Raw genomic sequence first — 48,899 nt, 5'->3', positions numbered from 1 at the left:
CCGCCCCCCCCCCCCCCCGCCGCCGCCGCCCCCACCGGTCGACGTGACGCCGATGCCCGTCAACCCGCCGGTTCTCACACCGCCCGTCGTCGGGCCTGACGCGTCCATCTTCGCCGGTCCGTACCCCGCGGAAGGGGACCGGTGATGCTCACCCGGTTCGTGCGGATCCAGCTGATCGTCTTCCTGGTCGCGTCGGTTCTCGGTGTGTCGGTCATGGCGTTGATCTACATCCAGGCCCCGAGACTTCTCGGTGTCGGGCACACCATCGTGAAACTCGAACTGCCCGTGTCGGGTGGTCTGTACAGATTCAGCAATGTCACGATGCGGGGCGTGCAGATCGGCAGGGTCACCGGACTGGACCTGCAGCCGGACAAGGTTGTGGCGACACTGTCCCTGGACCGCGGAGCCGAGGTGCCCGCTGATGTGCAGGCAAACGTGCGCAGCATCTCGGCGGTCGGCGAACAGTACGTGGACCTCGTGCCTCGCAGCGCCGGAGGCCCTCTGCTGCGCGACAACTCGGTGATCCCGCAGGCCGACGTCACCGTGCCTCAGCAGATAGGTCCGGTGCTGGACCAGGTCAGCGCCCTGTTGGCCACCGTGCCCACGGATCGGCTCGGCAACCTCATCGACGAGACCTATGAAGGTCTGGCAGGTGCGGGATATGACCTGGGGTCATTGATGGACTCGAGTGCCGCGCTGAGCCGAGACTTCGCGGCCGAAAGGGAGACTGCGCGAGCGCTCGTCGACCACTCGGTGCCACTGCTGGACAGCCAGGTTCACAGCACCGACGCCATCCGAACCTGGGCACGTGCACTGGCCGGGGTGACCGAGCAGTTCGCTGCCAACGATCCGGATCTGCGCACCCTGCTCGGCGTCGGTCCGGGCTTCATGCGGGAGGTGTCGACGCTGCTGGCACAGGTCAAGCCGACGCTGCCGGTGCTGCTGGCCAACCTCGCATCCGTCGGTCAGGTCGGTGTCACCTACCGGCCGGGCATCGAACAACTGCTGGTGATGTTGCCACTCACCGCGTCCGGCATCCAGTCGTTCGCGGTGGCGACGAACAACCCGACCGGAATCCCGTTGTCGGACTTCGGGATCAGCATTGCCGACCCGCCCGTGTGCACCGTCGGTTTCCTGCCGCCGTCATCCTGGCGCTCGCCCGCAGACGAAACCGACATCGACACCCCCGACGGGCTCTACTGCAAACTTCCTCAGGATTCGCCGATCAGCGTCCGCGGAGCCCGCAACTCCCCGTGCATGGAACATCCGGGAAAGCGGGCGCCCACGGTGCAGATCTGCAACAGCGACCAGCCCTATCGACCGCTGGCCACCCGCCAGCATGCGCTCGGCCCGTATCCCATCGACCCCAATCTGATCGCGCAGGGCGTTCCGCCGGACAGCAGAGTGACGGAGAACGAGAGAATCTTCGGTCCGATCGAGGGCACACCACTGCCGCCGCCTGCGGGGCCTTCGCCGGGTGAGCCCACGGGGACGCCACCGGGTGAGCCCGCGCCGCCGGTCGCGGTCGTGCCGTACAACCCGAACACCGGACAGTACGTCGGGCCTGACGGCGCGATCTCTTCACAAACCGATCTGGTCGCACCAGCCACCGACTGGGAGCATCTGATGCCACACTGAGGTGTCAGGAGAGCTTGGTCAGCCGAAACGGCATCCGAATCTCAATGGGATACCCGCGGCCACACGCCCCGGGGTCTCCGGTCGTGGTGTCCTCACCGGCGAGGATGGGTGAGCCGGGGGAGGCCTCCGCGCGGTCGATGGGGTAGAACCGGAACAGCTGATGGCCGGTGCCCGTCGAACCGTCCGGGCACTGTTGCCAGGCCTCCAGGGTCCGCCGCAGCCACCACGACTGAGACTGGAACTTCAGGTCCGCCGTCCAGCCCTGATCACTGGTCACCGTCCCGGTGCAGGTTTGGGGATCAGAGCACGAGGACTCGATCGTCCACGTCGACACCACCGTCACCTCGTCGCGGTAGACACCGTCGGTCTTCGCCCAGTCGCCATTGGACACCGCCTGATAGGTGCCGTTGAGTGCCTGATCGGCGGTTTCCGATCCCGCGGTGGGAGCTGACGCGAGCGCAACCGAGGCGCACGTCATCATGCTCACCCAGCCGCATGCGCGCAGTGGCCGACCATTCACGACTCGACCATGGCCGCGATGGTGTCGGCCACGCACGCCGGCCGGTCCGAGCCCTCGACCTCTACGGTGACCCGGACCGTCGCCCGAGCGCCGCGGTCGGTGCGGTCGACCCGCAGGAGTTCGGCGCCCGCGCGGATGCGGGAGTCGACCGGAACCGGTGCGGGAAATCGAATCCTGTCGAGCCCGTAGTTGATCTGCATCGCCAAGCCGGAGACGCGATAGATCTGCTGCACCATGACGGGAACAAGGGACAGCGTCAGGTATCCGTGGGCGATGGTCCTGCCGTACGGCCCGTCCGCGGCCCGCTCGGGATCCACATGGATCCACTGATGATCGCCGGTCGCCTCGGCGAAGAGGTCGATCGCAGTCTGGGTCACCGTCAACCAGCGACTGAAGCCGAGGTGTTCCCCGACGTGCGCCTCGAAGGCGGCGATGCCGTCGTAGACCACCGGTCCGGCGGGCGCCTGCGTCATGCCGGCACGCGAATGTCGAGCAGTCCCATGGCATTGCCGCCCATGATCTTTGCCTTGTCGTCCTCTGAGATGCCCACAAGTCGGTCGACGAAGCTCAGCGGATCGCCGATGCCCTCGGGATGCGGGAAGTCCGACCCGAACAACACGTGGTCGGCGCCCATGATGTCCACGACACCCTTGACGTCATCCTCCAGGAACGGATGGATGTAGACGTTGCGCTTGAACACCTGCACCGGGTGCTCGTCGAACTCCTTCGGCATGATGCGCTGGGCGCGGTCCAACTGGTCGAGGAGCCCCCTGACCCAGCCGCTGCCGTTCTCGACACAGAGCAGCTTCAAGTCCGGAAACCTGGTGAGCGCACCGTGGCAGATCATCGCGGCCATGGTGTCCTCGATCGCGCGATGCCCCATCACGACTTCACGCAGCGCGCTCGGCTTGAAGGACAGGTACTCGTCACCGCCCTCCCATTCCATCAGGTGTTTCTGGTATCCGCTGTCGGAGGCGTGCATGGTGACCGGAATGCCGGCCTTGACCACCTCCTCCCAGAACGGGTCGAACTCGGGCAGGCCCATCGACCGGGATCCGCCGAATCGGCTCGGAACGGGGGCGGGCCGGACGAGGAAGGTCTTCATGTTCCGCTCGAGGCACCAATGCAGTTCCTCGATCGCCTTGTCGACCAGTGCCAGGGTGATCACCGGTGTGGCGAAGATGCGGCCCTCATAGTCGAATGTCCAGTGCTCATACATCCATTCGTTGAGAGCATGGATGATCGCATGTGTCAGCACGACGTCATCGGTGGTGCGCTCCTCGATGAGGCTGGCCAGCGTGGGGTACATGACGCAGCGGTCGATGCCGAGTTCGTCCATCAACGCCACCCGGGGCTCGGGAGCCTGGTAGGCGGGAATCACATCCATCGCCTCGCCGACGAACTCGCGGAATGTCAACCCCTCCGGGTTGTTTCCCAGGAAGTAATCCTCGGCGCTTCCCGGCCTGGCGACGCGGGCGAATGTCGGGTTCGGGATCATGTGGCTGATGTGGTCCTTTACCACAAGCTTGGGACGCCCGTTGACCTCGACGTACCCGACCTTACCCCGGTGCTCGCGGGGGAGGTGCTTCGTCAGCGCGTCCTCGGTCTCGTACATGTGATTGTCGATGTCGAAGACCGGGTAGGGAAGTGAGCGCGGAGACATGGGCTTTCCTCCTGGGAACTGCGGATATGCGCATTTACGCTGAGCGTAAACCGACGTTATCACTATCGCTTGGCAACATCCAGAAGATGGGTGGCGGCACTGCGTTCGGTCCACGTGTCGATGATGTCGGCGGACGTGGTGACGGTCGCAAGCAGCGCGAGCGTGTTGTCGATCACCGAGTCGGCATACTCCCGCGGGACCCCGGCGACGGCATCCCTGGGCAGAACGAACTGATACCCGCGGTTGACCGCGTCCATCACGAAGTTGGTGATCGCGACGTTCACCGAAACACCCACGCCGACAATGGTTTGAATGCCCAGGTTTCGCAGCACAGGATCCAGGTCGGTCCCGGTCATCGGACCCAGGCCGTGTGTTCGGGTGAGCACCAGATCGCTGGAGGCGGGGTTGAGTTCCGGCAGAACCGACGTCGCGGGCGTGCCAGGGCTCAGATCCACCCCGAATGACTTCCCCGCGGCGAACAGTCGCGCGTTGGTGTTCGACCCCCGGCCGTCGGGCCTGCGGGTCACGAGGCAGTGCACGACGGTGGCGCCGACTGACCGGGCCGCCGCCAGGAGGGCGGCGATGTTCGGGATCGCCTCCCGTCGCGCCTCGTCGGCGAGCATCGGGAGACCGGCTTCTGGGCCCACCACACCACCCTGACACTCCTGGGTGACGATTGCCGTCGTCTCGATGTCGAGCAGATCTGCAAGCGAGGGCTGCGGCATGAGAACAGACGTTATCGTCTGTGCGGAAGGGATTCCAGAGAACGAGAAGACGGGGTGCGGGCGCCTCGGCGGTCAGGTCCCGATGAACTCCTTGGCGAATGCCCTGGCGTGTTCGATGACCTCCGCACGGTCCTGACCTTCGGGTGCCACGGTCAGCCACGTGACACCCGCACTGACCAGACGGTCGATCACGGAGTGACGCTCGTCAGTGCTTCGGCTGTCGGCCAACATGTTCCCCGCGGAGAAGCAGATGTCGAGGTGCTCGGTTCGTCCGATCTGGGCCGCATAGGACCTCGCCCATCCGATTGCGGCCTCGAATTCGTCCAGCGTGGAGATCTCAGCCGTACGCGATGCGCTCGCGTATCCGAACGTGTTGAAGGGCGCCCAGCCCTGACCGCGATGCACCGCCCGCTTGATGGCCGCGCGACTGTTTCCGCCGACCCACACCGGCGGCGGGGCGGCCGGCACGGGCCGCAGGCGGACCCCCCGGGCCGCGAAGGTGCTGCCCGCGTAGGCCACATCGGCACCCGACAGAACCTTGTCCAGCACGTCCAGCGCCTCGTCGAGGCGCATCCCGCGCTCATCGAAATCAGCCCCCAGCGCGCGAAATTCCGGCTTCAGATATCCGGCCGCGGTGCCCAGGATGAGCCGCTCGCCGGAAAGAACGTGCAGGCTCTGGATCTGCTTGGCACCCAGCAGCGGATTCCGGTATCCGGCGATGTACACGTTCGTCAGCAGTCTGACGGTCGACGTCGCCGCCGCGGCGAATGACAGTGCCACGAAGGGGTCCAGGGCGTGGTGGCCGCCGTGGTCCAGCCACTTCGTGTCCGGTGCCGGATGATCGGTGACGTGGACCGCCCCGTATCCACAGGCCTCTGCGGCCCGCGCCACCTCCGCGATGGCCTCGGCCGAGACGAACTCGGATTCCGCGTCCACCCGGTGGGTGGGCAGTTCGAGCGAGTAGGCGACGGTCACAATGCTCCCTTCACGACGATCCCTTCACGACGATCTGAGCCAGGCGTTGCGCGTGCTCCTCGGGACTTCCGAAGGTCAGTTCGGTGGCCTTGGCACGCCGCATATACAGGTGCGCGTCGTGCTCCCAGGTGAATCCGATGCCGCCGTGCACGCGCATGTTGTCGAGCGCCACCGCCACATAGGCCTCCGACGCGGCCATTTTGGCTACGGAGGCGGTGACGGCGAGCCCGTCGTCGTCGGCCACCCCGTCCGCGACGGAAGCCGCCTGTTCCACAGCTGAACGCGCACCCTCGACCAGCACAAGCATGTCGGCGCAGCGATGCTTGACCGCTTGGAAACTCCCTATCGGGCGGCCGAACTGAATGCGATCGCGGGCGTATCCGACGGCCATGTCCAGGCAACGCTGTGCGCCTCCGAGCTGCTCGGCGGCCAGCGCGACCAGCGCCAGCTGGCTGGCGTGTTCCAGACTCGGCGCGGCTCCGCCATCGGCTCCGATGAGCCGGGCCGGCGTGCTGTCGAAGCTCACCCGCGCCACCCGGCGGGTCCGGTCGAGACCGGCGAGGGGCTGCCGTGACAGCCCGGTCACATCCGCTTCCACGGCGAACAACGACAGCCCCGCCTCGGTCCGCGCGGCGGCCAGGAGGACGTCGCAGCTGTGGCCGTCGATCACCAGAGCGGCCTCCCCGCTGAGGTGGGGCGTGCCGCCTGCGTACTCCGCCGTCAGGGTCACGGTTTCCGGCGCCCAGGGTCCGAGTGCTCCGTTCAGGATCACCGTCGCGGTGCGGGAGCCGTCGAGAAACGGCGGGACCAGGTCCGCCATCGCCTCGCGGTCGCCGCTGGAGAGGACGGCCTGAACCGCGAGGCCCACCGTGGCGAAGAGCGGCGAGCACAACAGTGCCGCCCCCGCCTCTTCGAAAACCACGGTGAGTTCGGTCATTCCGGCCCCGGCGCCGCCCCACTCCTCGGGCACCGCAATGCCGCTGAGGCCCAGTTCGCCGCAGATGTCCCGCCACAGGGCGTCGTCGAAGCCGCGTTCGGACACCATGGCCTCGCGGACGTGCGTGCTGGTGGATCTGCTCTGCAGGAAGCTTCTGACGACACCGCGAAGTTCGTCACGTTCACTGACGGCCACGTGGGGCCTCCGAGCACGGGATGGTCATTACCGAACGAGGATAGTATGTTTTCTGAAATCGGAGAATACCGATTCTCGCGAGAAGGAGCGCACCATGACGGCGAAACTCGATTACGGGATCTTCGACTGCGACACCCACTGCTACGAGACACGGGATGCCTTTACGCGGTATCTGCCCAAGGAGTTTCACGATCGCACCATCGCGCCGATCCGGACGGCCGACGGCCAGGAGGTGATCCTCGCCGGGCATCGCGTCGCGACCTTCAACAGCGAGGCCGGATTGGGTTTCGACCTTGCGTACCGTCCGGGCTCCCTCAAGGAGATGCTCAAGCAGATGGGCTCGGGCAACCCCGACGAGACCTACGAACCGCAGCCCATGCAGCCGGAGTACCTCGAACGCGAGCCCCGGCTGAAGGTGATGGCGCAGCAGAACGTCGAACGCGCCGTGATCTTTCCCGCCGGAATGGCGCTGGCCTGCGAGCACTATGTCGATGACACCGAGGCCCTGTATGCGAATCTGCGCTCGTTCAACCGCTGGTTCGACGAGACCTGGGGGTTCAACCACCAGGACCGGCTCTACGCGACGGCCCTTCTGTCACTGCGCGACCTCGACTCGGCGATCGCGGAGACCGAGGCCATCATCGACCAGGGCGCTCGGATGGTCCTGCTGCCGACCGGCCCGGCGTACGGACGCTCACCCGGCGACCCCCACTTCGACCCGGTGTACGCGCGGCTGCAGGAGGCGGGGTGCACCCTGGTCTTCCATATTCAGCCCTACTGGTACTTCAACGCCATCTCGCCGGCGTGGGGACACAATCCCGACCCTGCCGCATGGCACATGTCGGCCTGGCAGTGGATGAACATCTATGGTCAGCGCCCTATCGAGGACACGCTGTCGGCCCTGATCTTCGACAACCTGTTCGGCCGGTTCCCCGGACTCAAGGTGCTGGTCGCCGAACACGGCGCCGAATGGGTGCCGCAGTTTCTGGTGCACATGGACAAGAGCCGGGGGATGGGGCGCAACGGTCCCTGGATCGGGGGCAGGCTCACCGAACGGCCGTCGGAGATCTTCCGCAGGCACATCGGTGTCGTGCCCTATCCCGAGGACGACATCCCGGCGATCGTCGAACGCCTCGGCTACGACGACTGCCTGCTGATGGGTTCGGACTACCCGCATGCGGAGGGACTCGCCGAACCCGCGGACTTCGTCAAACTGCTGGATCCGCTTGACGATGGTGCGAAACGGCGCATCATGCGCGACAACGCCGTCGAGTTGTTGCGCCGGGGCTGACGGTCGGTGGACGCCCCCCTCCTCGACGTCGACCTGGTCCTCGTCCGTGAGTCGGCCCGCGACTTCCTCACGCGGCGTGGTCAACAGGACTCACTGGCCGACCTCGCGGCCCTGGACTGGCTCGGACTTCTGGTCGGCGAGGAGTTCGGCGGCACGGGATGGATGCCCGTCGAGGCGGCCGTGATCGCCGAAGAGCTGGGGCGCGCGGGCGACCTGTCGGCGTGGCTGGGCGGCACCGTCGCCGCCGCGGCCCTGTCGACGGCTCCGGTCGAGTACCGGACACAGTGGCTGCCTCGCGTGCTCGACGGCACCGCACGCGCAGCGGTCGCCGTCGCCGGGGACACAGTTCGCATCGCCGGGGCGGACCAGGTCGACATCCTCGTCACCGTCGGCGCCGACGGCGTCGGCGTCGTCGATCTCTCGACGGCCATCCGCTGCCACGACGAGGACGTGCTCGACGTGCAACGTCCCGTGTGGCGGGTGTCGCTGGGCGACTCGGCGCCCGTACGGATCGGCCCTCCCGCGCGGGCCCAAGAACTGCTGGCCGCCGCAGGGGTGCTGCTGGCAGCGGACTCGGTGGGGGCCGCGGCCGCGACGCTGTCCCGGCTGACCAGCCACCTCCGAGATCGTCGGGCGTTCGGTGCGCCCATCGCCAGCTTCCAGGCAGTCCAGCACCGCCTCGTGGACCTCCTGATGTTCGAGGTCAAAGCGCGCGCCATTGTGATGAAGGCGGCCCGTGCGCTGGCCGGCGGCGATCCGCAGGCGGTGACGCTGTCGGCGGTGGCGCACGCGTTCGTCACGGCGCACGCCACGGCGGCGGTCGATGAGTGCATGCAGCTGTCCGGGGGGATCGGCTTCACCTGGGAGTACCCGCTGCATCACGAGCTGCGCCGGGTGTTCACCAACGGCCATCTGCTGAAGTCAGTACGGGACAGCCGCGGTCAGCTCGCGGGGATGTGGGGATGGTGAGCCCGATGACCGAGCGCCCCAGCGCAGCACAGCTCACGGAATTCCGCAGCGATGTACGCGATTTCATCGCTGCACACGCTCCGCCCATCGAGGCGCGGGAGGGGCGACGCGCACCGGAGACTCCCGAACAGGAGACGATGCTGCGGCAATGGTTCGCAGGCCTCTTCGGCGCCGGGTTCGTCGGGGCCGACTGGCCGCCCGAGTACGGGGGCCGCGCCGACCATCACCCCCTGCACGACCGCATAGTGAGCGAAGAGATCCTGCGAGCACGGGCCCCGCGCCCCATCGATCAGGTCAACCTGGCCGCCCATGTGCTGTTGCATTTCGGGTCCGACGCACAGAAGCGCACCCTGCTGCCGCCGATCCGGCGCAGTGAGCACATCTGGTGCCAACTGCTCAGTGAGCCCGACGCCGGAAGCGATATCGCGGCCGTGCGCACCCGCGCGGTCAGAACCCCCCGGGGGACGTGGGTCGTCGACGGGCAGAAGACCTGGATCACCGACGCGCATTGGGCGGACATGGGCCTGGCGCTGATCCGCACCGACCCGGGGTCGGCACGCCACCACGGACTCTCGGTGTTCACGGTGCCTCTGACGGCCCCGGGTGTCGAGATACGGCCGATCCGCACCATCGGTGACGCCGTCGAGGTCAACGAGGTGTTCCTGACCGGCGTCGAGTTGACCGACGACGACCTGGTCGGGAGCGCGGGCCAGGGTTGGGCCGTCATCATGGCCGGTCTGGACTTCGAACGCTTCGGTATCGGCGGCAACGTCGTGCTGTTGGAGCTGCTCATCGATGATCTCGTGACCGTTGCCCGCCAAGGCCGAGTGGACGGCGCGTGCGCGCTGCGGAAAGACGACATCCGCCTCACGGTGGCCGAGTTGGCGGTCGAGGTCGAGGTGGCCAAGGCGTTCATCGACGACCACGTCGAACGGATGGTCTCTGGGACTGAACAACCGGGCGACGGTTCGATCGCCAAACTCAGCTTCGCCGAGACGTATCACCGTGTTTCCGCCTACGGCGCCGAACTGGCGGCTACGGTGGTTCTCGATCCGGCCGATACGGAGGCCAGGAGGGCCAAGCAGCGTCTGCGCGAATGTTGGCTCTGGTCACGTGCTTACACGGTGTCCGGGGGAAGCTCTGAGATGATGCGCAACATTCTGGCCAAACGACGCCTGCTGCTGCCGAGTCAGTGAGGGGCGAGTGGAGGCACGCGGTGACCGAGGGTGACACCTATTGGGACCTCGTGGCCCGCGCGGCGGACGCCCACCCGGACCGCACCGTGCTCCTCGACGACTTCGGTCGCACCCTGACGAACGTCCAACTGCGCGACAAGGCCCAGCGCACCGCGGCGGGGCTGGCCCGATATGGAATTCGGGCGGGCACCGTGGTGTCCTGGCAGTTGCCGACAACCCTGGAGACCATGGTGGTCATGGTGGCGCTGGCCCGGCTCGGTGCGGTCCAGAACCCCATCCTTCCGATCTGGCGGCACAGCGAAGTCGGTTATGTCACTGCACAACTGGGCACCGAAGTGTTGCTGGTCCCCGGCCGGTGGCGTGGTTTCGACCACTTGGCGCTGGCCGAAGGTCTGGCGGCCGAACGGCCGATGGCGGTGCTGGTCATCGATCACGAGACACCCGTCGCCGACGGCCTCCGGCTGCCCAGCGGCGACCCCGAGTCCCTGCCGGCCCCCGAGCGTGACCCTGGCTCGGCACGGTGGATCTACTACTCCTCGGGCACGACCGCGGCCCCCAAGGGCATCCGGCACAGCGACCGTTCGGTGATCGCCGGATCCGCGGGCGTGGTGGGAATGGTCGGGGCGTCGAGTGACGACGTCAACCCGATCGCCTTCCCGGTCTCGCACATCGGCGGCGCGGCGATGTTGGCTGCGAGCCTGCTGACCGGAATGCGGCTGGTGCTCTTCGACTCCTTCGACCCCGAGCACACGCCGAAGGCGATGGCCGCCCATCGCCCGACGCTTCTGGGCACAGCGACGCCGTTCTTCGTCGCATTCATGGCAGCGCAGCGTAACCACGGCCGACAACGCCTGTTTCCGGACCTTCGGGGCTGTGTCGGCGGGGGCGCACCCATTACGGCTGAACTGGGCCAGCAGGTGCGTCAGACGCTGGCCGTCGCAGGTGTCGCCAACGCTTGGGGTCTGACGGAGTTCCCCGTGGCGACATCGCCGGCCCCCGATGGCCCACCGGACGTGCTCGACCACACCGTCGGCCGACCTGTCGCCGGCGTCTCGGTGCGCGTGGTCGACGACCACGGGCATCCGGTGCGGCAGGGGCAGGAGGGGGAGCTGAGGCTCAAAGGCCCACAATGTTTCCTCGGCTACGTCGACGATGCGGCGAACGCTTTGGCCTTCGACGCCGAGGGGTGGTTCCGCACCGGGGACCGCGGACGCATCGACGACGATGGCAATGTGGTGGTGACGGGACGGATCAAGGACACCATCATCCGCAATGCCGAGAACATCTCGGCGCTCGAACTCGAAGGTGTGCTCGCTTCGCATCCGGGGGTGGCAGACGTCGCCGTCATCGGCGTTCCCGACCCGCGGACCGGAGAACGGGTGTGCGCGGTTGTGGTCCCACATCCAGGGGAGACGGTGTCGCTGGAGGCCCTGGCCGCGCACTGTCGGGCCTGCGGCCTGAGTGCGCAGAAGTCGCCCGAGCGGCTGGAGTTCGTCGAGGAACTGCCGCGCAATCTGACCGGCAAGGTCCTCAAGACCGAACTTCGTGCTCGCTTCGGCCGGCCATGTGCAGAGTCAGATCCCGCTTGACCACCTTGCCGACGGCGTTGCGGGGCAGTGCGTCGACGAACACGACACGAACCGGAACCCGGTAGGGCGTCAGGCGTTCGCGGCACCACGCGATCAGCTGGTCTTCGGTCAGCGCATCGTCGGTTCGAGCCACGAACGCCCACGGCACCTCACCGACACGGTCGTCGGGCATACCGACGACCGCTGCCTCGCGGACCCCGTCGGCCGCCACCAGAACGTCCTCTACGCTGCCGGGAAACACCTTGAGGCCACCCCGGTTGATCATGTCGGACACCCGACCGTCCAGCCACAGGAATCCGTCCTCATCGAGGCTGCCGAGGTCACCGGTGTGAAACCAGCCGTCATCGGTCAACCTGTCGAGGAAACTGGGATCGATCCTGCGCGCCGCGGTGGTCGGCGTCCTGACCATCACCTCGTCGGCGACGACGGCAACGTCGATGCCGGGCAGTGGGCGCCCCACGGATCCCAGCTTCGACTCGCCGTACGTCCTGGCGTCGGAGGCCGACCAGCCGACGACCTCGCCGCCGAGTTCGGTCTGCCCGTAGGAGTTCAGCACCAGGACGCCGAACTTGTCCCGGAACCGGGCCGCCTGACTGGGTGACAGGGGAGCGGTGATGGATCGCACGATCCGAAGTGGCGTCAGGTCGGTCACACTGTCGTCGTGCAGCACCATCGTGAGCGCCGCCGGCGGCAGCACCGTGGACCGCAGCTGATGCCGCTTGACCGCAGCGGCGAACTCGGCCGGCGAGAAGCGGTCGATGAGGACCACGCCGGAACCTGCCCGGAAGGCGAACAGCACCTGATAGATGCCCGCCCACAGCGACAGCGACAACGGGACCAGGTTGGGCATCGGTACTCGGCGGGGTTGCGCGGCTTCGGGTTTGGCTCCGCGCAGGCGTGCCAGCAGTCGGTCGATGAGGTCGATCACCGTGCTGTGCAGCAGGGGAACCGGCTTCGGCGGTCCGGTGGTGCCCGAGGTGAACTGCAGGAGTGCGACGTCTTCGTCGTCGTAGCCGGCCGCTTCGGTGGATGGATCCGCGGCCGTGTGCACCGACCACTCCAGCGCGCTGGCCGTTACGACCGGCAGCCCGCACCCGGTGAACCTCGTGGCGAATTCGGGGGTCGTGACCACCGCGACGGGTCGAAGCACCGCAAGCTGCGAGTCCAGTTCGGCGTCGGCTGCGCGCGGGTTGAGCGGTGTGTAGACCCCGTGGGCCCGCCATGTGCCGAACAGCGCGGCCACGGTGGTGGCGGTGTTGGGCAGCATCGCGGCAACCACCCCGCCCCGGGGCAGTCCGACGTCGGCCAGTGTCTGGGCCAGACGGTCAGCGCTGGCGCGAAGTGCGTCTCGCGAGACGTCACCGGCCGGCGAGTACACGGCCGTCTCCGGCAGATCGTCGAGCAGCATCGCCAGGTTCACGAATCACGCTCCAGCGGAAGCCATTCGGGCGTACGTTTGTCGGCGAACGCCGCGGGCCCCTCGTCCTGGTCCGGGTGGCCCCACATTGATGTGAGGTGTGTGGCACCGATTCGGCAGGCGTCCGTCAGACCGTGCTCCAGCGCCCCCCACAGGGCCCGCTTCGTGGCGCGCATCGCGGCCGGCGAGTTCCTCGCGATCCGCTCGGCCAGTTCCTGGGCCGTTTCGCGCAGTCTCTCCGGCGGATCGACGATCTGGCTGATCATGCCAAGTTCGTAGGCACGTTGCGCGCTGAGTCGCTCGTGACTTCCCACCAGCGCCATGCGCAGCACGGCTTCGGCGGGCATCTTGCGCATCAGCGCGATGGTTTCGAGTGCGCTCACGTGACCGATGGACACGTGCGGGTCCACGAAGGTGGCATCCGATGCGGCGATGACGATGTCGGCGTCGGCGACCCAGTGCAGACCCCCGCCGGCGCAGACCCCGTTGACGGCCGTGATGATGGGTTTTCCGACGTTGCAGTGCCATCCGGTCAGCTTGAGGTCCAACGTGTCCAGGGCCTGCTGAAACTGGAGGACGCCCTCGCCGTCGAGGTCGTCGACGTCGGCGCCCACCTGAAACGCCCGGCCGTTGCCGGTGTGCACGATGACGCGCACCTCCGGATCCTCGTCGAGTTCGGCCCACGCCCTGGGGAACTCGTCGCGCATCACGCTGTCGTAGGCGTTCAGACGGTCGGGGCGGTCGTTGATGATCCACCCCACCGGTCCGCGCCGCTCGACCACGAGTCTGCGATAGGGGGTCTGCTGGCCGGTGGTCATGATGCCTCCACGGTGTGCGGCGTGAGTGGTTGCCAGCGGGGCGGACGTCCCTGTGACAGCGCTCGGATGCCCTCGGTCCGGTCTGGGTGATCGCAGTGCGCCGCCACCACGCGTGCGGCCTGCGCCCTGGCCGCGGTCAGTCCGACCTCAAGCGAGCCCCAGAGCGCCTGCTTCGTGGCACGCAGGGCGGCAGGAGAATTCGAGGCGGCGGCCGCGGCGAGCCGCCCGGCTGTCAAGCGCAGGGCGTCGTCGGCGACCACCTCCGAGACGATCCCGAGTTGGCGGGCACGTTGCGCAGAGATCCGTTCTCCTCTGCCGCACAGCGCCATGCGTGTGATCGCCTCCATGGGTGACTTGCGCAACAGGGTGATGGCCTCATAGGCGACCGCCTGACCCACCGAGACGTGCGGGTCGACGAAGGAGGCGGATTCCGCGGCGATGACGATGTCGGCGTCGGCCACCAGGTGCAGGCCACCCCCGGCACACACGCCGTTGACAGCGGCGATCACGGGTTTCCACACCTCGCAGTGCCACGAGGAGATCTTCAGTTCGGCATCGCGGGTGCGCCGCGAGTGCCTGCGCATGGCGTCTTTGTCACGGGCCACCTGAACCACATCCATCCCGGTGCAGAAGGCCCTGCCGTTCGCGGTGTTGACGATCACGCGGACGTCGGGGTCGGCGTCCAGTTCCGCCCAGGCCGTCTCCAGTTCGTCGAGCATCTGCGAGTCGAACGCGTTGCCGGCCTCGGGGCGGTTCAGGGTCAGCCAGCCGACGCCTTCGGACTTCGACACAACCAGGCGTTGATACGTCGTCATGAGCGCGGAATGTCCTTCCAGGGCTTGCCCTTCCACGGGTCGGGCTCCCTGGGGAGCCCCAGCACCCGCTCACCCAGGATGTTCTTGTTGATGTCGGTGGTCCCGCCCTCGGTGCTGTTGGCCAGGCTTCGCAACCACCCCTGCACCTCGCGGGGCAGGTCGTCCGCGTCGTCAGTCATCGGCCATGCGGTGGCCGCGGTGCCGCACAGATCGACCATCAACTCCTGAATCCGTTGGTTCAGCGTCGCCTGATGCACCTTCCCGATCGAGGCGCCCGGCCCCGGCGACTGCCCGGCCGACAGTGCCGCGCGGACACGCGCGTTGGTCCACCCTCGAATCCGTTCCTGCGCCCACAACCGCATCACCCTGGAGCGCACGACGGGGTCGTCCCATCGGCCGGTCTCCTGCGCCAAGGTGATCAGCCTGTCCGCACCGGCCCCACCGAGCCTGCCCATGCCGCCGGACCCGGATCCTGAGACCATCTGCCGTTCGGACGACAGCGTCGACGCACTGACGCGCCAGCCGTCGTTGAGGTCGCCGACGCGGTGTGCGTCCGGAATGCGCGCACCGTCGAGGAACACCTCGTTGAATTCGGCTTCGCCGGTGATCTGTCGCAGTGGCCGCACGTCCACCCCCGGCTGGTGCATATCGAGCAGGAAGTAGGTGATGCCGCGGTGCTTGGGCACATTCGGGTCAGTGCGGGCCAGCAGTATCGCGAAGTCCGCCTCGTCGGCCCACGTGGTCCAGACTTTCTGGCCGGTGACCACCCAGTCGCCATCCCCGTCTTCAGCACCGTCGCGCACGGCCCTGGTGGCCAGCGACGCGAGGTCCGAACCCGCACCGGGTTCGCTGAACAACTGGCACCACTTCTCCTCATTCCGCACGATCGGTGGCAGGAACCGCCGGCGCTGCTCCTCAGTGCCATGACTGAAGAGCGCGGCGGCGGCGTTGTTGAGGCCCAGGGGATTCAGCCGCGTGAGTCGCAGCGGCGCCAGGACGCGTTCAATCGCGCGCGCGACATCGTTTCCGACGCCCATCCCGCCGTGCTCGGGCAACCACGTCGGCACGACCAGACCCGACGCGGCGAACTCCGGATACCAGGCCCGGTAGTCGTCGGGGCTGCGGACGGCGCGAAGGGCCTGCGGCCCCTCTGCGGCGGCAGTGCGCCACGTGTGCGGCACCACGTCACGAACCCAGCGCTCGACTTCGGCCACCGCGTCGTCCGGTGTCGAGGAGCCGTCGATCCTGAGCACCGTCATCGACCCTCGAAGTGCGGCTCACGCTTGTCCCGGAAGGCGGCCAGGCCCTCCTTGAAGTCGTCACTGCGGCTGGACAATTCCAGTGCGAGGGCTTCGTTCTGCAGATGCCGGTCGAGGTCGAGACCATGGCCACTGTGAAGCAGCCACTTTGTCAGACCCAGGGCGACGGTCGGTGCACTGCTGAGGTGTGTGACCAGCGCGTCCGCGGCTTCGTCGAGGCGGTCGTCGTCGTGCGCTTCGTGGACGATGCCCCACTCAGCGGCCGTCGCACCCGAGAGTTCCTGTCCCAGCAGCAGCAGTCGGCGGGTGCGCACGAAACCGACGAGACGGGGGAGCAGCCACGCGGCACCGCTGTCGGGCGTGAACCCTCTCGCCATGAACGGCTCCCACAGCCGTGCATCCGAGGCCACCAGGCAGAAGTCGGATGCCAGCGCCATGTGGAAGCCGAGCCCGGTGGCCCAACCGCGCACCACCGTCACGATCGGCACCTGGGTCTCGAGCATGAGCGTCACCAGCCGGTTGGCTTTGTGCGGCAGGCGGCGCTGCGTGCTGCCGACGCGTGGCCGACGGTCGCTGCGGGCGTTCCTGGCGATCAGGTCCGACCCTGCGCAGAAGTCCGGGCCGGCCGCAGCGATTCGGATCACGCGCACGGACTCGTCGGTGCCGGCCTGGGCGAGATGGCCGATCATGGCGTCGACCATGCCGTCGTCGACGGCGTTGCGCCGCTCGGCCCGATCGAGCGTCAGGTGCAGGACCGGCCCCATCTGTCGGGCCGTCAGTCCGGGAACACTCTGATACTCCATCGTCGTTCAGCGCCCCTCGAACTGGGCCGAGAGCACTGTCAGCAGATCGGCCAGGTTGGCCGCTCCCGCGGGGGGATCCGGCAGCCGCACCGGGCCTGACTTCCGGCTTGGCAGGAGGATTGTGGCGTGCCCGGGAGCCGTGACCTCGCCCCGGTGGTTCGTCGCCGCGAGGTCGACATCGACTGCGCACCGTTGGCCCTCTGCGACGTACTTGCGCACCACCGTCCCGGTGATGGTGTGCAGGTCTCCCACGTAGTTGAACAGTCTGAACTCGCAGTCGAGCTTCCACAGCCAGGCGTCGTCGCCCATCCAGTCGGTGCACAGGTGGATCAGCCAGGTCTCCCGCATCCGGCCGTAGTCGAATGTGGTCGGGTTGCCGACTTCCCGCGCCGCCTCGGGTTCCCAGTGCACGCGTTGTGCGACGTCGGGGACGCCGTGTTCATTGGGTGTGTAGAACCGCGGGATGCGCTGCCGGTTCACCCACGCCAGCCTCAGAGGGCGCACCCCGTAGACTCCCGTCCCCATACCCACGTGCCAACACACCATGTCCGTGACGGTCAACGGTCCCTTGGTCAGCGGTCCGAGCGTGTCGCCCTCCTCGACGTCCTCCCACCACCGCGGCTCGGCCCCGCGCGGTCTCTCGGTTGCGTATTGGCCTGCGATCTCGTCGATCTCGTCGGGCGTCCAGGTCTTCAGTTCGATGTCCTTGTACTTGTTTCGCTCCCGGGACGCGCTGCGCTCGGTGCGAGTCATGTTGCGGTACTGGCCGCCCAGGATGGTGCCCTCGTCGTCGCGGTACACCTGTGCGGTCCACTCGTGGACGGCCCTGCCCGCGAACCCGCTGGGTTTGTCGAGGACCGCGACCAGGGCATTGCGGCGGAAGACCCGGCGGTTGGCGCGCAGGGGGGCCCACCATTCGCGAGCGGATCCGGCGTAGAAGGCATGGACACCGCGCAGTGGGTCCCCGCGGGTCAGCGCGCGGTCCTCGGCGGAGAGTTCGGTGACCTCGTCCTCACCGATCAGCGTGTCACCGCCGATGAGTGCCGGGGGAGCGATGGACTCACCCCACACCGTCTTGGCCGCGTACTCCGGATCCGTCCACAGCGGGTTGGCGTCCCCGTAGGACTCGGCCACATGACGAAAGGTGTCCTCATTGGGGCGTCGATGGTGAGGTGGCTGGGGGTGCGGCACCGCGATTCCGATGGTGGACCGCAACCTGGCCAGTCCCTCGTCGGTGATCTGACCCGGCTGCCCCATCCGGTTCCTCCTATGGCCACCCACTTTGGTGAAAATCACGATACCCGAAAAACGGAAACGCCGTTATCGCAAGATGGAGATATGACTGACGACGGTCCGGGGATTGCCCTCCGCCTTGGCGAGGACGGCGTCCAGCGCATCACCATTGATCGACCGGGCGAGGCAAATGCTTTGTCGCCGTTGGACCGTGATGCCCTCACCGATGTCTTTCTGCATGCATCGGGTGATCCATCCGTGCGAGCGGTCCTGCTGCGGGCCGCGGGTGAGCGACATTTCTGCACGGGTGCCGGTCTCGGCCCGCACGCGACCGGACCGAACTCCGAGTCGGGCGGTCAGAACCGGCCGGGGGGCGTCGCCCGCATGCTGCAGCAGGGCTGGCAGCGGTTGATCGGCGCGGTGCTCGACTGCGACAAACCGGTTGTCGCGGCGGTCGGTGGCACCGCCGCCGGAGCCGGTGCGAGCCTGATGCTGGCCTGCGATTTCGTGGTGATGTCCACCGAGGCACGGTTCGTCGCGACCTTCGTGAAACGTGGAATACTGCCTGATTCCGGTGCCATCCACCTGCTCGCCCGGATCGTCGGCCTGCGCCGGGCCACCGAGCTGTTGATGCTCGGCGATCCTGTCGACGCGCTCACCTGTGAGCGTCTGGGCCTGGCCAACCGCGTGGTCGCCCCCCATGAGGTGGACACCATTGCCGAGCAGTTCGCGACACGTCTGGCCGCAGGGCCCACGGTGGCCCTCGGCCTGACGAAGAGACTGTTGACCGTGGCGACCGAGTCGGGACGTGACCGGGCGTTCGAGCAGGAGGCATGGGCGCAGGAGGCGGTGTCGAACACCGCCGACCTGCGCGAGGGCCTGCGGGCCTTCAGCGAACGGCGCGAACCACGCTTCCGCGGATGGTGAGCACAACGGCGAGATCACGCCGGACTGGGCCCGCCCCGAATCGTGAACGAACCCGCGTCGTCGATCTCGTCGATTGACTCGGCGACACGTTCAGCGCTCAGCGCCGGGTCCTCGATGCCCTTGGTGACGCCGATGAACACCCGGGACACCTTCCCGGCCCCCACCGAGTAGATGTGCGCGGTGCGATCACAGCTTCGGTGGGACAGATAGACCACCACCGGGGTCACCAGTTCGGGATCCATCGCCGCGCCCGCATCGCCCATGATCTGCTCTGTCATCCTGGTCCGCGCGATCGGCGCGATGGCGTTGACCGAGATGCCGTTGCGCGCCCCCTCGATGGCCAACACGTGCATCATGCCCACCAGGCCCATCTTCGCCGCGCCATAGTTGGCCTGGCCAAAGTTCCCGAAAAGTCCCGTGCCAGAGGTCGTCTGGACGATTCGGCCATAATCCTGCCCGCGCATCACCGGCCACACCGCACGCGTGACGTTGAAGGCGCCGGTGAGGTGCACGGCGAACACCGCGTCCACCTGCTCGGCAGTCATGTTCTTGAACGCGGCATCCCGCAGTATCCCGGCGTTGTTGACCAGGATGTCGACCCCGCCGAAGGCGTCCATGGCCGTGGCGACGATTGCCTGGGCCCCTTCCTCGGTGGCCACCGAGTCCCCGTTGGCCACCGCGACCCCACCCTCGGCGGTGATCTCATCGACCACAGACTGTGCGGCCTGCGATGTCTGACCCGTTCCGTCCACTCGGGAGCCGAGGTCATTGACCACGACGCGGGCTCCTCGTCGGGCGAGTTCCAGGGCGTGGCAGCGCCCGAGCCCGTTGCCCGCGCCGGTCACAATGGCAACCTGATCATCGAACCTCAGTGAGTCCATTCCAGAGAGGTTACATTTGCATGTGTGAGAATGGGCGTTTGCACCGGAGGTGACCTTGACCGAGCGTGAGGATCTGCTGCGGCACGCCCGGGACAGGGCCGGGGTGCTTCGCCCGGGTTATCGCGCCGCGGGGCTCTGGTCGGCGACTCCGCTCGACGTCGTCCGATTCGCAGCCGTCCGCCAGCCGACCCGCGTCGCGCTCATGCAGCGCGGCACCGAACTGAGCTTCGCCGAACTCGACGAACGCATCGACACGGCGTGCCACGCACTCGTGGCGGCCGGGGTGGGACGTGACACACCGGTGCTGCTCATCGTGGGCAACGACATCGACTCGGTCATCGCCGTCCACGCGGTCCTGCGGGTGGATGCGGTGGCGCTCCTGGTGCCGGACAATGCCGGCGCCGCCCAGATCCGCGACATCATCACCAGGACCGGCGCGGTGTTCGGCATCGCTGCCGCAAAGCGTTCGGACACCGTTCTCGGAGACGACCACGTCGTCACCTGGGTGGACCCGCGCCACCGGCGGCAGAGCTCGGCCGCGGCACCGCACCGGCCCACCCGCGCCGCCGACGAACCGTCGGTCGTGCTGTACACCTCAGGCACGACGTCACGCCCCAAAGGGGTGATCCATTCGCTGAGCACGTTGGCCACCGCGGCAGCGAACTACATCGCCGCCGCCGGGTTGACCGCGGCCGATCGCGTCCTGCTGATCAGCCCGCTGGCCTCGGCGACCGGCGTCCTGCAGGCGCTGTTCGTCGCCCCCATGCTGTCGGCGGCCACCGTGCTGGAGGACCGCTGGGATCCGTCGGCCACCTATGACCTGCTGGCCGCGTCCGGCGCCACGTGGTACGGCGGACCGGATCGCCTGCTGGACAGGCTGTTGGACCAGGCCGCTCAACGCGATCAGGAAATCCCGCTGCGCGCGGTCTATCTCGGCGGGACGATGCTGGATCGTCGCATCGTCGAACGCGCGGAGGATGAGTTCGGCATCACCGTCATGCGGGCCTACGGATCCTCCGAGGCGCCGGTGAGCACCTCGGGTCTGCGCGACGAGTCTCGGGCCGTGCGCCACGGTGACGACGGCGTGGCGCTCAACCATGTCGACGTCAGGCTCGGTTCCGTCGGCGACCCGGGCGAATGCTGCATCAAGGGGCCCCACGTGTTTCTCGGGTACACCGACGCCGACGACGACCGCGCAGCATTCGAGGGGGAGTGGTTCGTGACCGGCGACGTCGCCGAACTCGAGGACGGACGCGTACGGATCGTCGGGCGGATCAAGGACATCGTGATCCGAAACGGACTCAAGATCGCGGCGGCGGAGGTCGAGGAGGCCGTGAGCGCGATCCCGGGAGTGCGGGAGTGCGCGGCCTACTCGGTGCCGGACGCCATGACCGGCGAGCGGCTCGCGGTCGCACTCGTGCTGGACGGCGGGACCGACCTCTCGCTGGCCGACGTCACGACGGCGCTGCTGACCGCGGGACTGCCCAAGTACAAGCTGCCCGAAGAACTGGTGTTCTGGGACGACCCGCTGCCGGTCAACGCAGGCGGCAAGGTGCTGCGCAATCAGTTGGCCGATGCCGGACAGGGGCGGAAGCGACTGTTCGCCGACCGCGTGGCCGCGACTCGCTGAGCGTCACACCGGCCGAAACACCGGGACCACCCAGCCGTCGTCGTCTTCTCGGAATGCCACGGTGAGATCCAGTCCGTCGCGCAGATCCTCGACCGCGCAGTCCTCGATCGTGGTCATCAGCCTGGGCCCCTCCTCGAGATCCACCATCGCCACGATGTAGGCCGTGCGCGGGTCGTCGTCGGTCGGTTTCTGGTGGACCACACTCCACGTGTACAGGCGGGCGCGCCCGGACGCTGCCGTCAGCGCCACGTCCTGGCTCCAGCAGTGCGGACAGAAGGGCCGCGGGTACAGCGAGTTCAACCCGCATGAGTCACAGGCATTGACGGTCAGGATGCGTTCCCGGACGCGGGTCCACCAGGCTTCGCTGTCGGCGTCGGTCACGGGGCGCGGCGTCATCAGGACCTCCCCAGGATCATGGTGGCGCTGTGACTGAAGAAGCCACCCATCGCGTGCACACACGCGAGTCGCGCGTCGGTCACCTGCCGTTGACCGCAGTCGCCACGCAGTTGTCGCACAGCCTCGACCATGAGGAACATGCCTCGCATTCCCGGATGGCACGAGGCCAGGCCGCCGCCGTCGGTGTTGGTGGGCAACGCGCCGCCGGGACGCAGTGCGCCCGAGGAGATGAAAGGGCCGCCTTCGCCCTTGGCGCAGAAGCCGAGGTCCTCGAGTGTGATCAGCACTGTCGAGGTGAACGAGTCGTACACCTGGCACACGTCGATGTCCCCCGGACTGACCGCGGCCGCTGCGAACGCCCGCGGTCCCGACACCGCCGCCGCCGATGTGGTGAAATCCGGCCACTCGCTCATGCTCACATGCGACGCGGCGGTGGCGGATCCGAGAATCCAGACCGGCTCGCGTTCGCAGTCCTTGATGACACGTTCGCCTGCCAGCACGACCGCACCGCCACCGTCGGTCCGCAGGCAGACGTGTCTCGCGGTGAACGGATCGGCCAGCATGGGCGCGGCTGCGACGTCCGCGATCGTGATGCGCTCGCGGTCGAATGCGTTGTCGTTCATGGCCGACCACTCATGCGCGGCGACCGCGACCTCGGCGAGCTGCTCGACGGTGGTTCCGAATTCGATCATGTGCCGACGTGCGGCCATCGCGTACTTCGCGATCAGCGTGGGCGCGTAGGGGGCCTCGTACTGCAGCACACCGCCGGCTCCCACCGGCGCCGCGGAGGCACGCAGGCGGCGCTTGACGTCGCTGCGTGCCGTCGACCCGTAGGTCAGGAGCGCCACGTCGATCTCGCCGGCGGCGATCGCGTCGGCGGCGTGCCCGGCCATGACCTCCCAGGACGAGCCTCCGACGTTCGTCGCGTCGACCCACCGGGGGCGCAGCCCGAGGTACTCGCTGACCTCGATGGGAGGCAGAAGTGCACCGTGCGCACCGAACCCGTCGACATCGGCCTTGGTGAGCCCGGCGTCGGCGACCGCGCGCTGCGCCGCCTGGGCCATCAGCCCCAGGGCCGTCTTGTCGGGCACCCGTCCGCAGTCGGAGAGTCCGACCCCCACAATCGCCACGCGATTCGACGCCATAGGACATGGTTATCACAGGAGATACACCCGTTTTCGAATATGTGAAATAGCTGTTCTCGTTCGGATACCGTGGTGCGGTGCGGCAATCGTTGCGAGATGCGCTGCGGGGCGACGGCCTCGTGCTGTGCCTGGCTCTGCAGGCCGCGCGCACCACCGACATCCCGATGATCGCGGCGGCATGCGGATACGACGCCGTCTACGTCGACCTCGAACACACCTCGACATCGTTGGAGGTGGCAGCGATGTTGTGCGCCAGTGCGCTCGGCGCGGGGATCTGGGGCCTGGTTCGGACGCCCTCACAGGATCCCAGTCTGATTGCCCGGGTGCTGGATTCGGGTGCCACCGGAGTGATTGTGCCCCACGTGAATTCCGGTTCAGAAGCACGGGCTGTCGTCGACGCCGCACGATTCCCTCCCGTCGGTCACCGATCGATCTCGGGCCCCAATGCGTTGAGCGGGTTCGGTCACCGATCGGCGGCCGAACTCACGCAGGTGTTCGAGCGGGAGACGACGGTGGCCGTGATGATCGAGACGCCCGAGGCAGTCGAGGCCTGTGACGACATCGCGTCGGTGGACGGGGTCGACATGGTGTTACTGGGTCCCAGCGATCTGACCGCTGAGATGGGCATCCACGGCGACTATGAGAATGCCCGTTTCCATAATGCGGTACAGTCTGTTCTGGCGGCTTGTCGTGAACACGGCGTGGCGTTCGGAGTGGCCGGGATCAAGTCCCTGGATCTGCTGGAGGGATTCGTGCACCAGGGGCTCCGGTTCATCTCGGCGGGAACCGATGTCGGGATGCTGAGCGAAGCGGCGACTCTGCGGGCACAGTCGCTGCGCGGACTCGAGAGGAAGCCTGACCGCACGCACCCATGAAGGAAAGCCTCGGCAGAACACCAGGAGGACGGATGCCCACCGCTATCTACACCCGACAAGTCACGGACCCGATGGCGTGGACCGGCGCGGACTTCACCAGCAAGGAGGACTTCTGCTTCGACCTGTCGGCTCGCAATGTCGCGGCGCTGGAGTCGATCCTGGCGAAGACGGCCGACAGGCCCCGTGACCAGATCTCCGCCGACGATGCCCGACACCCCGATCTCGACGACGACCTCGCGCGCCTCTACCAGGACCTGATGTTCGGCCGGGGGCTGGCGTGCGTGCGCGGCTTCCCGGTCGAGGAGCACTCGATCGAGGAGCTGGAACGCATGTACTGGGCGTTCTGCACCCACCTCGGATATCTCGTGTCCAACAACTCCTTCGGTCACCGGATGGTGCGCGTGCAGGAGGAGATCCTGCCCAACGGCGTTCAACCGGCTCGCGGAACGAAGTCGCGCGCCGAGCTCGCCATGCACAACGACGCGGCCGACATCCTGTCGCTGCTGTGCGTGTATCCGGCGGCACAGGGTGGCGAGAGCCAGTTCTCCAGCGGGCCTGCGGCGCACAACCGCATCCTGGCCGAGCGCCCCGACCTGCTCGACGTGCTCTACCAGGGCTTTCCTCACCACCGGCGCAGCGAGCAACCCGACGACCAGCCTGATGTGACGCCCTATGACGTCCCGGTGTTCTCCCAGATCGACGGGCGCATCTGCATCAACTTCACCTACAGCAGCATCCTCCCGGCCATGAAGACCCTCGGCCGCGAGTTCACGCCGCGACAGGAGGAGGCGGTCGAACTCCTGCGCCGGGTCCTGGTCGAGCAGCAGGTGGAGTTCCGCCTGGAGTCCGGCGAGGCCGCAGTCGCGAACAACTTCGCGATGTGCCATTCACGGTCGGACTTCGTCAGCAGCAACGACCCCAAGAAGGCCCGGTGCTTCCTTCGCGCCTGGATGGAGGTCCCACGTGCCGATCGCAGGCTGCCGATCGGTCGCGAGTACTTCCATATGGAGAACAGGGACCTGCGTCTCGGCTACGACGTGGTGGAGGGCCGTGACGGCGCGATCGCGGCCAATGACTACAAGAACGTCGACTCCGCCCTGGCCGACATGTTCAAGGCGGCACAGGCGAAGCCCAAGCTGAACAGATGAGCGGTATCGACCGGCCTCGGCTCGTCTACGAACGCTGGACCGATCCCGTCGCAGGCACGATGCTGCGCAGTGCTGGGGTCGAGCTGGTCAAGCTCGATCTCGCGGTGCCCGCCGAACAGAACTGGGCGGCACTGGAATCCGCGCACGGCTACCAGGTTGCCACCCGAACCGACGTGTCCGCTGTCCCGGACGGGACGCAGTGGCTGGCCGACGGGGCGCTGGTGCGACGTTGTGATCAGCTCCTTGCGGTCTGCTCGGCCGGCGCGGGGTACGACGTGATCGATGTCGACGCGTGCACGCGGGCCGGTGTCGCGGTGTGCAACAACTCGGGACCGGGCGCCGAGGCTGTCGCCGAGCACGCGCTCGGGTTCATGCTCGACCTGGCGAAGAGGATCACCGCGGCTGACCGAGTTCTGCGCGCCGGCGATCTCGGTGATCGGCTGGCGCTGCGGGGCAGTCAGCTCCAGGGCAAGACCCTGGGGGTGGTTGGCCTCGGCGCGATCGGGGGGCGCCTGGTCGAACTGTGCGCGCCCTTCGATATGGAGGTTCTGGTCTTCGACCCGTACCTGGACGAGGCGACGGCTCAGCGCCGTGGTGTGCAGCGGGTGCCGCTGTCCGATCTGCTCGAGCGATCCGACTTCGTCCAGGTCACGTGTCCGCTGACCCAGGAGACCAGCGGCCTCATAGGCGCCGCGGAGTTCGCGCTGATGAAGCCGACGGCGTTCTTCATCACCACAGCGCGGGGCCCCATCCACGACGAAGCCGCCCTGCTCGATGCGCTGACCGCAGGGGGCATCGCAGGTGCGGGACTGGATGTCTTCCACACCGAGCCGCCGCGCGCCGACAATCCACTGCTGCACCTGCCCAACGTCGTGGCGACACCGCACACGGCGGGGATCACCGTCGAGGCGGCACACGACATCGCCGTGGCGACTGCCCAGCAGTGGCAGACGATCTTCGCCGGCGGCATGCCGCCGCGCCTGCTCAACCCGGACGTCTGGCCGCTCTACTGCGACAGATTCTTCGACATTGTCGGCATCCACCCGACGGCACGGTTCGCCGCGGCCGAGTGAACATCATGACCACAGGGCGCCTTCGCGGAAAGGGATTTCATGTCTGAGGACAACAGCCATGTGGCGGGGCCGAACGGCTCACGTCCGGGAGTGGTGGACGAGCAGGTCCGACAGCACCGGACCATCGACTTCGAGGTTCGCGGCCACACCGCATGCGTGACACTCAACCGCCCCGAGGTGCTCAACGCCATCAACGATGAGATGATCGCTGAGCTGGCCGAAGTGTACGCCGAAATTGAACGCTCGCAGGACATCTGGGTGATGATCATCACGGGTGCGGGACGCGCTCTGTGTGTCGGCGCGGATGTCTCGAAGGCCGCGGACCACGACATGGAGAACGCCGCGGGCATCGACAACCAGGGCGAGCCGATTTTGAGCGCGATGCGGCAGTGGGATGCCCCCCAGGAGGCCACCCCGCCGTGGCTTCAGATGACCAAGCCGATCATCTGCGCCGTGAACGGCATCGCCTGCGGGGCGGGGATGGACCTCGTCACGACCGCGGACATCACCATCGCCTCGGAGGCCGCGACGCTGATGGACCCGCACGTGAGCATCGGGGTCGCCTCGGGTCGCGAGGCGGTGCGGTTGGCGCGGATTCTGCCGTTGCCTGTCGTGATGCGCCTCGTGCTGATGGGCAGACACGAGCGGTTGGACGCCCAACGCTGTTATGACCTGGGGATCTTCACCGAGGTCGTCCCGCCCGACGCGCTGATGGACCGCGCGTGGGCCATCGCCGACGTGGTGAACTCCAATGCGCCGCTGGCGGTGCGGGGTTCACGTATGGCGGTGCGCAAGGGCCTGACCCTGCCCATCTACGAGGCCGAACTGCTGGCCGAGAACTACCGAATGAAGGTGGCCCTGACCAAGGATGCCGTCGAAGGGCCACGAGCGTTCATGGAGAAACGCAGCCCCGACTGGAAAGCCCGGTGACCGGCGGTCACCTACCGGGGCAGCCCGAGGCCCCGCGTCGCGATGATGGTGCGCTGCACTTCGCTTGTTCCGGCATAGATCGTCGTGCCGAGTGAGAACCTCATGGTCTGCTCGAACCGTCCGTGCTCGGGCGAGGTCGGCTCGAGATGGCTGCGCAGCGCATCCGGTCCGACCATCTCCACGATGTCCTGGCTGGCACGCTCGAGGGCTTCGGTGCTGAAGACCTTGGACATCGGCCCCTCGGCGACGGGTACCTGACCGTGCTCGGACATCCACACACACCGTCGCTGCAGCAGCATGGAGACTTCGGTCTCCATCGCGACTCTGGCGATGCGTCTGCGGACGTCGCGGTCCATGATGGGCGTGCGTCCCTCTCCGGACGGCGTTGTCGCAGCCCAGTGTTCGGCATGGTGCAGCAGGCGAGCCAGGTGCGGACCCCATCCTGAGGCGTGTTCGTCCTGAAGTGAAAGCCCGAGAACACCCCAGCCGCCGTCGACGTCGCCTATGCGCCATTCGTCGCCGATTCGGACGTCGCTGTAGAAGGTGATGTTCGTCCGCTCACCGGACAGCGTCCACACCGCCTGGGCCTCGAACCCCTCGGAGTCGCACGGGACGAGGAACATCGTCAATCCCTGGTGCTTGGGTCTGTCCGGACTGGTGCGCGCAAGCAGGAACACATAGTCGGCGATGTGTCCGTTGGTGGTGAACATCTTCGAGCCGTTGATGACCCAGTCGTCACCGTCGCGGACCGCCCTGGTCGCGGCCGCGGCCACGTCGGACCCGCATTCGGGTTCGGTGAACCCCAACGCAATGGTGATGTCGCCCTTCATCGCACCGGCCAGGATCCGGTCCTTGAGAATGGGCGTGCCGATCTGCCGGATGATCGACGCCACCATTCGGGTGGTCTCCGAGAGGTACATCGGGGCGTCGAACCGCATGAGCTCCTCGTTGAGGACCTGTTCGTCCCATGCGCCACGATTCTGGCCGCCGAACTCGGCCGGCCAACTGGGCGCGAAGTGGCCTCGGTCGACGAGGCCCTTCGCGAAGCTGTCGTCGTGCGCCACTCCGCTGCGGTGGAGCTTCTCCTCGAACTCCTGCGTCATCACCTCCTGGAGGTGCGCGCGCACCTCACAGCGATAGGCTTCAACCTCGGGGTCGAGCTGAAAATGCATGGAGTCCAGCCATTCTGTCGTCTGCGGCACGGCAGCGTCGGCGCGATGGATAATGCTACTCTCCGATTCGAGAGTGTACATATCCGCATGTGACGGGGTGGGCCAACGTGGACCTGAGTCTCACTGACGAACAGCGAAGCCTCGTCGAGGCTTTCGCCGCGCTGTATGCCAGGGAGGCGACACCCGAGCGGGTGCGTGCCGCAGAACCGTCTGGCTTCGACCCGCGGCTGTGGCGGGTGCTGGGGGAGACGGGTGCCGTGGAGATGGCCGTCTCAGAGAGCGCGGGCGGGTGGGGCGCGTCAGTGCTGGAACTGGCGCTGACGGCCGAACAGTTCGGTCGCGCCGTGGCCTCGGCGCCGGTGATCGAGGCCCAGGTGGCCGCGTCGGCACTCGCGGCCGCCGGAGCCGGCGGGCAGACGTGGTTGCGGGACGCGTTGTCGGGCGACAGGCTGGTCACCTTCGCGCCGCGTTCCAGCCGGGGTCCTCACCTGGAGCTGGTGCCGGCCGGCGCCATCGCCGACGCGGTGGTGGCCCTCGTCGACGACCGGCTCCTTCTGGCGCCGATCGGAGAACGCCGCCCTGTGCAGAACCTCGCGGCGATGCCGTTGGCCGATGTCACCGTGGATGACGACGCGCTGGTCCTCTGTGAAGGGCCACGGGCGCACGAGCACTTCGCAGGTGCGCTCGACCTGTGGCTGACCCTCACCGCGGCGGCGCTGACCGGCATTGCGGCGCGGGCTGTCGAGATGGGCGCGGAATACGCCAAACAGCGGCACGCGTTCGGCGCCCCGATCGGGTCCTTTCAAGCGGTCGCGCATCCTCTCGCCGACTGCGCCACGGCGACCGACGGTGCACGACTGCTGGCCTACAGGGCTGCATGTGCGTTCATCGACGAACCGGACCGGCGAACCGAGTTGGCGGCCATGGCCTTCGCCTTCGCCTCTGAGGCGGCTCGCGACGCGACGCACCGCAGCCTTCATGTCCACGGCGGGTACGGCTTCGGCATGGAGGCCGACATCCAACTGCACTATCGTCGGGCACGGGGGTGGGCCCTGGTCTACGGCGAGCCCTCGGTGGCGCTCGACAGGGTTGCCGACGCGCGCTACGGCGCGCTGGCAGGCTGATCCCGGTCACCCATCCGCGCGAACGGTGTCCTTGGTGGCCAACACAATTGGCGGCGCCGTCCGCCAATCCGGCACGCCCTGCTCGGGGCCCGCGGTGGCTCCCTTGTCCTCCCGGACTCCCATCCAGTGCGAGTGGTTGAGCTGGTGCAGCGTGAAGCATGCCTGCAGCGAGTTGTAGAAACCCATGTTGTCCTGGGTCTGGTTCACCGACTCCTTGATGAGCAGCGCGGCCATGGTCGGCACCTCGGCGATACGACGGGCCATCTCGAGCGTCCGTTCGGCCAGTTCGTCGCGGGTGAACACCTTGCTGACCATGCCGAGCCGGTGCGCCTCGTGAACATCGATCGCGTCTCCGGTCAGCAGAAGCTCTTTGGCTTTGCGCGGTCCGAACTCCCACGGATGGCCGAAGTACTCCATGCCGCACATGCCGAGCCTGGTGCCGACGACGTCGGCGAACCGGACGTCGTCACTGCCGACGATCAGGTCGCACGCCCACATCAACATCAGACCCGCCGAGAACACGTCACCGTGCACCTGGGCAATGGTGATCTTGCGCAGATTGCGCCACCGCAACGTGTTCTGGAAGAAGTAGTGCCACTCCTGCAGCATCGTCTTCTCGGCGCCCTTCCTTCTGCCGCCGTTGATCGACGCCGTCGGATGCTGGTCGGGGCCGCGCCGGTACTCGGCGATGGCCTGTTTGGATCCGATGTCGTGGCCGGAGGAGAACATCTTGCCCTCGCCGGCGAGGATCACCACCCGCACAGTGTCGTCGGCCTCCGCCCGTCCAAAGGCCTCGTCGAGTTCGACCAGCATTCCGCGGTTCTGTGCGTTGCGCTGCTCGGGTCGGTTGAGCGAGATCCGGACGATCGTGCCTTCGTCGAATGTCTGCCACTTCAGGAACCGGTACTCGGTCAACTTGGTCTCCTCAGACTGGTAATCGCGTTAACGGATAATGAGAAGGTATATTCTCGTTGTGTCCCACGGAAGGATCAGACTCCGATGAACTCTGCCCTGGAAATCTGGGACGCCGACAATCACCTGTACGAACCACCGGACGCATACACCCGGCACCTGCCGCGGAAGTATCGGAGTGCCATCCAGTGGATCGAGGTGGACGGGCACACCAAGCTGATGATCAAGGGCAGGCTCACCGACACCATTCCGAACCCGACCTACGAGGTGGTGGCCTCGCCGGGAGCCTGGGCGGACTATTTCCGCGGCATCAACCCCGAGGGAAAGAGCCTTCGGGAACTGGCGAATCCGATCGCCTGCCCGGAGTCCTTCCGACGCGCACAGGAGAGGCTGAACCTGCTGGACACGCAGCGCATCCACGCCTGCGTGATGTTCCCGACGACGGGCGGGATGCTCGAAGAGCGCATGCTCGACGACATCGAACTGACGCACGCCGTCGTTCACGCGTACAACGAGTGGCTGCTGGAGGAGTGGACGTTCGACTATCACGGCCGGATCTTCGCCACCCCCGTCATCACGCTGCCCGATGTGGACAAGGCGGTGGCCGAACTCGACTGGTGCGTGGAGCACGGGGCCCGCGCTGTCCTGGTGAACCCGAGACCGGTGGCCACGGTGTCGGGACACACCACGTCGATGGGGCAGCGGTACTTCGACCCGTTCTGGAGCCGGGTCGCGCATCATGGCATTCCGGTGCTGATGCACGCCTGCGACTCCGGATATGACCGGTACAGCAGGGACTGGGAGGGTGCGGGCGCCGAGTACCAGCCCTTCAAACCCGATGCGTTCCGGACGATCGTCTACGAGGACGCCCGCTCGATCCTGGACACCTGTGCGGCCCTGGTGGCCCACGGCGTCTTCACCCGGCACCCCGGCGTGCGGGTCGGGGTGGTCGAGAACGGCGGGAACTGGGTGCCCCGGCTGGTCGAACTGTTCGACCGCGTGTACCGGAAGATGCCGGGCGAGTTCGCGGTCCACCCGGTGGAGCAGTTCCGCGAACACGTCTGGGTGAACCCGTTTCACGAGGAGGACATGACGGGCCTGATCGACCTCATCGGTGTGGAGCGCGTGCTGTTCGGGTCGGACTACCCACATCCGGAGGGATTGGCCGATCCGGCCGAGCTGACCCCGGAGATCGCGGCGCTCGACGAACCCGCGATCAGCCGGATCATGGGCGCCAACCTGCGCGACCTGTTGACGGCGGTGCCCGGTGGCCGCTGACACCAGGCCCAGGGTGATCCTGTGGGGCCCCGGACAGGTCGGCGTGGGCGCGCTGCGCGCCCTCATCGCCCATCCCGGTCTCGACCTTGTCGGAGTCGTCGTGCACTCCGAGGCCAAGGACGGCCGCGATGCGGGGGAGTTGTGCGGCATGCCCGAGACGGGCGTGATCGCGACGCGCGATATCGACGCGGCGCTGGCGGTGCCGGCCGATGCCGTCGCGTTCTTCGCCTCCGGTGACTACCGCTACCACGAGGCCGCCCAGGATGTCGCGCGCTGCCTGCGCGCGGGCAAGAACGTCGTGTGCACATCGCTGGTCCCGCTGTGCTATCCACCGGCGGCCGACCAGGCCACGGTCGAGCTTCTCGAACAGGCCTGTCGCGACGGCGGAACCAGCCTGTTCAACAGCGGTGTGGATCCCGGGTGGGCCAACGACGTCTTACCCCTGGTGATGTCGGGATTCAGCAGCTTGGTCGACACCGTGACGACTCAGGAGATCCTGGACTACGGCGGGATCAATCAACCCGAGATCATGTTCGACTTCATGGGATTCGGGCATCCACCGGATTTCCCGGCCCCGCTGCTGGACGAGAAACGGCTGGCCGCATTGTGGTCCCCGGTGGTGCACCTGGTGGCCGAGGGGCTGGGCCTGCCCTTGGACCGCGTCGACACCGAGATCGAGCCGTGGATCGCCACCGAGCGCTACCGGGTCGCCTCGGGTTGGATCGAGTCGGGAACCATGGGTGCCATGCGATTTCGCCTCGCCGGGGTGGTCGACGGTGAGGATCGCGTGATCCTCGAGCACTTCACGAGGATGGGGGAGAGCGCGGCGCCGGACTGGCCAAGGCACCCGTCGCCGCACGGCGGCTACCGTGTGATCGTCGACGGCCTGCCGACCTACACCGTGGACATCGAGATGCACGGCCGCGGAAACAACCTCCGTGGTCTGACCTACGCAACGGTGATGCGGGAGATCAACGCCATACCGGCAGTCATCGCCGCCGAACCCGGCCTGCTGTCCACGCTCGACCTGCCGATCATCACCGGACCCATGCGGGCCGGGCGGTGGCAGGGCGTACTCCCGCAGCAGGCGGCGGTGTGAGCTGCACCGAGGCGCCAACCGTCTCCGACGACCTGTGGACCGTCATGGGTTCGGCCACCGCGGTGCGTCGCTACCGTGACGAGAGCGTCCCGGCCGATGTGCTGGAACGTTGTCTGCTCGCCGCATCGTGGGCGCCGTCGGGCGGCAACCAGCAACCGTGGCGGTTCGTGGTGCTCAGATCGCCACAGCTGCGGGCCCTGGTCACGACCGCCGCACGACAGACATGGACGGTCATGAAGGAGTTCTACCGCCTGCCCGAGGTGCCGGACGACGCGTCCGACCCGAAGGCGCGCACGCTCCGGACCATGGCCGAGCACATGACCGTCGGTGGCGACGCCCCGGAACTGGTGCTGTTCTGCGTGCAACCGCAGCGCGGCACCACCGAGTTGCAGCAGGGGGGCTCGATCTTCCCGGCCGTGCAGAACTTCCTGTTGGCCGCGAGGGCGCAGGGCCTGGGCGCGGCGATCACGCTGTGGCACGATGCCTGCGATGCCGAATTGCGCTCGCAGATCGGCATTCCCGAGGACTGGCGGATCGCGACGCTCGTCACCGTCGGATGGCCCAGGGGACACCACCACCGCGTGCGGCGTAAGCCACTCGAGGAGGCGGTGTCCGTGGACTCCTGGGACCAGGCCTGGAGTCGCTGAACCGGCCCGCGCCGAGAAGGGACCGTCACAGCATCCCGAAGAACCTCTTGGCGTTCGTCGACAGGACCTTGCGCTTGGTCTCCTCGTCCAGCCCCTCAGTCGCCTTGTTGGCCACCTCGAGGCTTCTGGGCCAGTTGGTGTCGTTGTGCGGGTAGTCGGTCTCGAACATTAGCTGGTCCGGTCCGACCAGATCCAGGATGCGGAATGCCACTGGGTCGCCGAAGGTGGAGAAGTAGACCCGGCCGGGCACCTGGGTGCTCGGCGGCTCGGTGAGCAGGGGATGGATACCGCCCCAGGCCCTGCGGTCCTCCCAGACCTCGTCGACGCGTTGCAGGTAGTACGGAATCCAGCCGGCCTGAGCCTCCGCGAACGCGATCTTGAGGTCGGGGAACTGCAGGAGCTTGGCGGAGAACAGCCAGTCGACCATCGCGATGGTGCAGTTGACCGCCATCAGCGCACTGGTGACGACGTGCGGGGAGTCGGGTGAGGACTTCGTCAGCGACGAACTCGACCCGATGTGCAGCATGATGCCGACCTGATTCCGTTCGCAGGCCGCGAAGAACGGATCCCAGTAGCCACTGTGGATGGAGGGGAGGTCCAGGCGCGCGGGCAACTCGGAGAAGCAGACGGCGTGCATGCCACGCGCGGCGACCCGTTCCACCTCCTTGGCGGCCAGATCCACGTCCCAGAGCGGGATGATGCCGAGCGGGATGAGCCGACCGTCCGATCCGGCGGCCCACTCATCGATCTGAAAGTCGTTGTACGCCTGCACACACAGCAGCGCGAGATCCTTGTCCTTACCGTGCAGAAAGCGTTGGCCACAGAATCGGACGAGCGTGTTGGGGAAGCAGGCCGAGGCTTCGATGCCGGCGATGTCCATGTCGGCCAGTCGGTCTGCGGCGCGGAAGCATCCCGGTCGCATCTCGTCATACGTGATCGGATCGGTGGTGAGCTCGTCGAGTTCATAGCCTGCGGCGGCACTGATCAGCGGGATCGGGATGACGGCATCCTCGTAGTGCCAGATGTCGGCCTCCCGTCCGGTCTCATCCTCGACGAACGCGACGTCGGAGGTGACCGTGGGGTCCATTCGACCGCGGGTGCGGACAACCCGCGGTCCGATGTCGCGGTAGCGCTCGGGCAGGCGGGTTGTCCAGAGGTCGGCCGGCTCCACCAGGTGGTCGTCCGGTGAGACGATTCGGATGTCTGCGCTCAACGCTGCTCCTTCGAAGAAGGTCTCCGTCCACCCACGTGTGGCGGTTCCCGAAAACGAGAATGATTGTTCTCAGGCTACCGTACGGGCCAGCCGCCCGGCGGACGGAAGTCCAGAATCAGCCACGTTCGCTCGGCTCAGAGGGGTGTCGTCGCCGGGAGGTGCCGCTGCGGCGCAGGTGGCCATCAACATACCCGTGTAGGTGGTCGGAAGATTCCGTACAGAAAACAGGTATTCTCGGTTCACCATGGACAAGAAATCCGGGAGAGGCCGCGAAGTGGATGAACTGGAGATCGTCGACGCCGAAGTGGAGTCGCCCGGCGCCTGGCAGCAGCGCTCCATCGACCGACGCCTGAGTTCGGCCCGCGCCCGTGCCCTCGCGCGCAGCTCCCGGTTCCTGGCCACCGCATTGGAACTGGTGGAGGAGTCCGGTCGGGCGGATTTCACCATCCAGACCCTCATCGATCGATCCAACCTGAGCCTGCGCGCGTTCTATCAGCACTTCGCCGGCAAGGATGAACTCCTGCTCGCGCTCTATGAGAATGTCACCAGCCAGTTCACCGAGAGCATCCGCCATGAGGTCGCGGCGGCCGATGGGCCGATGGAACAGCTCGAAGCATTCTGCCGCGGCGTGCTGTCCCGCGCGGAGTCCTCGGAGACCGTGGGCGGACGCGTCATGACGATCTACAACCTGAGCCTCGAGATCGAGCGACCCGAGGACTTCGCCAAGGTGTGGGAGCCCCATCTGCGACTCCTGACGAAGATCCTCACCGCCTGTGCCCGCGCCGGTCTGGTCCGCAGGGATCTGACTCCCGCGCAGCTGACCACGCTGCTGAACACGACCCTCACCGCGCTCGCTCAGATCGGTGTCTTCCACCTCGGCGGCAAGGAGGCCAAGCTGACCGAGGATCAGCTGTGGGCCTGGTGCAGGCAGGCCGTCAGCCCGCCAGAGGGAAGTGGCTCCGCTAAACCCGCGAAGAAGGCAGCCCCACGTTCGACGGCGTCCCGCCGCACCAAGAAGCTGACGGGCTGAACCCGTTCGAAGCCCCGGTAACGCAGGTTCTCATCCCTGAGGGCTGATATTCTCGACGTCCAGTCGTCGGGTGGGTGTCGACCCACCTCCATCGGACAGGACGAGAGTGGACATCCGCTGCCATGTCGGGTCGGCCAGGCCAGCAGTCGTGCTGTACCCATCCGGCGCGGAAGTGACGTTCGCGCAACTGGATTCGGACGCCAATCGCCTCGCCCACCACCTGCGTAACGCCGGTCTGGTCCCAGGCGACGCGCTTGCGATCCTGATGGAGAACAACCAGCACATCCATGCCGTGATGTGGGCCGCACGTCGGTGCGGGTTGTATTACACCCCGATCAACACACACCTCACCACAGCCGAGATCGCCTACATCGTGGCGGACTGTGGTGCCAAAGCCATTGTGGCGTCGTCAGCGTTGCGCGAGATCTGCGCCGGCCTCGACGCCCAGTTGCCCGACGGCCTACCGGCCGTGGCGCTGATCGCCGATGACGAGCTCGAGGGCTGGCAGTCCTACCCCGGCTGCCTCGACGGTGCTCCGGCGGCGCCTTTCCCCACCGAGAGGGTCGGACAGCTGCTGCAGTACTCCGCGGGAAGCACGGGGCGGCCGAAGGGAATTCGCCGACCGCCGAACCCGGAGGGTGCCAGTGTTCCCCTCACCACCCCGGTCTTCGAGGCCCTCGGGGTGGGCAGCGACTCGGTGTATCTGAGCCCGGCACCCATCTATCACACGGCGCCGGCGATGTGGACGATGGCCGCCCAGTCCGTCGGCGCGACCACCGTGGTGATGGAACGGTTCGACGCCGAGGGCGCGCTGGACTGCATTCAGCGGTATGCCGTCACCCACGCACAGTTTGTTCCCACGATGTTCGTCCGGATGCTGCGCCTGCCCGAGGCCGCCAGAACCCGCTACGACCTGTCGAGTCTGCAGCGTGTGGTGCATGCGGCCGCGCCCTGCGCACCGGAGATCAAGAAGCAGATGATCGACTGGTGGGGCAGGATCATCGACGAGTACTACGGGTCCTCCGAGGGAGTCGGAGTGTCCTTCATCCGTGCCGAGGAATGGCTTGAGCATCCCGGATCCGTCGGGCGCCCCCTGCTGGGCACGCCCCATGTGCTCGACGAACACGGGACAGAACTGGCGCCCGGCGAGATCGGGGAGATCTACTTCGCGGGCGGCTACCGATTCGACTACCTCAACGACGCTGAGATGACCGCGGCCGCAACGTCAGAACAGGGTTGGGTCACCGTCGGGGACATCGGGTACGTCGACACAGACGGCTACCTCTTCCTCACCGATCGGCGCAACAACGTCATCATCTCCGGCGGGGTCAACATCTACCCGCAGGAGATCGAACATGTGCTGATCACACATCCCCTGGTCGTCGACGCGGCCGTGTTCGGGATGCCGGACTCCGACCTCGGACAGACGGTCACAGCCGTTGTCGAACTCGTCGACCCGGCGGCGGCGTCGACCGATGTGGCGGACGAACTCATGTCCTGGGTGCGGGATCGCCTGGCACACTACAAATGTCCCCGCTCGATCACCCTCGACCGCCTTCCGCGGACGGACGCCGGAAAGCTGTACAAGAACAGACTCATCGAACGCCACGTCGAGAACGGACGGCCCACATGATCCGTGACATCCGCGAGCTCACGTCCCAGCCTGCGGAGTATGCCGCCGAACTGCAGCGCAGGTGGGGCGGTCTGCTGAGCTACCGCTACATCGGCCGCAATCACGCCTCGATGAATCTCGGGCCCGCCGATGACACGGTGGCGATCAGGCGGGATATGCGCGACGGCGCGGGTGGACTGCTGTTGGCGGTGCTGGGAATCGCCTCGCCGGAGGGGGGCCTGATCACCGATCTCGAGGCGGTCCCCAATCCGGTGATCCATTCCTGCCAGATTCTGGACCCCGGGCTCGACGTGTCCCGGTTCGAAGTCATCACCGAGGACCTCAAACGTGGTCAGCGCATGGCCTACAGCCGGTCGCGCATCGTCGACGCCGATCGACCCGATCGCGTGCTGGCGTTCACGGAGGGGCAGGGCGTGAGCATCGGCGTTCCGCCCGACGGTCTGCAGAGGATGGCGGTCGAGCCCCTGGAGGTGCTGGACTCACCGGACCTGCCGCCGCTGTGGCAGGTCTTCGGTGGGCACCGGACCGCGACAGACGCGTGGATGCTGCCTGAGCTCAGTGCGGAGCTGGCCTCACCGGACGCCGCACTGCATGTGGGACCGCAGTTCGTCATGCTCGAGACCGCGGCGATATCTCGCGCCGCCGAGTTGGCCGGCACCCACGCCCTGAGCGGACGGTCGTCGCACGTCATGTTCCTGGCCCGGGGCAAGGTCGGACCGTTCCGCTTCGATTCGGAGGCCGTGGCCGGTGTCGGCGGCACCGTCGCGGCCCGCACACTCGTCCATGACGAGGGTGCGGGGGACAAGCTGATCACGGTGGCGACGCACACATTCGGTGTCGCCACCAGCTGACCGGTACTGCTGGCCGATGCGGCGGGCTCTGTGTGCGAGGATGCGCGGATGACCGAACGGCCCGCGCACTTCCACCAGGTCGACGGAGCATTCCTCCCGAACCGGTACGCCCACAGCCACTGGGGTGATGACCACCTGAACGGCCCGGCTGTGGTGGGCCTGACCGCTCGGACGCTGGAGAACCAGTTCGGCGCCGACGATCTGCACCCCGCACGGTTGACGGTCGACCTGCTGCGAGCCGCGCGCGGTGTCCCGACCCGGGTCAACACGCGCCTGGTGCGGGACGGCCGTCGTATCCGCAGCGCCGAGGCCGACGTCGTGCAGGGCGAAGTGACCGTCGCCCGCGCGACGCTGGTGTTCTACCGGCGATCCACTCCGCCGCCGGGGCAGCTGTGGACATCCGGCACCGTCTTCACCCCGCCGGTCGACTTCAACGCCGCCGACGACTCCACCGCGCCCTACACCGGCAGTGATGATGCCGGGTGGACACGCAAGGTCGGCGATCACCAGAACGCCTCACGGACAAGGTTTTTCGATCGCGGTATCGACGTGGTGGCGGGCGTGGAGAACAGCCCGTTCGTGCGCGCGACGATGATCGCCGAGCAGACCAGCCTCACCACACACCTCGGCTCGGCGGGCATCGGCTACATCAACGGTGACGTCACGGTCGCGCTGGCGCGCCTTCCTCGCGACAGCTGGATCGGCATCCAGGCCGACAGCCATTGGGCCGCCGACGGAATCTCGGTCGGATCCGCCACACTGTTCGACAGCGCCGGCGCATTCGGTACGGGACTCGTGACGGCCCTGGCCAATCCGGCCGCTCAGATCGACTTCGCTGCCGACAATTTCCAGGGCATGCGCATCTAGGAAACGCTCGGGTCAGCCCCACTCGTGGTTCATGGCGCGGGAGTCGACCTCCGCGTCTGGTGATTCGGCGCGCTTGGGCCGCGATCCGGACACCGCGATCAGCACAGTCGCCAACGCCGCCGTGCCGGCACCGGCGAAGAAGATCACCGTGAAACCGCTGTCCGCCGGCAACCCGGTGTCCGGCGACGCATGTCCCAGGAGCACCGCGACGACCGCCGCGGCGACCGCGCTGCCGACCGTGCGGCAGATCGCGTTGACGCCGGTCGCCACACCGGTCTCACCGGCTTCTGCCTCCGCGACCACCAGTGCGGGCAGCGCGCCGTAGGCCAGGCTGATGTAGGCGTTGATCCACACCCCGGCGAGGATCACCTGCCACGGCGCGACGTGCGCGAGTGCCATCACCACGAAACCGACCACGCCCGTGATCGCGCCGGTAACCAGCACCGGTCGCGCGCCGAACCGATCAATCATCCACCCACTGCCGGTGGCCGTCACGAAACCGGCGAACGCACCCGGCAACAGGAAGACGACGCTGGCGGTCAGAACTGTGGCCGAGAAGCCGTACCCGGTGATCTCGCGAGGCATCTGGACGAACTGAGTCAGGCCCAGGAAACCGAAGTACAGACCCATACCGACGAAGATCGTGGCCAGGTTCGTCAGGAGCATCGCGCGCCGGGTCAACATCCCCACCGACACCAGGGGATGGGGGCATCGCCGCTCCCAGGCCCACCAGCCAGCCAGCACCACGACTCCGGCGATCGCGCAGGCCAGCGTGGGCACCGAGAGCCAGCCCCACGAGTTGCCCTGGGTGATCGCGAGCAGTACGGCCGTCAGGCCCGCCGCCAGTCCCAGCGCACCCCACCAGTCGATCGTGCCGACCCGGACCCGGGCCCGCGACGGGACCATCACCACGACGATCACGATGACGAGCACCGAGAAGGCCGTGGTCAACCAGAACACGCGGTGATAGCCCGCGGCCCCGCTCATCAGCAGACCCGTGACGACCAGTCCCACCCCACCACCGAAACCCAGCGTGCCCGACAGCACGGCCAGTGCGCGCACCACCTGACCTTCGGGCAGTTCGTCGCGCAGGATCGCCACGCAGATGGGATAGAGCGAGAACGACACGCCCTGCAGGACGCGCGCCAGGATCAGCAGGGGCAACGATGTCGTCGCCGCGGCCAGCACCGACCCCACCAGCACGATGCCGAGTACGGCGAGCAGCACATGCTTCTTGTTGTGCAGGTCGGCGAACCGCCCGATCAGCGGGGTCGAGGCGGCCGCGGCCAGAAGATTCGCCGTGACGGCCCAACTGACCGCCAGTGAGGACACGCCCAGCTGCTGGGCGATCACGCCGAGCGCAGGCACCACGGCGGTCTGCAGCAGGGCCACCGTCAGGGCCACGACACTGAGGGAGACGATCAGGGGAGCGGTGCTGCTGCGCTCACCGGTCCTCGTCACGCCCTCGATTATGCGTGGCACCCGCATGGCCCATTTCGGGCGCCGTCGGCGCGTGGTCGAATGGGCATGTGCACACCGAACAGTCCAGCGCGTTGACGGCCGAGGCGTTCTCCGGGCATCGCCCCACAAGCTCGGGGGATCTGTCGATCGAGTCGCACGGCATCGCTCCTGTGCCGGAGGACCAGCGTTACGGCAGCCCGATGCGGATGTTCACGGTCTGGTTCGCGCCTCAGGTCACGATGACCGGGGTGTTCACCGGAACCCTGGCCATCGTGCTCGGCCTCGGCTTCTGGCTGGGATTGCTGGCCATGGCGATCGGCACGGTCCTCGGCTCCCTGGTGGTGGCGTACCTGTGCACCTGGGGTCCGCGCACCGGCACCGCCCAGCTGCCCAATTCGCGGATGGCGTTCGGCCCGGCGGTCGTGCTGCCCGCGGCGTTGCAGTGGCTGTCCTCGATCGCCTGGGACGGCCTGGTCGGTCTGTTCGGCGGGCAGGCACTGTCGCTGCTGCTCGGCATTCCGTTCTGGGTCGCGGTGCTGATCGTGCTCGCGCTGCAGGGCGTGGTCGGGTTCTTCGGGTATGAGGTGCTGCATCGCGTCCAGGCGGTCCTGACGGTGGTGCTGTTCGCGACATTCGTCATGCTGGCGGTCGAACTGGTGGCGGGGCATCCGGTCGTCACCCCGCCGACGGTGTCGGGCCCCGATCTGGTGGGCGCCTTCGTCCTGGAAGTGACCATCGCCTTCAGTCTCGCCATCTCATGGGCCAGCTACGCGTCGGACTTCAGCCGCTACCTGCCGGCGACGTCGTCCCCGCTGCGGGTGTTCGGCTTCAGCTTCGCCGGCATCGTGTCGGCCTACCTGTTCGTACAGGGCATCGGCATCGCCGGGGCCGACCTCCTCGCCGACCACACCGCCGACGGGGTCCGTACGGTGATGGGCACCGGAGTTCTGGGCATGATCGCGCTGGCCGCGATCGCGCTGGCCTCGGTGGGCTCGAGCGCGATGAACGACTACAGCGGATCGCTGGCGCTGCAGACACTCGGTGTCCGGGTCCGCAGACCGGTGTCGGCGGTGGTCGTCACGGTGCTGGCGTTCTCGCTCATCATGTGGCTGCACGCCAGCGACACCGCCACCCGATTCACCGATGTGCTTCTGCTGGTGGGCTATTGGATCCCGGCATTCGTCGCGATCGTGGTCATCGACTGGCGGCTCCGAATCGCTGGGCGACGCAGCCTGAACCCGGCGTTGGAGCAGACCACGGGACCGGACGCCGCCGCGGCGGTCGTGGTGTTCGTGCTGTCCTACCTCGCGGCGATCCCGTTCATGAACACCTCGCTGATCCAGGGGCCGATCGCCAAGGCGTGGCACGGTGCCGACATCGCCTACTTCGTCAACTTCGCCGTGGCGGCGCTGCTGTACGGCGGGTGGCGGTTCGCCCGCGGGCGCCGCACCGCACCGGAGTCAGGCCCGCGGCCCGCGGGGTGACGGCGGGCCGGGCTGCTGTCCCGCGGCGTCGCGGCGCCGCGCGGCCATCCCCGAGAGCGCCTCGAACACCACGCGGTGCGCGGCGTTGACGGTCAGTTCGGCGTGGTCGTAGGCCGGCGCGACCTCGACGACGTCGACCCCCACGACGTCGTGCTCCAGACACAGCTGCCGGACCATCCGCAAGAGGTCGACGCTCGCGATGCCGCCGGGCTCCGGAGTTCCCGTGCCCGGGGCGTGCGCGGGATCGAGCACGTCGATATCCACTGATACATAGAGCTTTTCGGCCTTGGCGAGGGCTTCGCTGACCGCGGTGCGCATGACCTCCTTGAACCCGCGCTCCCAGATCTCCTGCATGGTGTGCCACGTCATGCCCTGCTCGAGCATCCATTCGAAGGTGTCCTGCGGCGGCCAGTAACCCCGCAGACCCACCTGGACGAAGTGCGTTCCGGGCACGGCCCCGGATTCGATCAGCCGACGCATGGGCGTGCCGTGGCTGGCGAGGTTGCCCTCGATCTCATCCGCGGTGTCGGCGTGCGCATCGAAGTGCACGATGCCGACATTGCCGTATCCGTGCACGTCGGCGACCGCCGTTGCCGCAGGCCAGGTGATGGAGTGGTCGCCGCCCAGGATCACCGGCACGATTCCGCGGGAGGCGATGGTGTGCACCCGCTCCCGAATGTTGGCATGGGACACCTCGGTCTGACCGTGCGGACAGTACGCGTCACCGAAGTCCACCACCTCGAGCCAGTCGAAGATCTCCAGGCCGAGGTCGAGGTTGTAGGTGCCGGGTTCATAGGCCGTCGAGCGGATCGCACGCGGACCGAACCGTGCGCCGGGACGGTTGGTTGTCGCGATGTCGAAGGGGGCACCGACGATGGCGACGTCGGGTCGCCACTCGTCCAGCTGTTCGGGTTCGGTCAGAAACGGTCGCTGACCGAACGACACCATGCCCGAGTAGGCGATCTCAAGCTGCTCAAGCATTCCCGGCGGGAGTTCGCGGCGGGGATGATCGTGGTCGTGGCCCATGGACAGACCCTACGTCGGGCCTCGTCGTTACGTCCCAGGTAATTGCGGACAGCGTTGGCGCGGCGCACCGTTGGGGTATGGACAGCGCCGACACCACCCCCGTCATACCGGTTTGGCTGCGTTTCGTGCTGCAATCCGACCGGGCCGGATCGTCCTGGTACATCGGTGCCGGGTTCTTCTTCGCACCCCTGCTGGTGGTGCTGTCGCCGTGGCCGGTCCTGACCACCGCGGCATGGGTGTGCATCGGCCTGGCGGGCCTCTGGTTGGGCCTGCTGGGCATCGCGATGGCCACCGGGTTGGCGATCGTGCTGAAATCGGGTGGCGAGATCCCCGAGGATTACTGGCGCAGCATCCTCGACTATCCGACGGAAGGTGGGGCCGGTGAAGGTCGCGATCCTGGACGACTACCAGCGCGTGGCCCTGCAGTCGGCGGACTGGTCACCTGTGGCCGAGCGCGCTGAGATCGACGTCTTCTCCGATCACATCAGCGACGCCGATGAGCTTGTGCGTCGGCTGGAACCCTACGACGTGGTCATGGTCATGCGCGAGCGCACCCCGCTGCCAGCGGACGTCCTGCAGCGCCTGCCTCGGCTGAAGATGATCGCGTCCACGGGGCCGGTCAACGCCTCCATCGACACCGAGGCAGCGCAGCGACTCGGCATTCACATCGGCACGACCGGCGGATCGGTGTCCTCGACCGTGGAGCTGACCTGGGCCCTGATTCTGGCGGCGGCACGGAATCTGGTGCGGGAGAGCATGTCTGTGCGCGACGGGGGCTGGCAGACCTCGGTCGGGCAGGAACTCGAGGGCAAGGTGCTGGCGGTGCTGGGGGTCGGGCGCATCGGAAGCCGGGTCGCGCGCATCGGCGCGGCGTTCGGCATGCGCGTCATCGCATGGAGCCCGAATCTGACCAGGGCCACCGCCGAGGCCGTCGGCGTGGATGCGGTGGATCGGGACACGCTGTTCCGCACGGCCGACGTGCTGACCATCCATCTGCGGCTCAGCGAGCGGTCGCGCGGGCTCGTGGGTGCGGCCGAACTCGCCGCGATGAAACCGACGGCCCTGCTGGTCAACACCTCTCGCGGCCCGATCGTCGATGAGGACGCGCTGGTGTCGGCGCTGCGTGACGGGGGGATCGCCGGGGCCGGACTCGACGTGTTCGACGTCGAACCGCTGCCGCCGCAGCACCCACTGCGGACGCTGCCTGGTGTGGTGGCCACCCCGCACATCGGTTATGTGGCCGATCGGCCCTATGGGATCTTCTTCCGGGACGCCGTCGCGGCGATCACCGAATGGCTGCGGTCAGTCCAGTGACGGCAGCTTGTCCCGCAACCACTGTGGCCACGCCTGTTTCGAGTACGTGGCGGTGTCCACGCACACGTGCGTCATCCGGCACTCAGCCAACAGGTGGCCGTCCCTGGTGATCGCGAAATCGCTTCGCAGAGAGGTGGTTCCAGGAGGGTGCACGGTGGTGCGCACCTCCAGCCGGTCGTCGAACCGCGCCGGTGCCCGGAAGTCCAGTTCGGCACCGACCACCACGACGTCGACGCCCGCGGCCACCATCGACTCGTAGCCGCCGACAAGTTCGCTCAGCGCCTCGGTGTGGGCCATGTCGACCCAGGTGAGGTAGTGCGCGTTGAAGACCCGGTTCTGCATGTCGCATTCGACGTAGCGGACACGCAGCGGCATGGTGAATGTCGCGGTCGTCATCAGCGGACCGTACCGGAGTCCGAAAGGGTCGCCGTGGTGGCCTCGTCGGCGGGCAGGAACGCCTCGATGCTCAACTCGGCGACCGTGAGGTCGCGAGCCGTCCCGAACGTCGTCACTGTGTTCAGGAAGGTCAGTTCGCGGCCGTCGTCGGTCACGAGCCGAAGCGGCACCGCGACGCCGCCCCACTGGTCGTCGGCCCCGTCGCTGCCGGGATAGGCCTCGAGTTCGGCGAGCAGCGCCGTCAGCGGTTCACTCGGGACGGCGGCGGCCTCTCGGCGCAGGCGCTCAAGCAGGTGGTGACGCCACTGCGCGAGGTTGCGGATCCGCGGTGCCAGTCCATCGGGATGAAGTGCGATGCGCAGCGCATTCGGCGCCGCGAGCAGTTCGGGTGCGACGCCGTCGAGCAGCACCGCGGTCCCGGCGTTGGCCTGCACGATGTTCCATCCGCGGTCGACGACCAGGCAGGGGTATGGATCGTAGGCCGCGAGGACGCGTGCGATGCCGGCTCGCACCGGTGCGAGGTCGGGATCGTCGAGTCGCCGCTCGGTGAACTCCGGCGCCAGACCGGCGGCCAGAAGCAGGTGGTTCTGCTCACGCGGCGGCACCCCGAGCGTGGCGGCGAGGCGCAGCACCATCGCCCGGCTGGGCATCGATCGGCCGGTCTCGATGAAACTCACATGTCGGGGCGACACGTCAGCGCCGAGGGCGAGGTCGAGCTGACTCAGCCGGCGCCGTCGCCTCCACTGGCGAATCAGCGTCCCGAACGTCGCCGGCGCGCTCTGCAGGGTGCTCACCAGATCAGTGTCCCCTGAGTTTCGGCGCGGCTGACGGTCCTCGGCGGTGGGCATGAGACGGTAGGGAGACTATGAGCACGCACGACTACGTGACCTATGAACAGTGGGGACGTAACTTCTTCGCCGTCGCCGTCACCGAGGAGCGGGTCGCCGCCGCATTCGCCGCGATCGCCGGTGACGAGTTCGAGATGGGGCCGATGTCGCAGGGGCCGGGCGGACTCGCGCGCGTCAGCGCGAAGGTCAAGATCCGCGAACCGCACGCCACCAGGCACATCGGCGACACCATCACCTTCTCGATCCGTATCCCCCTGGAGATCGACCTGCTCGTGGACCTGCGTCTGGACAAGCAGCGGTTCACGGTCGACGGCGAGGTCGCGCTGCGCGCCACCGCTCGGGCCGCCGAGCCGCTGCTGCTCATCATCGACGTGGCCAAACCGCGCCCCTCGGACATCAGCGTGCACGTGTCCTCGAAGTCCATCCGGGGCGAGATCGTGCGGATCATCGGCGGTGTCGACGGCGAGATCCGCCGGTTCATCGCGGCGCACGTGGCGGATCAGATCGACGCGCCGGAATCGCAGCAGGCACAGGTCATCGACGTGGCCGAGCGGCTCGACGAAGCCTGGACCGGCGTTTAGCTGAGATCGTTTCCTCAGCTAACTGATCAGATAACGGTCTGATCGCCGACCGGCACCGTCTTGACACCGGTTGGCATCGTTTCGATAAACCCGCATTTTGACGAAAGGGCAAAACACCCCCGGCGGATACGTTTCGGCGGTAGTTCAACGCCGATGCCTGAGAGGCGGGGTATCCCATGTCAGAGACCGTACGACGTTCGGTCGTCACCGCGGTGGCGACCGGTGGCCTGTGTGGTGCCGTGTTGCTGTTCAGCTGGACGGCGTCGGCCAGGCCCATAGCGCCGGCGAGTCCGGGGGTGCCGTGCGTCAACATCCTGCAGCAAATGGCGTCCAACCCGGGCAGCGTCACGGAGTCGTTGCAGAGCGCGAGCACGTCTGTCACCGGAGGCACCCCGCCGGCGTCGGTGACGGTGCCCCCGGCGTCCACGAACGTGGTCACCAACATCCCGCCCGCCAGCGCATCCACGCCGCCGGCCGCGGTCGTCGACAACGCCTCGGCGGCGATTCCACCCGCATCCTCCTCAGGTGCGGTGCCGGCGGCCACCGATGTCGCCGCCGCGATTCCACCCACGTCGGGCTCGGGTGCAGTGCCGGCCGCGACCGATGTCGCCGGGGCGGTCCCGCCCGCGTCCGCTCGCGGCGGGGCACCCGTCGCCGGTGACGTGCCCGCGGCCATCCCGCCGGATCCGGCGGCCGCCGGAGTCGGTGCGGGTGAGGGGGGTGGCGCCGGTGTGGACGCCGCGCGCATCGACGAGAACTCCGGGCGCGCCGGTGCTGAGGGCGGCTCGGCAGGGGCTGGGCAGGGTGCCGGGCACGGCGGCGGCGAGGGTGGCCAGCCCGGTCCCGAATCCGGCGATGACGGCGCGCGGATCGATCAGAACGCCGGCGCCGCGATCGACCAGAACGCCGGCGCAGCGGCACCCGCCGCGGTCGACGCCCCACCGGCCGCGATCGACCAGAGCGCGGCGGCCGCTGTCCCCGCCGACATCCCCGCTCCGCCGGCGGCAGTGGTGGATGACGCCGCGGCGGCCGTGCCGGTCGATGTGGCGACCCCGCCCGCCGCGGTGATCGACGATTCCGCGGCGGTGGTTCCCGTGGAGGCCGCGACCCCGCCTGCGGCGGTGACCGACAACAGCGCGGCGGCCATCCCGCCCGCCGCGGTCGACACCCCGCCGGCGTCAGCGTCGGTGCCTGTCGACACGCCCGGTGCGAGCGTCGACGTGCCGCCGTCGGTGGTCTCCGACAGTTCGTCGACGAACGTTCCCGTCACCTCGGTGACACCGCCCAACTCGGTGGTGACCGACGTGGTACAGGCGGTGCCGCCGATCGGCACCCCCGGAACCCCGGGCACGCCAGGCTCTTTCATCCAGACGCCGGAGATCCCCGGCATCGAGATCCCGGGCATCTCGATTCCCGGGGCCAATGACTTCACGCCGCCGGTGCCGCCGGTCTCGACCCCTGGTTCGACGATCACCCACACCTCGGGCACGCCCCCGGCCTCGGTGGCGGTGCCTCCGGCCGGTGCGGACGTGTCGGTGCCCGTGGCGGCGCCGCCCGTCGACGTCGCCGTGCCGCCGGCCGTTGTTCAGGATGCGGTGGCGGTGCCTCCCGCGGTGGGCGGAACCCCGCCCGCAGTGGCGCAGGACGCCGTCGCGATTCCTCCCGCGGCCGGTGGCACGCCCCCCGGTGACGTTGTTCGGGACGTCGCAGCGGCGCTGCCTCCCGGTGGAGCTGACATCGTCGATGCCGCCCGGGGCGCGGGCGGTGCGGGGCTGCCGCCGGTCGGCGACGGGGGTTCCGGTGGTGAGGCCGGTGCTGCCGGTGCCGCACTGGATCAGGCGTCCGCCCGGGCCGCCGATCATGCGCGGGATCTGGCGCTGCAGAACCTGTTGATGCCTGCCCACGACGGGGCCGGCAATCCGCCGTACACCATCCCGGACTTCGAGATGTGGAAGCTGTCGGCGCAGTCGTCGCCGGAGGCCGTTGCGACGGCTTTCGGGCGTGACCTGCAGGCCGCCCAGCTGGCGTTGCCGATCGGATCGTATGGTGGCCCGTCACAGGGCATTCCGAACTCCGTCGCGACACCGTTGGCCATGATCTCGACCTACGGCGCCAACGGGGTCCCCGGCTCGGCCGGTGGTGCGCCCGGCGCGGCCACCAATGTCGTCGGTGGAGTTCCCGGTTCGCTCGGTGGTGTGCCGGGCGCGGCCACCAACGTCGTCGGGGGAGTTCCCGGTGGTTCGGCATCGGTGCCGGGTGCCGCTGGAACGATCGACAAGACCGCGGCACTGCCCGGCGCACTCGCGGCGATCCCGGGTGCCCAGACCGTCACGACGTCGGCCCTGCCGCCGTTCACCTCCGCACTGACCCCGGCGTTGGCGACGGGCGTGTCGGGCCTGGCGACACCGGGAATGAAGCTGCCCACGATCCCCGGCCTGCCGATCCCGATCCCGGGTCAGGTGGGGATGCCCGGTGACTTCATCTGCGCGGGCACCAACTGGTCGGCATCGGAGCAGGGTGGCGCCACGGGAGCCGGCGTCCCGCCCGCCACTCGGTTCAACGACTGATCAGCGCGGTTTGGCGAGGTCTCGACTGATCACCAGGCGCTGAATCTGGTTGGTGCCCTCGAAGATCTGCATGATCTTGGCTTCGCGCATGAACCGTTCCACGCGGTAGTCACGGGTGTAGCCGACACCCCCGAGCACCTGCACGGCGTCGGTGGTGACCTTCATGGCGGCGTGGGGGGGGGGGAGGTTTGCCCCCCCCCCCCCGCCGGGAATACGGCGGGCCGGGCCGGCGCCCGGGGGGGGGGGGGGGGGGTGGGGGGGGGGGGGGCCGCGCAGCCCCCCCCCCACGCAGGGGGGCGGACCCACCTCCCCCCCCCCCCCCCCGGCCCCCCGCCCGCGCCCCCCGGC

46 protein-coding genes and 1 pseudogene are annotated in these 48,899 nt (G+C 67.8%); 24 read left to right on the top strand and 23 right to left on the bottom strand.

Features of this window, described 5'->3' with window-relative positions:
• Positions 1-144 precede the first annotated feature (144 nt).
• On the top strand, positions 145-1,638 hold the full coding sequence (locus A5727_RS16100; RefSeq protein WP_068251336.1) for an MCE family protein: 1,494 nt from the start codon (positions 145-147) through the stop codon (positions 1,636-1,638).
• A 4-nt stretch (positions 1,639-1,642) separates the two neighbouring features.
• On the opposite strand, the gene A5727_RS16095 is transcribed toward A5727_RS16100, so the two are convergent.
• The 6 genes from A5727_RS16095 to A5727_RS16070 form a co-directional block, all read right to left on the bottom strand.
• The gene (locus A5727_RS16095; protein ID WP_231992096.1) at positions 1,643-2,158 is read right to left on the bottom strand and encodes an Rv2253/PknI dimerization domain-containing protein; all 516 of its coding nucleotides are present in this window, start codon (positions 2,156-2,158) and stop codon (positions 1,643-1,645) included.
• On the bottom strand, positions 2,155-2,631 hold the full coding sequence (locus A5727_RS16090; RefSeq protein ID WP_068251330.1) for a MaoC family dehydratase: 477 nt from the start codon (positions 2,629-2,631) through the stop codon (positions 2,155-2,157). The genes A5727_RS16095 and A5727_RS16090 overlap by 4 nt, the downstream gene beginning before the upstream one ends.
• Positions 2,628-3,821 carry an amidohydrolase family protein gene (locus tag A5727_RS16085; RefSeq protein ID WP_068251327.1) on the bottom strand — a complete coding sequence of 398 codons (1,194 nt, stop codon included), beginning with the start codon at positions 3,819-3,821 and terminating at the stop codon, positions 2,628-2,630. The genes A5727_RS16090 and A5727_RS16085 overlap by 4 nt, the downstream gene beginning before the upstream one ends.
• A 62-nt stretch (positions 3,822-3,883) precedes the next feature.
• Positions 3,884-4,546, bottom strand: coding sequence for a cysteine hydrolase family protein (locus tag A5727_RS16080; protein WP_068251324.1), 663 nt, complete (start codon positions 4,544-4,546; stop codon positions 3,884-3,886).
• A gap of 72 nt (positions 4,547-4,618) precedes the next feature.
• Positions 4,619-5,521 carry a TIGR03619 family F420-dependent LLM class oxidoreductase gene (locus tag A5727_RS16075; RefSeq protein ID WP_068251321.1) on the bottom strand — a complete coding sequence of 301 codons (903 nt, stop codon included), beginning with the start codon at positions 5,519-5,521 and terminating at the stop codon, positions 4,619-4,621.
• A gap of 10 nt (positions 5,522-5,531) precedes the next feature.
• Positions 5,532-6,653, bottom strand: coding sequence for an acyl-CoA dehydrogenase family protein (locus A5727_RS16070; RefSeq protein ID WP_068251318.1), 1,122 nt, complete (start codon positions 6,651-6,653; stop codon positions 5,532-5,534).
• A gap of 94 nt (positions 6,654-6,747) precedes the next feature.
• Here A5727_RS16070 and A5727_RS16065 point away from each other — a divergent pair, with 94 nt between their 5' ends.
• Genes A5727_RS16065 through A5727_RS16050 form a run of 4 tightly spaced genes read left to right on the top strand, consistent with a single transcriptional unit; the run spans position 6,748 to position 11,698 of the window.
• Positions 6,748-7,944 (top strand): amidohydrolase family protein, encoded by a 1,197-nt coding sequence (locus tag A5727_RS16065; RefSeq protein ID WP_068251316.1) that lies wholly within the window; start codon positions 6,748-6,750, stop codon positions 7,942-7,944.
• A gap of 6 nt (positions 7,945-7,950) precedes the next feature.
• Positions 7,951-8,913 (top strand): acyl-CoA dehydrogenase family protein, encoded by a 963-nt coding sequence (locus A5727_RS16060; RefSeq protein WP_068251314.1) that lies wholly within the window; start codon positions 7,951-7,953, stop codon positions 8,911-8,913.
• A 5-nt stretch (positions 8,914-8,918) separates the two neighbouring features.
• Positions 8,919-10,109 (top strand): acyl-CoA dehydrogenase family protein, encoded by a 1,191-nt coding sequence (locus tag A5727_RS16055; protein WP_231992095.1) that lies wholly within the window; start codon positions 8,919-8,921, stop codon positions 10,107-10,109.
• A gap of 20 nt (positions 10,110-10,129) precedes the next feature.
• Complete coding sequence (locus A5727_RS16050) at positions 10,130-11,698, top strand: class I adenylate-forming enzyme family protein (protein WP_068251311.1); 1,569 nt, start codon at positions 10,130-10,132, stop codon at positions 11,696-11,698.
• Here the strand turns inward: A5727_RS16050 and A5727_RS16045 are convergent.
• The 6 genes from A5727_RS16045 to A5727_RS16020 are packed head-to-tail and all read right to left on the bottom strand — an operon-like array spanning position 11,640 to position 18,067.
• A complete protein-coding gene (locus A5727_RS16045) occupies positions 11,640-13,118 on the bottom strand; it encodes a class I adenylate-forming enzyme family protein (protein ID WP_068251308.1) in 1,479 nt (492 codons plus the stop codon). The genes A5727_RS16050 and A5727_RS16045 overlap by 59 nt on opposite strands.
• Positions 13,115-13,933, bottom strand: a complete 819-nt coding sequence (locus A5727_RS16040; protein WP_068251306.1) for an enoyl-CoA hydratase/isomerase family protein — start codon at positions 13,931-13,933, stop codon at positions 13,115-13,117. Before A5727_RS16040 ends, A5727_RS16045 begins: the two co-directional genes overlap by 4 nt.
• Entirely contained in the window at positions 13,930-14,748 is an 819-nt protein-coding gene (locus A5727_RS16035) for an enoyl-CoA hydratase/isomerase family protein (RefSeq protein WP_068251302.1), read from the bottom strand. The genes A5727_RS16040 and A5727_RS16035 overlap by 4 nt, the downstream gene beginning before the upstream one ends.
• Positions 14,745-16,007, bottom strand: coding sequence for an acyl-CoA dehydrogenase family protein (locus A5727_RS16030; RefSeq protein ID WP_068251299.1), 1,263 nt, complete (start codon positions 16,005-16,007; stop codon positions 14,745-14,747). Before A5727_RS16030 ends, A5727_RS16035 begins: the two co-directional genes overlap by 4 nt.
• Entirely contained in the window at positions 16,004-16,810 is an 807-nt protein-coding gene (locus tag A5727_RS16025) for an enoyl-CoA hydratase/isomerase family protein (protein ID WP_068251296.1), read from the bottom strand. Before A5727_RS16025 ends, A5727_RS16030 begins: the two co-directional genes overlap by 4 nt.
• Before the next feature lie 6 nt (positions 16,811-16,816).
• A complete protein-coding gene (locus A5727_RS16020; RefSeq protein ID WP_068251292.1) occupies positions 16,817-18,067 on the bottom strand; it encodes a hotdog family protein in 1,251 nt (416 codons plus the stop codon).
• 81 nt (positions 18,068-18,148) lie between these two features.
• On the opposite strand from A5727_RS16020, the gene A5727_RS16015 reads away from it, so the two are divergent.
• A complete protein-coding gene (locus A5727_RS16015; protein WP_068251289.1) occupies positions 18,149-18,970 on the top strand; it encodes an enoyl-CoA hydratase/isomerase family protein in 822 nt (273 codons plus the stop codon).
• Positions 18,971-18,984: 14 nt separating this feature from the next.
• Here the strand turns inward: A5727_RS16015 and A5727_RS16010 are convergent, their stop codons facing one another.
• A complete protein-coding gene (locus tag A5727_RS16010) occupies positions 18,985-19,851 on the bottom strand; it encodes an SDR family NAD(P)-dependent oxidoreductase (RefSeq protein WP_068251286.1) in 867 nt (288 codons plus the stop codon).
• A 55-nt stretch (positions 19,852-19,906) separates the two neighbouring features.
• On the opposite strand from A5727_RS16010, the gene A5727_RS16005 reads away from it, so the two are divergent.
• Entirely contained in the window at positions 19,907-21,481 is a 1,575-nt protein-coding gene (locus A5727_RS16005; protein WP_068251354.1) for a class I adenylate-forming enzyme family protein, read from the top strand.
• A gap of 3 nt (positions 21,482-21,484) precedes the next feature.
• On the opposite strand, the gene A5727_RS16000 is transcribed toward A5727_RS16005, so the two are convergent.
• Entirely contained in the window at positions 21,485-21,877 is a 393-nt protein-coding gene (locus tag A5727_RS16000; RefSeq protein WP_068251283.1) for a Zn-ribbon domain-containing OB-fold protein, read from the bottom strand.
• Complete coding sequence (locus tag A5727_RS15995; RefSeq protein WP_068251280.1) at positions 21,877-23,022, bottom strand: acetyl-CoA acetyltransferase; 1,146 nt, start codon at positions 23,020-23,022, stop codon at positions 21,877-21,879. Before A5727_RS15995 ends, A5727_RS16000 begins: the two co-directional genes overlap by 1 nt.
• 77 nt (positions 23,023-23,099) lie before the next feature.
• On the opposite strand from A5727_RS15995, the gene A5727_RS15990 reads away from it, so the two are divergent.
• The 4 genes from A5727_RS15990 to A5727_RS15975 are packed head-to-tail and all read left to right on the top strand — an operon-like array spanning position 23,100 to position 27,048.
• Complete coding sequence (locus A5727_RS15990; protein WP_068251277.1) at positions 23,100-23,897, top strand: HpcH/HpaI aldolase family protein; 798 nt, start codon at positions 23,100-23,102, stop codon at positions 23,895-23,897.
• Between the two features lie 32 nt (positions 23,898-23,929).
• Entirely contained in the window at positions 23,930-25,045 is a 1,116-nt protein-coding gene (locus A5727_RS15985) for a TauD/TfdA family dioxygenase (protein ID WP_068251271.1), read from the top strand.
• Positions 25,042-26,118 (top strand): hydroxyacid dehydrogenase, encoded by a 1,077-nt coding sequence (locus tag A5727_RS15980; RefSeq protein ID WP_068251269.1) that lies wholly within the window; start codon positions 25,042-25,044, stop codon positions 26,116-26,118. The genes A5727_RS15985 and A5727_RS15980 overlap by 4 nt, the downstream gene beginning before the upstream one ends.
• 39 nt (positions 26,119-26,157) lie before the next feature.
• A complete protein-coding gene (locus A5727_RS15975) occupies positions 26,158-27,048 on the top strand; it encodes an enoyl-CoA hydratase/isomerase family protein (protein WP_082949842.1) in 891 nt (296 codons plus the stop codon).
• A gap of 11 nt (positions 27,049-27,059) precedes the next feature.
• Here A5727_RS15975 and A5727_RS15970 read toward each other — a convergent pair whose 3' ends face one another.
• The gene (locus A5727_RS15970; protein WP_068251267.1) at positions 27,060-28,220 is read right to left on the bottom strand and encodes an acyl-CoA dehydrogenase family protein; all 1,161 of its coding nucleotides are present in this window, start codon (positions 28,218-28,220) and stop codon (positions 27,060-27,062) included.
• A 107-nt stretch (positions 28,221-28,327) separates the two neighbouring features.
• On the opposite strand from A5727_RS15970, the gene A5727_RS15965 reads away from it, so the two are divergent.
• On the top strand, positions 28,328-29,344 hold the full coding sequence (locus A5727_RS15965) for an acyl-CoA dehydrogenase family protein (RefSeq protein ID WP_068251264.1): 1,017 nt from the start codon (positions 28,328-28,330) through the stop codon (positions 29,342-29,344).
• A gap of 6 nt (positions 29,345-29,350) precedes the next feature.
• Here the strand turns inward: A5727_RS15965 and A5727_RS15960 are convergent, their stop codons facing one another.
• A complete protein-coding gene (locus tag A5727_RS15960; RefSeq protein ID WP_068251261.1) occupies positions 29,351-30,259 on the bottom strand; it encodes an enoyl-CoA hydratase in 909 nt (302 codons plus the stop codon).
• Positions 30,260-30,343: 84 nt separating this feature from the next.
• Between A5727_RS15960 and A5727_RS15955 the strand changes: the two genes are divergently transcribed.
• From A5727_RS15955 to A5727_RS15945, 3 genes are read left to right on the top strand one after another with little or no spacing between them, the layout of a single operon-like run.
• Positions 30,344-31,534 carry an amidohydrolase family protein gene (locus tag A5727_RS15955; RefSeq protein WP_068251254.1) on the top strand — a complete coding sequence of 397 codons (1,191 nt, stop codon included), beginning with the start codon at positions 30,344-30,346 and terminating at the stop codon, positions 31,532-31,534.
• A 13-nt stretch (positions 31,535-31,547) separates the two neighbouring features.
• Positions 31,548-32,633 (top strand): NAD(P)H-dependent amine dehydrogenase family protein, encoded by a 1,086-nt coding sequence (locus tag A5727_RS15950; protein ID WP_068251345.1) that lies wholly within the window; start codon positions 31,548-31,550, stop codon positions 32,631-32,633.
• 44 nt (positions 32,634-32,677) lie between these two features.
• Positions 32,678-33,280 (top strand): nitroreductase family protein, encoded by a 603-nt coding sequence (locus A5727_RS15945; protein WP_068251348.1) that lies wholly within the window; start codon positions 32,678-32,680, stop codon positions 33,278-33,280.
• Positions 33,281-33,305: 25 nt separating this feature from the next.
• On the opposite strand, the gene A5727_RS15940 is transcribed toward A5727_RS15945, so the two are convergent.
• Positions 33,306-34,493, bottom strand: coding sequence for an amidohydrolase family protein (locus A5727_RS15940; protein WP_068251253.1), 1,188 nt, complete (start codon positions 34,491-34,493; stop codon positions 33,306-33,308).
• Between the two features lie 244 nt (positions 34,494-34,737).
• Here A5727_RS15940 and A5727_RS15935 point away from each other — a divergent pair, with 244 nt between their 5' ends.
• From A5727_RS15935 to A5727_RS15920, 4 genes are all read left to right on the top strand, one after another.
• Positions 34,738-35,523 carry a TetR/AcrR family transcriptional regulator gene (locus A5727_RS15935; RefSeq protein WP_068251252.1) on the top strand — a complete coding sequence of 262 codons (786 nt, stop codon included), beginning with the start codon at positions 34,738-34,740 and terminating at the stop codon, positions 35,521-35,523.
• A gap of 106 nt (positions 35,524-35,629) precedes the next feature.
• Positions 35,630-37,156, top strand: coding sequence for a fatty-acid--CoA ligase FadD4 (gene fadD4, locus A5727_RS15930; RefSeq protein ID WP_068251251.1), 1,527 nt, complete (start codon positions 35,630-35,632; stop codon positions 37,154-37,156).
• Positions 37,153-38,007: a hypothetical protein gene (locus A5727_RS15925; RefSeq protein WP_068251250.1), complete on the top strand. Its 855-nt coding sequence runs from the start codon at positions 37,153-37,155 to the stop codon at positions 38,005-38,007. The genes fadD4 and A5727_RS15925 overlap by 4 nt, the downstream gene beginning before the upstream one ends.
• Before the next feature lie 48 nt (positions 38,008-38,055).
• Positions 38,056-38,874 (top strand): acyl-CoA thioesterase domain-containing protein, encoded by an 819-nt coding sequence (locus A5727_RS15920; RefSeq protein ID WP_068251247.1) that lies wholly within the window; start codon positions 38,056-38,058, stop codon positions 38,872-38,874.
• A gap of 12 nt (positions 38,875-38,886) precedes the next feature.
• Here the strand turns inward: A5727_RS15920 and A5727_RS15915 are convergent, their stop codons facing one another.
• Positions 38,887-40,335, bottom strand: a complete 1,449-nt coding sequence (locus A5727_RS15915; RefSeq protein ID WP_231992094.1) for an MFS transporter — start codon at positions 40,333-40,335, stop codon at positions 38,887-38,889.
• A 68-nt stretch (positions 40,336-40,403) separates the two neighbouring features.
• Here A5727_RS15915 and A5727_RS15910 point away from each other — a divergent pair, with 68 nt between their 5' ends.
• The gene (locus A5727_RS15910; RefSeq protein WP_197507676.1) at positions 40,404-41,819 is read left to right on the top strand and encodes a purine-cytosine permease family protein; all 1,416 of its coding nucleotides are present in this window, start codon (positions 40,404-40,406) and stop codon (positions 41,817-41,819) included.
• Here A5727_RS15910 and speB read toward each other — a convergent pair.
• Complete coding sequence (gene speB / locus A5727_RS15905) at positions 41,796-42,845, bottom strand: agmatinase (protein ID WP_068251238.1); 1,050 nt, start codon at positions 42,843-42,845, stop codon at positions 41,796-41,798. The genes A5727_RS15910 and speB overlap by 24 nt on opposite strands.
• Before the next feature lie 77 nt (positions 42,846-42,922).
• On the opposite strand from speB, the gene A5727_RS15900 reads away from it, so the two are divergent.
• Both A5727_RS15900 and A5727_RS15895 read left to right on the top strand, forming a co-directional pair.
• Positions 42,923-43,306, top strand: a complete 384-nt coding sequence (locus A5727_RS15900; RefSeq protein WP_231992093.1) for a hypothetical protein — start codon at positions 42,923-42,925, stop codon at positions 43,304-43,306.
• Complete coding sequence (locus A5727_RS15895) at positions 43,227-44,159, top strand: D-2-hydroxyacid dehydrogenase family protein (protein ID WP_068251236.1); 933 nt, start codon at positions 43,227-43,229, stop codon at positions 44,157-44,159. The genes A5727_RS15900 and A5727_RS15895 overlap by 80 nt, the downstream gene beginning before the upstream one ends.
• On the opposite strand, the gene A5727_RS15890 is transcribed toward A5727_RS15895, so the two are convergent.
• Both A5727_RS15890 and A5727_RS15885 read right to left on the bottom strand, forming a co-directional pair.
• Positions 44,148-44,555 carry an acyl-CoA thioesterase gene (locus A5727_RS15890; protein ID WP_068251233.1) on the bottom strand — a complete coding sequence of 136 codons (408 nt, stop codon included), beginning with the start codon at positions 44,553-44,555 and terminating at the stop codon, positions 44,148-44,150. The two genes, A5727_RS15895 and A5727_RS15890, sit on opposite strands and share 12 nt — an antisense overlap.
• Positions 44,555-45,349: a helix-turn-helix domain-containing protein gene (locus A5727_RS15885; protein WP_068251339.1), complete on the bottom strand. Its 795-nt coding sequence runs from the start codon at positions 45,347-45,349 to the stop codon at positions 44,555-44,557. Before A5727_RS15885 ends, A5727_RS15890 begins: the two co-directional genes overlap by 1 nt.
• A 71-nt stretch (positions 45,350-45,420) precedes the next feature.
• Here A5727_RS15885 and A5727_RS15880 point away from each other — a divergent pair, with 71 nt between their 5' ends.
• Both A5727_RS15880 and A5727_RS15875 read left to right on the top strand, forming a co-directional pair.
• Positions 45,421-45,984, top strand: coding sequence for a hypothetical protein (locus A5727_RS15880; RefSeq protein WP_068251230.1), 564 nt, complete (start codon positions 45,421-45,423; stop codon positions 45,982-45,984).
• Positions 45,985-46,307: 323 nt separating this feature from the next.
• Positions 46,308-48,551 carry a RodZ family helix-turn-helix domain-containing protein gene (locus tag A5727_RS15875; protein WP_157521406.1) on the top strand — a complete coding sequence of 748 codons (2,244 nt, stop codon included), beginning with the start codon at positions 46,308-46,310 and terminating at the stop codon, positions 48,549-48,551.
• Here A5727_RS15875 and A5727_RS27045 read toward each other — a convergent pair.
• Positions 48,552-48,728: pseudogene (locus tag A5727_RS27045) on the bottom strand (acyl-CoA dehydrogenase family protein); the annotation flags it as partial.
• Positions 48,729-48,899: the final 171 nt, after the last annotated feature.

Source organism: Mycobacterium sp. ACS4331 (genome assembly GCF_001667265.1).
Taxonomy (GTDB): Bacteria; Actinomycetota; Actinomycetes; order Mycobacteriales; family Mycobacteriaceae; genus Mycobacterium.
The sequence above is the reverse complement of the archived record's forward strand: the minus strand, read 5'-3'. Positions and strand labels throughout refer to the sequence as shown.

Excerpts from the sequence above, each read along its gene's own strand:
- A5727_RS15920 (WP_068251247.1), top strand. The coding sequence starts at position 38,056 with ATGACCGAACGGCCCGCGCACTTCCACCAGGTCGACGGAGCATTCCTC.
- A5727_RS16010 (WP_068251286.1), bottom strand. The coding sequence starts at position 19,851 with ATGGACTCACTGAGGTTCGATGATCAGGTTGCCATTGTGACCGGCGCG.
- A5727_RS16025 (WP_068251296.1), bottom strand. The coding sequence starts at position 16,810 with ATGGAGTATCAGAGTGTTCCCGGACTGACGGCCCGACAGATGGGGCCG.
- A5727_RS16085 (WP_068251327.1), bottom strand. The coding sequence starts at position 3,821 with ATGTCTCCGCGCTCACTTCCCTACCCGGTCTTCGACATCGACAATCAC.
- A5727_RS15875 (WP_157521406.1), top strand. The coding sequence starts at position 46,308 with ATGGCGTCCAACCCGGGCAGCGTCACGGAGTCGTTGCAGAGCGCGAGC.
- A5727_RS15880 (WP_068251230.1), top strand. The coding sequence starts at position 45,421 with ATGAGCACGCACGACTACGTGACCTATGAACAGTGGGGACGTAACTTC.
- A5727_RS15935 (WP_068251252.1), top strand. The coding sequence starts at position 34,738 with ATGGACAAGAAATCCGGGAGAGGCCGCGAAGTGGATGAACTGGAGATC.
- speB (WP_068251238.1), bottom strand. The coding sequence starts at position 42,845 with ATGGGCCACGACCACGATCATCCCCGCCGCGAACTCCCGCCGGGAATG.
- A5727_RS16090 (WP_068251330.1), bottom strand. The coding sequence starts at position 2,631 with ATGACGCAGGCGCCCGCCGGACCGGTGGTCTACGACGGCATCGCCGCC.
- A5727_RS15995 (WP_068251280.1), bottom strand. The coding sequence starts at position 23,022 with ATGGCGTCGAATCGCGTGGCGATTGTGGGGGTCGGACTCTCCGACTGC.
- A5727_RS16035 (WP_068251302.1), bottom strand. The coding sequence starts at position 14,748 with ATGACGACGTATCAACGCCTGGTTGTGTCGAAGTCCGAAGGCGTCGGC.
- A5727_RS16100 (WP_068251336.1), top strand. The coding sequence starts at position 145 with ATGCTCACCCGGTTCGTGCGGATCCAGCTGATCGTCTTCCTGGTCGCG.
- A5727_RS16065 (WP_068251316.1), top strand. The coding sequence starts at position 6,748 with ATGACGGCGAAACTCGATTACGGGATCTTCGACTGCGACACCCACTGC.
- A5727_RS16020 (WP_068251292.1), bottom strand. The coding sequence starts at position 18,067 with ATGGGGCAGCCGGGTCAGATCACCGACGAGGGACTGGCCAGGTTGCGG.
- A5727_RS16000 (WP_068251283.1), bottom strand. The coding sequence starts at position 21,877 with ATGACGCCGCGCCCCGTGACCGACGCCGACAGCGAAGCCTGGTGGACC.
- A5727_RS15970 (WP_068251267.1), bottom strand. The coding sequence starts at position 28,220 with ATGCATTTTCAGCTCGACCCCGAGGTTGAAGCCTATCGCTGTGAGGTG.
- A5727_RS15980 (WP_068251269.1), top strand. The coding sequence starts at position 25,042 with ATGAGCGGTATCGACCGGCCTCGGCTCGTCTACGAACGCTGGACCGAT.
- A5727_RS16030 (WP_068251299.1), bottom strand. The coding sequence starts at position 16,007 with ATGACGGTGCTCAGGATCGACGGCTCCTCGACACCGGACGACGCGGTG.
- A5727_RS15890 (WP_068251233.1), bottom strand. The coding sequence starts at position 44,555 with ATGACGACCGCGACATTCACCATGCCGCTGCGTGTCCGCTACGTCGAA.
- A5727_RS16040 (WP_068251306.1), bottom strand. The coding sequence starts at position 13,933 with ATGACCACCGGCCAGCAGACCCCCTATCGCAGACTCGTGGTCGAGCGG.
- A5727_RS16080 (WP_068251324.1), bottom strand. The coding sequence starts at position 4,546 with ATGCCGCAGCCCTCGCTTGCAGATCTGCTCGACATCGAGACGACGGCA.
- A5727_RS15925 (WP_068251250.1), top strand. The coding sequence starts at position 37,153 with ATGATCCGTGACATCCGCGAGCTCACGTCCCAGCCTGCGGAGTATGCC.
- A5727_RS15900 (WP_231992093.1), top strand. The coding sequence starts at position 42,923 with ATGGACAGCGCCGACACCACCCCCGTCATACCGGTTTGGCTGCGTTTC.
- A5727_RS16055 (WP_231992095.1), top strand. The coding sequence starts at position 8,919 with ATGACCGAGCGCCCCAGCGCAGCACAGCTCACGGAATTCCGCAGCGAT.
- A5727_RS15945 (WP_068251348.1), top strand. The coding sequence starts at position 32,678 with ATGGGTTCGGCCACCGCGGTGCGTCGCTACCGTGACGAGAGCGTCCCG.
- A5727_RS15985 (WP_068251271.1), top strand. The coding sequence starts at position 23,930 with ATGCCCACCGCTATCTACACCCGACAAGTCACGGACCCGATGGCGTGG.
- A5727_RS16015 (WP_068251289.1), top strand. The coding sequence starts at position 18,149 with ATGACTGACGACGGTCCGGGGATTGCCCTCCGCCTTGGCGAGGACGGC.
- A5727_RS15975 (WP_082949842.1), top strand. The coding sequence starts at position 26,158 with ATGTCTGAGGACAACAGCCATGTGGCGGGGCCGAACGGCTCACGTCCG.
- A5727_RS15955 (WP_068251254.1), top strand. The coding sequence starts at position 30,344 with ATGAACTCTGCCCTGGAAATCTGGGACGCCGACAATCACCTGTACGAA.